Below are 54,431 nucleotides of genomic sequence, written 5' to 3'. Positions count from 1 at the left end.
AGGCGCAGGTTGTTCTGGCGCAGCGACACGAACTCCCGGTTGCGCTGCACGTCGTAAAAGGCCGCCACCGCCCGCAGCAACACCTGCTGCTCGATGCTGCGCAGCGATTGCCGCGTCGCCAGGACAGTCTCCTTCGCGGCGTCGATCTGGAATCGCGTCCGGCCGAAATCGAACAGCAGCAGTTCCAGCGTCACGCCGGTGCTGAAAGAGGTGTTGCGCGTGGTATTGATCAGGTTGGTCGTCCGGTTCTCGCCGAAGTTGCGCGTGATGTCTGCGGTCCAGTTGATGATCGGCCGCAGACCGGCCACCGCCTGGGCCACGTCCTCGTCCGCCGCCCGCAACAGCGCGCGGTTCTGCTCCAGAAGGCCGCTGTGTTCATAGGCCCAGGCCAGCGCCTGGCCCAGCGTTTCGGATTTGGCTCCCCCGGGCAGCGCCATCGTGCCCGCCAACGCCACAAAGCCGGCCGCCATCCAGTTCCTTAGCGGGAAAACCCGCGCGCTGCCTGCTGCCCGTGCCGGTTTCCGCCCGGCTTGCTTCCGCATCATCATAGGATAAAGGCCGCGTGCCGCTCGAAGCCCGACAGAACCGGTGCTCCTGCGTTGAAGGCGAACCGCCAGTTCATCGCGCCGTCGATCTTGTAGCCCACGCGCACCGCGCCCAGGCCTCCCTCGGCGAAAAGACAGGCTATGCGGCCACCTTCCTTGATCTGTTCGATGATGGTATCCGGCAGATGCTCGACCGCGCCCTGAAGCATCACGACATCGTAAGGACCGTGTTCCGCCGCACCCTCGGCCAGTGGCCCCTCGTGCACGATCACGTTGTCCGCGCCCTGTTCCGACAGGATGCCGCGGGCCTCCTCGGCCATGTCTTCCATCTCTTCCACGGCGACCACCGCCTCGGCCATCCGGGCGGCGACCGCAGAGGAGTATCCCAGCCCGCAGCCGAGGTCGAGCACCAGTTCGTCGGCCCGGATATCCAGCGCGTCGAGGATCTTGGCGAGCGTCCGTGGCTCCAGCACGACGCGTCCGCCGCCCAGGTCGACATTCTCGCCGACATAGGCGGCCTCTCTCAGGTGGCGTGGCACGAAAGCCTCGCGGGCAACCGACAACATGGCGTCGATGATTGGAAACTTGGTTACGTCGGCTGGACGTACCTGGGTGTCGACCATCATGGTCCGGCGCGCGGCGAAATCGGTCATACGGTCATCTCTGTAGCTGCTCTATCCTGACTAAGGTTTTGCCACAAACCCGCCCCCCTCACAATGGCCTTGGACCGAGCGGTACAGATCGCTTCCCAGGCGATGCCGATGGGAGACACCAAGCGCCATTCGAATTCATCCGCGGCAAACCTGTGTGCTTTTCTCGTACCCCGCCCACACGCGCGACGCGGCATCCCAACGCCGGCCGACCAAAGTGTATTCATCAGAATTGTCATTGTTGGGACCCGTCACGCGAGGTATGGACATCGCCCCGACGAAACACTAAGCAGGCATCTCAGGCCGAATGGCCCACCACGGCTGGCGAGTTGGCGGAGTGGTGACGCAGCGGATTGCAAATCCGTGTACACCGGTTCGATTCCGGTACTCGCCTCCATTTATTATCAATGGCTTAGACGAATTTTGTGAAATGCGGCAACGCGCGTCTAAACATTTGTCTAAACATTCTGTTTTTGTTCTGTTCCGAAATATCCGTAGCGAGCGCGCGGCGCACACGCTCCGAGCTTGTACGGTTCAGCGACGAGACACCAGAAACGAGCGCGCGCAATCTTTAGCCAGGTCGATAACCTAGCAACGACAGTGACCAATCCGAAAGAAGATCAGTTGAGTACTAAGATCGGTTTTTATCCGAGCGCTTTTGCTGCGCTTCAATGGCTCTGACCTTCTGGCGTACCTTCTTGGTATAGTGCAGAACCATCGCTGGGCTTTGTCCTGTCACTGACGCCACGAGGTCATCACTACAGCCAACCTCTACAAGCTCACAGGCGGCGTTGTAGCGCCAGCTGTGAATGTCATAGTCCAAAGCACCAATGCGTTGGCGAACCTTTCTGACCGCGGCAGAAGCGCCGCGATAGGACCAACGGTTTGTGCCTTGCTCATTGGTCAAGATGAAGACCGAATGTCGGCTAGCGGCATCGAGCGCTGATTGAAGCTCAGGCAGGATCGGAACCCAGAGTTGCTTTCCTGTTTTGCTCTGACGGACGACAAATCCGCCGTCCTGAATATCCGACCAACGCATCGCCAGAACATCGGCTATCCGTTGCCCCGTTCCGACGCAAAGCTCCATAACCAAGCGCTCACGCGTACCAAGGTCACAAGCTGTCCGATATGATTGAAGCAGATCGCGCGGCCATGGTTCGCGCTCTTTCTTCACCGTTTTCAACTCCGGCACACCGCGTACAGGGTTGGTTTCTCGCCAACCTAAATCGACGCAGTGTTCCATGAGGACGCGCAGAACACGCAAAGAATAATTGGCGAAATAGGCTTTGTCGGCATTTGCGTCGCGAAGGCGGATAACGTCCTTGCGTTGCATCTTTGCTGGGCTGGCCGCCCCCATAATTTCGCAGAAGAAGTCTAAATGCTTGTCATAATCCAAACCTGTTCGCGGCTTAAGATTACGATAGCGTGGCGACTTCCTGTAACTGTCAATCAAGGCCCCGAAGTTACGCGCTATCACGCGGTTGGGCCTGTCTTTTAAAGAAAGAATACCCGCATACTCTTGCCAAAATTCTGGCGTACCAAATTCACTCTGAAATTTCTGCGATGGCCAACCGCGACGCTGGAAGTAGATACCATTACGCTGTTTGTAGACGTGCTTTGGAAGTTCGCGTTTAGCCATGGCGCATATTGATCCCATCGAAATCGTCGGAACGTTCATCAGAGGCGAGCTCGAGTTCGATCTTGCGGCCTTCGATGGAAACCCGCGTAACCAGCTTTCCCGCCTTCTCAAAGGCGTTGAGCAAGTTCAGAGCTTCCTGTTGAATCTTAGACGACGCCGACATTATCTCACCAACGAACAACTTAGGTTGAGTTTGCGCGGCCCTTTGGTGCCGAATGCGCACCTTTTGCACATGCAAACTATTCTGATGTTTCGAATCTAGCGAGCGTCGGATTCACCAGCAAGACAACGAGTTCAACTTATCGGCCAGTCACGCGTTTGCTGTCACTAAACGTATAGACGAAAACTGTGTTTGCCAGTCACACTCAACGCTCAAACCACCTTCGGTTTTCAAACAGATATTGACACTGCAATCTCGGGGACCAGTCGCGAGCATGGCCCTTCAGTTTTCTAATTTAGTTCCGGAGTTGCCAAAAAAGCTAAACAATCGCACAGAAAGCCTTGCGTTGATTGAACAATTGCCACTTCGGCAACTCCTGTCACTAAATGCATACCCTGACAAGGGGGGGGGGAGGCTCTACGCCCCGCTCCTCCTCCGATATATAAATTCTACGGAGGAACGGGGCTGCGTTCCGCACAAACACAGGATAGCAAACTTCAAGCTGACGCTTTCCCGCGCGCCTCAGAGACACGCGCGCAGGTTTGCTATCAATGGCGGATAATACCAGTGACCGCCCTTCTGGAGCGCCTTCTAAACGCCTCTCCGTGTATTTTTACGCAACTGGCTCGGAAAAATGTTTATCGAAGAATAATGGGAACCGCACACAAGCCTCCGCGAGCATCAGCTTAGTAGGTAGCCAGGTCGAATACCTGACTGTGATCCTTTGACACCCACGTTGCTGAGGAGGAGCAACACAACCATTCTAAATTTCGGCCACCGGTGATTAACTCAAGAAAACGGAAATGCAAAGAAGGTACCTGGCGTAGGTAAGTGCGGGGGAGGAAATCCGAATGATGACGTTAGATAAGGCGTACGAGACAGTTCTCGTCATCCGCGACGAGGTAAACGCAAATCTTGACAACATCCTCACTGAAGAAGATGCCAAGATTCAAATTATCAATCGCGTAATCACGGAATGTCTGGGCTGGAATTTTGCCGAAATCGGTGCTGAGCGAGCACACGAAAGTGGTTACTCCGACTACTTGGTTACTCTTGCAGGCCGAAACGCATTGATCGTCGAAGCGAAAAGAGTTGGCCGTATGGAAATTCGTGTCGCAGATAAAGCTGTTCAGAAGAACCTAAAGCTAGATGGCCCGGCGCTCGCCGATACAACTAAAGGGATTTCTCAGGCCGCATCTTACGCTCAGCCTAATGGAGTGCCTGTGGGTGTACTTTCCGACGGCAATGCATGGATAATTTTCAAACCCACAATTCCCGGAGAAAATTATCTTACCAAGCAAGCTTTTGTCTTTCCTAGTTTTGATGCTGTAATCGCAAAATTTTCAATCTTTTATGACCTTTTGGCCCGCGAACCATTCTCGCGCAAAGTCTATAATCTGATGTTCGATGAATTGCACAATGCAAGGATATTGCTTGCCAACCCATTAACTGCAGCCATCGGCGAAACTGAGATTTCACGGCAGCAAAAGTCCAAGCTGGCCTTCGACTTGGAACCAGTCTTCGATAGTTTTTTTAGCAGGATCACCGGGAAGGATGATCAAGACCTAATTATTGACTGCTTTGTTGAAACGACGGAAAGTCGTATCGCCGATCATTCGCTTGAGAAAATGACAGCGCGTGTCCTTGGCAACCTTTCTTCACGCTCTGCGAGTGTTGAAGAAGAACTGTCGGACTTCCTTAGTAATGCGGTTGAACTTGATGCGGGAGAAAGCGTCTTCATTGTAGGTCCGACTGGCTCAGGAAAATCGACCTTCATTGAGCGTTTCTTTAAAAGAACTTTGTCTGCGGAGACGCGGTCAAAGTGCATACCTGTACGACTAAATTTCCTTGAAGCATCCGGAAGTATCGAACCAACTCTTAATTGGATCACTGAGACATTGATTCAAAATCTTGAGGCGGCGCTTTATACCGATGGGCACCCAACTTGGGACGAGCTGCGGGGGCTCTACTTTTCTGATTACCGGCGACAGAGCACAGGTGTCCATGCCAAGCTTTATTCAAGGGATAAAGACGCCTTCCAAGAAAAGTTTGGCGAATTTATGGCTGATAAAGTTGAGCGAGACCGGGAGGGATACCTGAAAAGGATCCTTTCCGATATCGTTCACAACAGAAAAAAATTACCCGTAATTGTCGCCGACAATACTGACGAGTTCCCGCCTGAGACCAAAGAAGCAGTTTTCCAGTTCATTCAATCACTGAGAGTGCATAGCAAACACTGCATCCTTATTTTTCCAATTACCGACAGGTCAGCCTGGTCATTCACAAAATCTGATATTTACTCGATATATCAATCAAAGTCGTTTTTTCTTCCAACACCTCCACCTCGCGAAGTGTTCAGACGTAGAATTGACTATTTGAAAGAAAAATTAATCACTGCAGATCACGCAGAGACGGGGAAAACCTACCTTACAGACCGAAATATCAGTATCTCAATTGCCAATCTCAGCAGCTTCGCCGATGTGGTTGAAGATGCATTCGTCAGCGACGTATTCGCCGCAAAAATATTGGGGGAGTTCTCGAACTACAATATTCGGCGAACCTTGCGCCTAGCCCGGCGTGTAATCACTTCGCCGATTTTTCAGATTGAAGACCTAATCGTAGCTTTCGCATCCGGTTCTGCGACGTTTAACCGTCACGCTAAGTTTATGAATGCCTTACTTAAAGGGGACTACAACTTCTATAATCAAAATGATGCAGATGCAGCCGAAATTGTGCCGGTTTTTTCAGTTGACCGTAAGTTTAAACAGTCTCCCCTTCTCAAAATTCGTATTTTGACATTGCTTGAGGCAACGTTCAGTGGAGCACGAAACGTGGAAGAAAGACACGTTTCAATCGGAAGTATCTCTGACTATTTTCAAGGCATTGGCTGCACTGAGGCGTCAATTGATACCGCTATAGACCACCTGTTGAATGCGAATTTGGTTGAGCCGTTTGATCCATCGAACAGAAGCTTGGATGCAGCTCAACGATTGGCAATCAATTACTCCGGTAAAGTTCATCTTCGCTTGGCAACAAACAATCAAGTTTTCTTCGAGCAAATGGCACTTACAACTGAGCTTTCGGACTCCGATGTCGCCAGGTTGATCGCTGCCGCATATCGATCGAAACAGCCGGTACACGAGAAATTTGCAAACATCAGAACGGTTTTTGCGCAATATCTTCTTGACCAAGACGAACGCGAAATGTCGGTACCCTCCGAAGGCGTGCCATATGAACTGCAGCGACAGTTATCTGAAGGAATACGCGGGTTCCTGACCGCTTCCGATAGCAGCACTTCGAGTGAGGACCAAAAGCCTACCGAAGGCAGTAGCAGTGCCGACCTCCCCGACACACATCGTGGCGTACTTGGTACTGTAGATTTTTTTGACAGTCAGAAAGGATTTGGGTTTGTCGATGTTAAGGAGATTGGCGAACGTTGCTATGTCGGCAAGGACGTAGTTTCATCCAGTAAGGCTGAGACATTGAGGGATGGAGACGACATACTTTGCGATGTTGGACCATCCCCGAAAGGACCGCAAATAACCTCCATTCACGATATCCAAATCAGCCCAGAAGAGGTTACTTTAGTCGATTGCGTTGTGGTTCGCTTAGTGCCCGAACGATATTATGGTTTTGTATCAGTGTTTGGGCGGAGTGACGATGCTCTATTCCACTTCTCGCTTTTGACCGATGAGCAAATTGAGCTTCTGGCGATAGGCAACCGTTTCAAAGCGGAGGTTCGAACAAACTCCAAAAACGGCCTACAACAGGTCAGACGGATCGAAGAATTTCTAGCCTCCGAGCCGTCTAAAGACTGAGGCCAGTTACGGAAATGCAATGAGGTTTTGGCTTTGAACGCAGCGCATTGCCGAAGGCTTTTAGATAGAGCGCCCAAGCTTAACAAACATGGCTTAAGCGGAACGCAGACTTACTACAATCTGGCTCAGCAACTGTAAGCGTCAGCCTGCACTACTGTGGTAGCGCTTGAGGTGCTGGACGCAGAAACTACAAATGCGTTTCCGCCCAATTCGCCTACTGAGTTGCGAACTTTATTGAATGCGCTTGTTACGTCCATTGCCTCATCTAAACCCATACTTTCGGAGCCTGTCACCGGTCCCAAGAATTGGCACGAGTTAGCAGTCTGCAATGAAACTTGCCTGACGGACTTGCCTGCTTGCGTCAACTCGGTGCTGCAAGCAGAAAGACCCAATAAAATTAACCAGATACCAACAACACGCATGGCCGTCCTCAGATTAACCTACATTAACCACTCAACCAGATACGCCCGAAAATAGAAACATCTTTCTAATTGCTGTTGCGCAAAGCGTCTTGCTTACGCTTCGATGCACTTTTTGCCTACTTTGGTTATCTGCACATAATAATATCACCGATCGCAACGTCTAAACATTCTTGTTACGTTCCGTCTATTTTCCGCGCCGATCTAACCATATTATTAAATAAAAACATCTAGATGCGCAGTCTTGCAAATCCGTGTACACCGGTTCGATTCCGGTACTCGCCTCCAATCACTCCGAAATATGCGCGACTGAAACACGTTTGCGGTCAAGCGGTTTGCCTTATAGGGGTCAAAGAGCCAATCAGGAGCGGTGTCACGCTCCTCCGCCGACGCCATAGGTCCTGTCACCAACACCGACCCGCGTCAGGTCGCCCTCGATCATCTCGAGAAACTTCGCCTCCGCCTCCGACTGGCGTCGCGCAGGGTTGCTCAGCAGATAGATGTCGACCATCGGCAGGTTGTCATAGGGCGGCAGCTGGCGGAGATGGCCCGCCGCCACGTCTTGAGCCGCCACGTGCAGAGGCAGTGCCCCGATCCCGACATTCGCCATGATCATCCGCCTGATCTCGTTCAGGCTCGAGGACACGCCGCGCCAGTTGCGCGACAGGTTCAGCCGCGCCCGCAGTTTCGAGATCACCTCAAGCGGTCCGCCTTCGGCTTCCGTCTGGAACGCCACGAAGGGCTCGCCCTCAAGATCCTCTGGCCGGATCACTTCGGCCGCGAACAGCGGATGGCGCGCGCCGCAGTAAAGGCCGAAATACTCGCGGTAGAGAACCATCGTCGTCAGGGTCTTGGGCAGGCTCGACAACAGGCAGATCCCGAAACTGGCCCGGTTGAGCTTGATCATCGTCTCGACCTCGTCGCTCTCGTAGACCGTGAAGGAATAGGTCACGCTGGGATGCGCCTGCGCAAATCGGTTCAGCACGTCGTCGAAATGCTCCGAAATGACCGAGCTGGTGATCGCAATGGAAAGATGCCCGCGCAATTCGGCATTGTCCTCGTCCAAGATCGCGGGAATCTGCGACACCGTCCCGAAGATCGTCGCGCACTCGGTATAAAGCACCTGCCCCGCCCGGGTTATGGCGAACTCGTTGGGCTTGCGGATCACCAGCGTCTTGCCGACGGTTTGTTCCAGCCGCTTCAGCGCCGCCGACACCGTGGGTTGTTTCAGCCCCAGATGGCCGGCCGCCTTCGAGATGCCGCGCTCCTCGACCACCACCATGAAGGTGCGCAGCAGGTTCCAGTCGAGGTTCCAGGGAAAACGACGGCGCTGGGGGAGGCTCATAGATTTTACCTATATTAAGAATGCTTATTATTTATTTGCGCAATATCACGCCCCATGCAAGGCTTTTGCCGGAGCGGCACAGGCCGCCAATGCCGCCCGGGCGTAGACCCGGCGCCGACAAACCAACATGGAGAGACATATGACATTCCGCCGAACCGTTCTGAAATCCGTTGTCGTGGCCATGGGCCTTGCCGTGGCGGGTTTCACCCCCGCCGCTGCCGAAGAGCTCGAAACCCTGAAGGAAAAGGGTGTCATCCGCATCGCGATGTCCGGCGCCTACCCGCCGTTCAACTTCGTCAACGACCAGAACGAGGTCGTGGGCTTCGACCCGGCCATCGGCAAGGAAATCGCCAAGCGCATGGGGCTCGAGGCCGAGATCGTCACCACCGCGTGGGACGGAATCATCGGCGGCCTGCTGTCCAACAAGTACGACGCCATCGTCGGCTCCATGACCATCACCGACGAACGCGACGAGGTCGTGGATTTCGTCGGCCCCTACTATTCCGACAAGCGCGCCATTTTCTCCCAGCCCGGGTCGGGCATCTCCAGCCTCGAGGATCTCGAAGGCAAGAAGGTCGGCCTCACCCTGGGTGAAACGCACGAGGACTGGGCGCGCGAGCGCGGCTACAACGTCAGCACCTACAAGGGCCTGCCCGAATTGCTGCTGGAGCTTGAGAACGGCCGCGTCGACGCCATCGTGAACGACTCCATCGCCGCCATCCTCGCCATGGGCGAGAAAGGCCAGGAATACGAGATGTTCGCCGATCCCACGACCGAACCCTTCGGCGCGGGCATCGCCATCCGCGAAGGCAGCCCCGAACTCGCCGCCGCCATGCAGGAGGCGCTGGATTCCATGATGGAAGACGGCACCTATCTCGAACTCGCCGAAAAGTGGGTCGGCGCAGATATCCGCTGAGCTTTTCGCCCCGCCGCCATTACAGGTCGGCGGGGCCTTCCGGGATCCTGACCCGGATCGGACCGGCTGACGGCCCTGGCGCGGTGCGCCTTGCCCCTGACCTGTTCAGCCACGCTCCCGACTTCGCCGGACTGTCTTCGCCACGCCCCGGCCCCGCGACCTGCCAGAAGGACACGCCATGGATATAGAGTTGATGCAAAGGGTCTATCCCTTCTTCCTTCAGGCCGCCTGGGTGACGATCCAGCTCTCGGTCCTGACGGCCATCCTTGGCCTGACCTGCGGCGCGCTCGGGGCCGCTATGCGCCTGTCGCGGCTGGCTGTCTTCCGCTTTCTCGGCGCGGCCTATGTCAGCGTCTTTCGCGGCACGCCCGCGCTCATCCAGCTGTTCATCCTCTATTTCGGCGGGCCCCAGGTCGGCATCCAGCTTGACGCGTTCGAGGCGGGCGTCATCGGCCTCGGCGTCAATGTCGGCGCCTACATGACCGAAACCATCCGCGGCGCGATCATCTCGATCCCCAAGGGCCAGCGCGAGGCCGCCCGCACCCTGGGCCTCAGCCGGTGGCAGACGTTCTACAACGCGATCCTGCCCCAGGCCGCCCGCCTGATGGTCCGCCCCCTCGGCGTAAACCTCAACATGCTGATCAAGTCGACCGCGCTGGTCGCCGCGATCTCGGTGGTCGAACTCACCTACACCGCGCAGCGCTACATCGGCTCCACCTACAAACCGTTCGAGATGTTCCTGCTCGCGGGCCTTCTCTACATGATCATCATCTACGCCACCGGTCGGGCCGTCGCCTGGCTGGACCGCCGCGTCCAGATCAACTGACCGGAAAGGAAAACCACAATGGGCCTCGACTTCACGGTTGTTCCGGAACATCTCGACGTGATCCTGCTGGGTTGCCTGTGGACGATCTTCATCGCCGTCGCCGCCGCGCTGGTCAGCTTCTTCGGCGGCATCATTTTCGCCGTCATCGCGCTTTATGCGCCGTGGATCATCCGCCAGCCCTTCCGGCTGATCGAATGGGTCTTCATGGGCACGCCGCTGCTCCTGCAACTCTTCCTGATCTATTTCGGCCTCGTGCAGATCGGCATCGACCTGCCCGCCTTCGTCGCCGGCATCATCGGGCTTGGCCTGCACTTTGCCGTCTACAATTCCGAACTGATCCAGACCGCCATCCTGTCCGTCGACAAGGGCCAGATGGAGGCCGCCCGCACCGTCGGCCTCAGCCGGGGACAGGCGCTGCGTAAGGTGGTGATCCCGCAGGCCGTGCGTGACGTGATCCCGCCCATCGGCAACAACATGATAGCACTTCTCAAGGACAGCGCGCTGGTGTCGGTGATCGGCGTCAGCGAACTGACCCTGTCGGCGCAGCGCGCGATCGGCGCGACCTATCGCCCGTTCGAGTTCTACCTCGTCGCCGCCGCCTTCTACTACGTCATCAACCTCTGCATGGAATGGGTGCAGCGCCGCATCGAGCGCCGCATCGCAATCTCGCGCTGATCGTCAGGAGACAGACCATGACCGACACCGAACACTTCGTCGAAATCAAGCACGCCCAGAAATCATTCGGCAAGCTTGAGGTGCTGAAAGACATCAGCCTCAACGTCGCCCGCGGCCAGATCGTGGCGATCATCGGCCCCTCGGGCTCGGGCAAGTCCACGCTATTGCGGGCAATCAACGACCTCGACGCGCTGACGGGCGGCGAAATCTGGCTCGACGGCGTGCAGGTGAACCGCGACCTGCCCTACCGCCAGTATGAGAAACACATCAACCAGATGCGCCAGGACATCGGAATGGTGTTCCAGCACTTCAATCTCTTCCCCCACATGACCGCCCGCGACAACGTCACCATGGCGCCGAAGCTGCTCAAGGGCCTTTCCAAGGCCGAAGCCGACGCACTGGCCGAGGAACAGCTCGACAAGGTCGGGATGCTGGAACGGATCGACTATTACCCCTCGCAACTTTCCGGCGGCCAGAAACAGCGCGTCGCCATCGCCCGCGCGCTCGCCATGAAGCCCAAGCTGATGCTGTTCGACGAGGCCACCTCCGCCCTCGACCCCGAACTGGTGGACGAGGTGAACCAGGTCATGAAGAAGCTGGCCGAGGAACACATGACCATGATCATCGTAACCCACGAGATGGATTTCGCCGCCTCTGTCTGTGACCGCGTGCTCTTCATGGACAAGGGCGTGGTGGTCGAGGAAGGCCCGCCCAGCGTCGTCTTCAAGAACCCCACCAAGGACCGCACCCGCGAATTTCTCCGCAAACACCTCGCAGGCGCCAAATGAGTGACACCACGTCCTACCTCTTTTACCAGTCGCGCAACCCGCGACCCTTCCTCGACCACGGCGAGGGGATCTACCTGATCGACGAGGCGGGCAAACGCTACATCGACGGATCGTCGGGCGCGATGGTGTCCAATATCGGCCATTCCAACCCGCGCGTGCTGGCCAAAATGAAGGCCCAGATGGACAAGGCCACTTTCGGCTATCGCCTGCATTTCCGCACCCACCCGTCCGAGGATCTGGCCGCCAAGACCGTCGCCATGACGCCCGACGGCCTCGACCGCGTCTTCTTCGTCTCCGGCGGGTCCGAGGCGGTGGAAAGCGCCGTGAAACTCGCCCGCCAGTATGCGCTGACCCAGGGCCATAACGGCCGCTACAAGGTCATATCGCGCTTTCCCTCCTACCACGGCTGCACCTTCGGTGCGCTCGACCTTACCGGCTACGCCCCCCTGCGCGACCCCTTCGCCCCGATGCTGAGCAAAATGCCCAAGGTCGCCGCCCCCACCACCTATCTCGACCGCGACAACCTGACGGAAGAGGCGCGCGGCCTGAGATACGCAGACCTCCTGCGCGACAAGATCCTCGCCGAGGGCCCCGACACCGTGCTGGCCTTCATCATGGAACCCGTCGGCGGCGCCTCCACCGGCGCGCTGGTCGCCCCGGACAGCTATTATGGCCGCATCCGCGAGATCTGCGACGAATTCGGCGTGCTCCTGATCTACGACGAGGTCATGACCGGCGCGGGCCGCACCGGCCGCTTCCTCGCCGCCGAACACTGGGGCATCACTCCCGATATCGTCGCCATGTCCAAGGGGTTCGGCGCGGGCTACGCGCCCCTCGGCGCCATGGTTGCCGGCCGCCGCCTTGTCGACCCGGTGCTGGATGCGGGCGGCTTCGCCCACGGCTTCACCTATGCCGGCAACCCGCTGGCCTGCGCCGCCGGCCTCGCCGTGCTGAAAGAGATGGAGGCGCACGACCTCATCGGCAACGCCGCTCGCATGGGCGACGTCCTGATGACCGAACTCCGCGCCCTGATGGACCGCTACCCGTTCATCGGCGACGTGCGCGGCAAGGGGCTGCTCACCGCGTTCGAATTCGTCTCCGACCGCACCACGATGGAACCGCTCGACCCCGCGCTCAACGCCCATGACCGCCTTGTCGAACTGGCCTACGAACGTGGCCTCATCCTCTATTCCCGCCGCACCCGTGGCGGCACCAAGGGCGATCATTTCCTCGTCGCCCCGCCCCTCATCATCACCGAGGACCAAATCAGCGAAATGATGGCGATCTTGCGCGATGCCCTCGACGCCTTCGCGCAAGAGATCGGCCTGCCGGTGGAGAGCGCGGCATGAGGCTCCCCGACAAGCGCTGTGCCATCGAGGCCGCCATCGCCCGCATCAAGGACGGCGCCACCGTCATGGTCGGCGGCTTCGGCGTCCCCGGCACGCCCATGACGCTGATCCGGGCGCTGGTGGCCCACGGCGCCTGCGACCTCACCCTTATCAAGAACGACGCCAACGAGCCCGGCATGGGCATCGACCACCTGCTGCAAAGCGGGCAGGTCAAGCGCCTCATCACCACGCATCTGGGTCTCAACAGCCACGCCATCGGCCTGATGAATTCCGGCGCACTCGAGGTCGAGTTCAACGCGCAAGGAATCCTCGCCGAACGCATCCGCGCGGGTGGCGCCGGCATCGGCGCGATCCTCAGCGATATCGGCATCGACACGGAACTGGCGCGCGGCAAGCAGGTGGTCGAGATGCACGGCACCCCCTACCTCGCCGAGCCTGCCCTGCGCGCCGACGTGGCCCTGATCCACGCCGACACCGCCGACCCCTTCGGCAACCTCGCCTATGTCGCCACCGCGCAGAACTTCAACCCACTCATGGCCATGGCAGCCCCGCTGGTCATCGCCGAGGCCGAGCGCGTCGTGCCGCTGGGCGCGCTCGACCCCAACGCCGTCCACACCCCCGGAGTCTTCGTCGATCACGTCGCGGAACTGACTGAAATAACCGAGGATTACGCCGTTGTCCGACGCTAGGGATCGCATGGTGGCCCGCGCCGCGCGCGAGATTGCCCCGGGCATGGTCGTCAACCTCGGCATCGGCCTGCCGACCAAGGTGGTCAACCATCTGCCCGCCGATTTTCCCGTCTGCCTGCATACCGAGAACGGCATGACCGGCATCGGCCCCGCCCTCACGCCCGAGCGCGCCGACCGCAACCTGATCGACGCCGGCGGCGCCTATGTCACGCCCGTCCCCGGCTCGGCCTATTTCGACAGCGCCACCAGCTTCGCCGTCGTCCGCTCCGGCCGGCTGGACCTCACCATGCTCGGCGCCTTCGAAGTCAGCCAGACGGGCGACCTCGCCAACTGGAAGATCCCCGGCAAGTTCAGCCCCGGTGCAGGCGGGGGCATCGAACTGGCGCAAAAGGCCCGCCGCATCGCCGTGCTGACCACCCACACCGACCGCGCCGGGAACCCAAAGCTGAAGCAAACCTGCACCCTGCCCCTCTCGGCCAGCGCCTGCGTCGCCCGCATCTTCACCGACCTCGCCGTGATCGACGTCACCCCCACCGGCTTTGCCCTTGTCGAACACGCCGCAGGCACCAGTATCGAGGACGTGACAAAGGCCACAGACGCCCCCCTCACGATCCCCGACGCACCAATTCCGACCTTCTGAGCTCCCATGACCGAAGATCTCAAAACCCGCCTCTGCGCCGCCGTCGACGCCGCCTTCGACCGGCAGGTCGCGTTCCTGACCGAACTGACCTCCCACCCCTCGACCCGCGGCAACGAACAGTCGGCGCAGAACTTCATGGCGACCGAACTTAAGACCCGCGGCTACGACATCGACCGCTGGCAGATCGACCTCGCCGACATCCGGCACCTGCCCGGCTTCTCCCCCGTCCTCGGCCCCTACGAGGACGCCGTGAACGTCGTCGCCACCCACCGCTCGAAAACAGCCAAGGGCCGCTCCCTCATCCTCAACGGCCATATCGACGTGGTCCCCGCCGGCCCGCTCGACATGTGGGACAGCCCGCCTTTCGAACCGCACGTAAAAGACGGCTGGCTCTACGGTCGCGGCGGCGGCGACATGAAGGCGGGCCTAGCCTCCAACCTCTTCGCCCTCGACGCCCTCCGCGCCTGCGGCCTCGCCCCCGCAGCGGACGTGCATGTCCAGTCCGTGGTCGAGGAGGAATGCACCGGCAACGGCGCCCTCGCCTGCCTCGCCCGCGGCTACAAAGCCGACGCCGCCCTCATCCCCGAACCCTTCGCCGAACAAATGGTCAGCGCACAGCTCGGCGTCCTGTGGTTCCAGGTCCACCTCAAGGGCCTGCCAACACACGTCGCCTATGCCGGCACCGGCGCCAACGCCATCGAGGCCGCCTTCCCCCTGATCCAGGCCCTGCACGACATGGAGCACCGCTGGAACGAGGCCGAGAACCGCCCGCCCGAATACACCCACATGGACCACGCGCTCAATCTCAATATCGGCAAGTTCCAGGGCGGCGACTGGACCAGTTCCGTCCCCGCCTGGGCCGTCTTCGACGTCCGCATGGGGCTTTTCCCGGGCCAGTCTCTCGACGCGGCCAAACAGGAAATCGAGCAGATCATCCGCGACGCCGCGCAGCAAAACGCCTTCCTGCGCAACTCCCTGCCCGAGATCGTCTATCACGGCTTCCACGCCGAGGGCTACGCGCTCTCCCGCGACAAATCCGAGACCGCCACCAACGCCGTCGCGTCACTGGAAACCGCCCACCAAAGCGTCACCGGCACCGCCCTCACCCGCGAGTCCATCACCGCCACCACCGACGCGCGCTTCTTCGGCCTCTACGCCGACACCCCCGCGCTGGTCTACGGCCCCCGGGCCGAGGCGATCCACGGTTTCAACGAACGGGTCGAGCTCGAAAGCCTCCGCCGCGTCACGCAAACCACCGCCCTTTTCATCGCCGACTGGTGCGGCACCGAGGAGGCCTGACCCATGCGCGACGCCGTTATCGTCTCCACCGCCCGCACGCCCATCGGCAAGGCCTATCGCGGCGCCTTCAACAACCTTACGGCCCCCAGCCTCGCCGCGCCCGCCGTCCGCGCCGCGCTCACCCGCGCCGGGCTTGAAGGAGCCGAAATCGAGGACGCCATCTTCGGCTCCGCCCTCACCCAGGGCACCTCCGGCGTCAACGTGGCCCGCCACATCGCGCAGGCCGCACATCTGCCCGACAGCGTCGCGGGCGCCACCATCGACCGCCAATGCGCCTCGGGCCTCAACGCGCTCGCCATCGCCTCGAACATGGTCCGGGCCGAGGGCGTGGACGTGGCCCTCGCCGGTGGCCTCGACAGCATCTCGCTCGTCCAGAACGACCACTGGAACGCCCACCGTTACCGCGACCCATCGGTGCCCGACAGCTACTACATGGCCATGCTGGATACGGCCGAGGTCGTCGCCGCCCGCTACGGCGTCACACGTGACGCACAAGACGCCTACGCCCTGCAAAGCCAGCAGCGCACAGCTCGCGCGCAAAAGGCCGGCCTCTTCGGCGACGAGATCATCCCCGTCGAGACCACCAAACTGGTCACCGACAAGACCACCAAGGAAACACACGAGGAGCCCATCCGTATCGAACAGGACGAATGCAACCGCCCCGGCACCACCGCCGAGGGGCTCGCAGGCCTCCAGCCCGTGCGGGGCGAGGGCAAAACCGTCACCGCCGGCAATGCCAGCCAGCTCTCCGACGGCGCCGCCGCCCTCGTCGTCATGTCCGAAGCCGAGGCCGTCCGCCGCAACCTCACCCCCCTCGGTTCCCTGCGCGGCTTCGCCGTGGCCGGTGTCGCACCGCAGGAGATGGGCATCGGCCCCGTCCACGCCATCCCCCGGCTGCTCGACCGCGCGGGCCTCTCCCAAGACGACATCGACCTCTGGGAAATCAACGAGGCCTTTGCCGCCCAACTCCTCCATTGCCGCGACACGCTGGGCATCCCGGACGACAAGCTCAACGTCAACGGCGGCGCCATCTCCATCGGCCACCCCTACGGCATGTCCGGCGCGCGCATGGCCGGCCATATCCTGCTCGAAGGCCGCCGACGCGGCGCCAAGTGGGGCGTCGTCTCGATGTGCGTCGGCGGCGGCCAGGGCGCCGCCGGGCTCCTCGAAATTTTCTGAGGATCCCATGACCACGCTGCCTTCGAACCACATTGCCTACCTCACGGCCCTGCGCCACGACCTGCACCGCCAGCCCGAGGTGTCGGGCGACGAGGTCGAGACGGCAAAACGCATCACGCGCGAACTCGTCGCCCTCGGGGCCGACCGCATCTGGCAGGGCCTCGGCGGACACGGCGTCGCCGCCGAATTCACCGGCCACGCCCCCGGCCCCACCGTGCTTTTGCGCTGCGAACTCGACGGGTTGCCCATCCGTGAGATCAACGACATCCCGCACGCCTCGCAGATCGACGGCAAGGGCCACCTCTGCGGCCATGACGGCCACATGGCCACCCTGCTGGGCGTCGCCATGCGCTTCGCCACCCGGCCTGCCAAGGGCCGCGTCGTCCTGCTCTTCCAGCCGGCCGAGGAAACCGGCGCAGGCGCTCAAGCCGTCATCGACGATCCGCAATGGCCGGAAATTCGCCCCGACTACGCCTTCGCCTACCACAACGTGCCGGGCCGCCCGCTGGGCGAGATCGGCCTGCGCTCCGGCCCCGCCAACTGCGCCTCGCGCGGGATGCAGATCCTGCTGACCGGCAAAAGCTCTCACGCCGCCGCGCCCGAGGACGGCCTCTCGCCCGGTCCGGCCATGGCGAGCCTGATGACCGCCCTGCCCGCGCTCAGCCGCGGCACCATCGCCGACACCGATTTCACCCTTGCCACCCTGACCCATGCCAACCTTGGAGAGCCCGCCTTCGGCATCGCCCCCGCCGATGGCGAGCTGCGCGTCACCCTGCGCACCATGACCAATGACGGCATGGACGCGCTTGTAGACACCGCCTTGCAAAGGGTCGCCGAAGCGCGTGGCGACCTTGTCACCGACATCCACTGGCACGACGTCTTTCGCGGCGTGGTCAACGATGCCGACGCCACCGACATCGCCCGCCGCGTGGCCCACGACCTCGGGCACGCCATCACCGAGATGCCCACCCCCATGCGCTGGTCCGAGGATTTCGGGCGCATCGGCGATGACGGCGCCAAGGCCACGATGCTCTATGTCGGCGCGGGCACGGACATGCCCCAACTGCACAACCCCGACTACGATTTTCCCGACGCACTCCTGCCTGTCGTGATCGACCAGTTCTCCGGCATCGTGGACCGCATCCTGGGCCTGCCCGACACATGACCGACCCCGCGATCCCCGACGCCTGGTGCGAGGTGCATCGCGACCGGATCGACGCCAACATCCGCATCGCGCTGTCCCGCGTGCCCAATGGGCGCCGGTTCTGCGCTGTCCTGAAGGCCGACGCCTATGGCCACGGTATCGCCACCGTCGTCCCGCTGGTGCGCGCCCACGGTATCGACTGCATCGCCATCACCTCGAACACCGAGGCCCGCGCCGTACGCGACGCAGGCTACACCGGCCAGCTCATCCGCCTGCGCGCCGCCACGCCTTCCGAGACCCGCGCCGCCCTTCCCGACCGGGTGGAGGAGCAGGTCGGCACGGTCGAGGCCGCCGAAAACCTCGCCGCACTCAGAGCGTCCGGCGCCGCCGTCCGCGCCCACCTGTCGCTCAACGCCATGGGAATGTCCCGCGACGGGCTGGAGATTGAAACCGAACAGGGCCGCGCCGCCTGCCGCACCATCCTCGACCGGCTCGGCGACAGCATCACCGCCATCTGCACCCATTTCCCCAGCAATGCGCCGGACGATCTGCGCGCCAGCACCGCGCTCTTCCAACAGCACGCCGACTGGGTCCTGCACCAAGGCAACCTCTCGCGCGACAGCACTCTCATCCATGCCGGCAGCTCGCTCACTCTCGTCTCCGATGAACCCGCCCGGACCGACATGTACCGCTGCGGGGCGGTGCTCTATGGCATCCTCAAACCCGAATGGGGCTTTCAGACCACGATGAACCTAAAGACCCGGGTCGTCAGCGTGGGCGATTATCCGGCGGGCGCCACCGTGGGCTACGACCGCACCTGCGTTCTGGACACGCCCCGCCGCCTGGCCTGCCTCTCCATCGGCTATGCCAACGGCATCCGCCGCGCCGGTCACAACACCGGCACGGTCCTGATCGGCGGGCACGAAGCGCCCATCCTGGGCCGTATTTCCATGAACACCACCGTCGCCGACGTCACCGGCCTGGGTGACATTTCCATCGGCGACCCGGCGGTGATCTTCGGCGGCTCCCGCGATACGCGCAGCGCGCTGGACAATGCCGAGGCGCAGTTCGGCACCATCATCGCCGATCTCTACACCGACTGGGGCCTGAGCAATCACCGGATCACGCGCTAGACGCGGCCTCAACTGCCCTTGATGTTGATCGAGAAACTGGTGCGCGCCCCTGCAGGCGGCGGCGGGAACGGGGCAGCCCGTTGGATCATCCGCACCGCCGCCTGGTCCAGCGCCGATGAACCGGAACTACGCGCAATCGAAACCCCCGCAAGCCCGCCATTCCCGGCAATGCGGAACGCAACGACCGCCGTCCCCCGGCTGCCCACGCGCGGGCGCGGCACGCGCGAGATCTTCCGCATCACCTTTCCGGGATAGTTGCTGGCCGCCGCGTTCCCACTGGCCTGCGAATTGCCGGTTCCCTGCGAAGCGGATTGCCGCGTCGACTGCGACCCCGTCGCGGTACCGGTGCGCGCATTCTGCTGCGCGTTGCCCTTGGGCTGCGGCTTGGGCTGCGACTGCGTCGTGCGCTGCGGCTTCGGTTCGGTCCGCTTCGGCTGCGCCTTCGGCGGCTCGGGCTTGTGCGCTTCCTCGAACTCCGCGCTGCGCGGCTTGGGCCGCAACGACCGGGTCACAGCCGAGGGCGCCTCGTCCACCGGCTCCAGCACCTCCGCCTGCTGCGGCTCTGTCGGTTGCACGCTTTCCTCCGGCACGGTCTCGGACGGGGTCACCGGGACCAGTGGCACGTTGGGCGTGATCTCTGCCTGCTCGACAGGCTGGGCCTCGACCGGCTCCGGCATATTTTCGACGGGCGTTTCGGTCGGCGTCATCGGCGCGGTCTCGGCCTGCTCCACCGGCTCGGCGGTCTCCTGCGGCGCGACTTCGGGCGTCGTGTCCTCGGGCCGATCCTGCACAGTCTCTTCCGGGGTGACCTGCGTCGTTTCCTGCGGTGTCTCTTCTTCCGTCACCTCGTCCGGCGTGTCCTGCGAGGTCACCTCCTCCGGCGGCGTCTCCTCGACAGCTTCCTCGGTGGCATCGGGTGTCATCACCCCCGCCGCCATGTCGGCAAAGCTGTTGCCGATGCTGGCCTCCAGGCCGCCCGCATCGCCCTCGATCTCGATCGCCTCGCCCTGGAACACCGCCGCAACCACCGTGCCGTGCAGCACCAGCGCCGCCGCGGCGGCAAACGTTTTAACAAGTCGGGACGACGCGATCATTCCAGCCCCCTTTCGGTGACGATCACCACCCGCTGCGCCCCGGCACCGCGCAGATCCCGCGCCAGGTTCACCAGCGTCTGCGCTGACAGCTCCTGGTCGGGAACCACCCGCACCACCTCGCGCTCTTCCTCGCTGCGCCGTTCCAGGAAATCCTCGGCCGAGGCGATATCCTCGCCGCGGAAACTCATCCGCCCGTCGGGATGCACCACCAGCGTATCGGGCGGCGACCGCCCTTCCAGGTCCGCCGTCCGCACCAGGCTCAGATCCTTGTCCAGCGGCTGCGACAGAGTGCCCGCCACCATGAAGAAGACCAGCATCAGGAAAACGATGTTGATCAGCGCAATGGTCGGCTCCCGGCGCGAGGATGTCTTGACCTTGCGCATCTCAGGACCCCAGCACGCTGATGCTGACGCGCTCGATGCCGCGCAGCACCACCAGCAGATCGGTCAGCCGCTGCGACGTCACACCATCGCGCAGGCTGACCACCACGGGCCGCGCCTCGTCGCCGGGCGGCATCTCGGCAAAGGCGGCACTCAGGCCCTCTATTTCCATCTCGCGACCGTTCAGGCTCAGCCCCTCGTCGCTCAGGCGCAGAAAGCTGATCTTGGCCTCGCTGCTGCCGCTGCCGCCCGCGCCTGCGGCGGCCAATTCGACCTCGGCAAAGCGCGAAAAGGTCGAGGACAGCATGAAGAACAAAAGCAGCAGGAAGATCACGTCGATCAGCGACGTCATCGACAGCCGCCTGCGACGGCTCGTCCTACGCACGGGCCGGCTCCGCCACCGGATCGGCCACCTGTTGTCCGGCCCGGCCCTGCGGATGCAGCACCGTCGAAATCGCCCGCTCCGCCGTGACCCGTTCGCCGTCCATCCGGCCCTCGAACCAGCTCAGCACCATCGACGTCGGCATCGCCACGGCCAGCCCCACGGCGGTTGTCAGCAGCGCAACCCAGATCCCGCCGGCCAGCAGCGACGGATCGACCTGCGCGCCCGCCTCCTGCAATGACTGAAACGCCTCGATCATGCCCAGCACGGTGCCGAAGAGGCCCAGAAGCGGTGCCAGTTGCGCCACGCTGTCCAGCAGGCGGAACCCGCCTTCCAGCCGCGCAAAGCGCGACTCCGCCTCCGCCTCCAGCCGCTTGGCATCCTCCGGCCGGGCCGAGAACGCCATCTCGATCACCGGCGCCAGGTAGCTCTTCGACTGTTTCAACGCCGCCAATGCCGCCGCAAGGTCGCCTTCGTCCCAGGCCGCCACCGCCTCCTTCAGCGCCTTGTGCCGCCCGACACCCGCCGCCGAGAACTGCCACAGCTTGTAAAGGACAGTGGCCAGCGTGATCACCGACACCGCCAGCAGGATCAGGACGACCGGACCACCCAGATCGGCGATCTGCCGCAGGCTTTCGAGAACCGCATTCATCCCGTCACCTCGATATCCGTGCGCGTTTCCAGCTTCAGCCCGGTCTCGCAGGCATTGTCGGGCAGCTCCGCCGCTTCGCAGGTATGCGCGCCGTTGATCAGCACCTGCCCCAACCCGTCACAGGCCATGCCGGGCACCGAGAACTGCCGCACCCGCGGCCGCCCCGGCGGCAGCGTGCCGAAATCGAACAGCGTCAGGCGATCCACCTGCCCCGAGCTATCGAACAGCACGGTCTCGTAGACGGCCTTGTCGATCTGGCTCGGGTAGCCGTTGATCACCAGAAAAGTCAGCGTGCAGCTGCTCTCGTTGGCCTTGGTCGCGTTCAGCTCGATCAGGACGGCCTCGCCCAGCTCTTCTTCCTGCGCCAGCGCGCCTTGCGCCCCGGCGAACCCGGTGGCTATCGCCACAAGGGTGGTCGTGATCCATTTCATCTCGCGTCTCCCTTTCACGTAATCCGCGCCGCGCCCGCGGCCCGGATCCCGTTTCAAACCATTCGTGTGCGCGGTCAAGCGCCGCGCGGTGGCGACTATCGCGGAAAATCGTGGGATTCGGAACGCGGTGCGCCCGCAAAACGCGATTTCGCGCTGCCCCCCGGCTCCTGCCGCCAGTATTTCGCTCGCGTCGGCCTGGCAGGAGGTGAAACTCGGCTCGGAGACGCTTTGCCCCCGATGTGTCACACTCCCGGCGAAATCTCAATACCCAAACAAATCAATCAGGAATAACCGCGGCACTCTGGGCCGCCGGTCACGTCGAACGAAACGGGGCGCACCCATTGCTGGATGCGCCCCGCAAGATCAGGCGTGTCGCCCGGTTAAACTTTTCTGGTCGCCGCGCCGCGCGGGCCTGCGATCAGCCAGATGATGAAGCCGATGATCGGCAGGATAATCACCAGCAGGCTCCACAGAACCTTCTTGCCGGTCGAAGCGTTCGAGCCGATGATCGACACAAGCGCCCAGATATCCAGAACCAGAACGATAAGGCCACCAAGGCCACCAATCTCCAACATTATATTCTCCTTTTCTTTTGCGTTCTACGGGTACAGTTCACGTTCATCTCAGGACTTGCGCACTTCGCTGGCGCTTTTCAGCACCTGGTCGCCGTCCTGTTGTTCGATCAGGTACGCAGGGCACTCCTTGTCGGCGTCCCGCGTGATCTCGGACCCCTTTATCTTGACCGTCGTCTTCTGGGTGTAGACCTTCTTGACCTCACCCTTGCCGGTGCCGTTGCCCCAGTCCCATTCGACGGTGTCACCTTGCGAAACAGCCATCTCAGTCGCGCCTCAGCGCGTCGATCAGCTCTTCCCTGGTCATGTCCGAGCGCCCTTCGACGCCGACATTCTGCGCCTGGTCATAAAGCTCGGCCTTGGACCACTCCTCATAGGGCGGCGACTTGCCCCCCTTCTTGGACGGGGACATGTTGTCGTTGGCCTGTGCGTTGGCGATCCGGGCAGCCTTCGATTTGGTGTAGCCCTTGTCGCGCAGCGCCTCATAGGTCTCTTCGTCCTTGATCGACGAGCCGTTGGACTTTGCCATGACGTTCACTCCGAAATTAGCTGGGGATAAAACGCCCTGCCGATCTATTTGTTCCCGGAAAGCCGATGAAATCACGACACTTGCAGGCGGAATGCCGCATACCGGAGACCTGAATGGCCGAGCAGAAGAACGACGATCTGATCAAGCAGGAAAAGGAAAAGGAGGCGATCGAGGAAGCCGCGGCCCTCTCTCCGCGCCTGATATTCGAATCGATCCGGCGCAACGGCGAGGAAGAGCTCGAGCGCCCCAAGACGGCACTTTGGTTCTCGGGCATGGCCGCGGGCATGCTGATCTCTTTCTCGGTGCTGGCCGAGGCGCTTTTGCGGGCGCACCTACCCGACACCCAATGGCGCTACATCATCGAGAACTTCGGCTATTCGCTGGGCTTCGTGCTGGTGATCCTCGGCCGCTTGCAGCTTTTCACCGAGAACACGATCACCACGGTCGTTCCCGTGATGCTGGATCCGTGCAAGCACACCATCAGCCGCACCGCCATTTTGTGGAGTACGGTGCTCGCGGCCAACGTCATCGGTGCTTTCGCAGTGGCCACCTTCTTTGCCTTCGGCGGTGTGCTGTCCGATCCCGTCGCCACCGCCTTCACCGATCTCAGCCGTCACGCCACGGGCATTCCCGCCTTCGAGGGTTTCATGCGTGGCATTCCCGCCGGCGTCCTGATTGCCGCTATCGTCTGGATGCTGCCGTCCGCCAAGCAAAACGAAATGGGGGTCATCGTCATTTTCACATGGCTCATCGCGCTGGGCGACTTCACCCACGTGATCGCCGGTTCGGTCGAAATGGCTTATCTGGTGGTGCAGGGGCAGTTGGGCATCTCTCCCGCCGCGTTCGGATTCTTCCTGCCGGTCCTGCTGGGCAATATCATGGGCGGTACCCTTATATTCACCGTGCTGACCTACGCCCAGGTCATGCCCGAGGTGGAATAGCCTTTGACGCGGCGCGAAAAAACGGGTGCATCCCGAAAAATGCACCCGTCGCACTGGTTACCTCACGATCTTTTGGGGGCGATCAGTTGTACGAAGCCAGACCCACCTGCGTTTCAGGGGCATCAAGTGGCCCGCCGTGGATATCGACTTCGCGCAACGCGCCGTGACGGTCGAGCACGCTGTGCACGCTCAGCACCTTGTTACCGTGGCTCCTGTCCGGGTCGTCGAGGATCGTGCGCAACTCGGTCCGCGCCTCGGTATCCAGCGCGGCCATGTCGAACGCGACGATATAATTCTTCAGATCCTCGGCCAGCGGCGTGGCAGTGGCTGCGATCGGCGAAAGGCTCAGCAGCGTGGCAAGTGCAAGACGTTTCATAACAGGCTCCCGTTGAAAGCTTCACCTTCTTAACGCGGAGGATTCTTCAAGGTTCCCAAAAAGTTAAGCACCGCAGCCTGGGACGGGCTGCGGTGCTGGGCGCGTCTGGCGCGCCGCGCTGACAGGGGACGGGGATGCAGTCAGCGCTTTCTCTCGGCGTGCGTCTCACCCGTCGGGTGGTCACGCCTATGTTCTCGTCTCTTCACCATGACGGCGAAGCAAAGGATCGCCACGTTTGCAGCGAGGAACAGCCCGGGCACGAGGACATCTGCCGCGGTGCCGGTCTGCATCGCCTAGTTACTGGTGTCGGAACCGACAGACGTCTCTGTGCTCTGCGTGCTTTCCGTGGGCGCCTGCGCGCCATCGCCGACCTCATCGCCGCTGGTCGCCAGAATGTAGAACACGCCGAACAGGATCGACACGAAAGCCACGACAAGCAGCATTCCTCCAAGAGGGCCTATATGGCGCTTCTTCTGGCGTTCCAGGTTTGTTTCGGGCGCGGACATTGCCGTTTCCTCATTTACTGTTTCAGTCGTCCAACGCTTGGCCTGACAGCCGGTTCCCAAAAAATATCGCCGCTCACGAAATAAATTTGATCAGCGCTTCCTCGCCGCGACGGAACCCGTCCCCTGACGTGCGAATCTTCGGAATCTCGGCCCCATGTGTTCCCGCTTTCAGCCGTCCAAGTTCCAGAACGTCGGGGTGGATATAGCTTTTCTGCGCAATCGCCGGCGTGTTGTGCAGACGCTCTGCAGCGGCCTCGGCCAGCGCCCTGATGCTGATCTCGTCCGAACCGGCGGCAGCCAGGAACGCCGCCAGCGTCCCGTGCCACGTGCGCAGGGTTTTCGCGGTGGCCTCGGTCTCGCACAGTTCGTTCAGCTTGGCATTCAGCTGGTAGGAGGACACCGACCGCGCCGCGCCGTCCTCGTCCAGCCAGGACACCAGCGATGGGCCCGGCAGGTCCTGGCAGGCCTCCATCACCTTGGCCAGCTTCCTGCCGCGCAAGGTCTGCTCGACCTGCTTGCCGCCCTTGCCCTTGAACGCCAGCGCGATGGCGTCACCCTCCACGCTCAGGTGCCGCCGCTTCAGCGTGGTCGCGCCGTAGGTCCGGTTTTCCTCGGTATAAGCCTTCGATCCGGGGCGCAGCGCTGCGCGGTCGACCAAAGCCAGCACCGCCGCCACCGCGGTGTCCTCGCTGCCCGCCTCGCCCGAAAGATGGTGGTCGATCCACCGGCGCAGTCTCGGCAGGCTCCGCCCGAATTCTGCAAGACCCTCGAACTTGGTCTGCGCCCGCTGCGCCGCCCAATCGGGATGATACCTGTATTGCTTGCGCGTCCGCGCGTCGCGCCCGGTGGCCAGCAGATGCGCATTGTCCATCGGCGCTATCCAGACATCGGTATAGGCCGGCGGCACCGCCAGCGCCTGCAACGCCCGCCGCTTCTTGGGGCAGTCGATCAGCGTGCCGTCGACATTGATGTACGAAAACCCGCGACCCCGCTTTTCGCGGCGTATGCCGGGGTTGCTGTCCGGGTAATAGACCAGCCGCTCTGCCACGGGCGATATCCTCCATCGTTCAGATAAGAGGACGCTTTGCGATCCCTCCCGGTTCCACGTTGGCCAGCTGTGCCAGTTCAACTTCCTTGTGAACGACCAGCGCATCGTCCTGCCAGGTCGCCACACCGGCCTCGCGCAGGCGCGTCAGGGTCTTGTTGGTATGCACCAGCGACAGGCCCACCGCATCGGCCAGGTCCTGCTGGCGATAAGGCAGCGGCACGCGGCCATTTTCCATCAGCTCCAGCGCCTTCAGGCGCTGATAGAAACGGTACAGCGCCCAGGCCACGCGGGCCACACCGTTCATCTGCCCGATCGTGACCAGCGCCTCGCCCAGAAGCTTCTCCTCCCGCGCGGCCAGATGCGTCAGGTCAAAGGCCCTTCTTGGCTGCGACTCGAACAGCCGCCAGAATTCCGAACGGTTGAAGACACACAGTGCCATCGTCGTGGTCGCCTCGACCGAATGATCCATCTCGCCCATCACGCCGCTTTGCAGGCCGACGAAATCGCCCGGCAACACGAAGCCGACCACTTGGCGCCGCCCGTCCGGATTTGTCTTGTACCGAATGCCCATGCCGCTCAGCGCGGTGTAAAGCTGGGTAGAGGACGCTCCCTCCGCCAGGATCTCGGTGCCCCGCTCGGCGCGCAGCTCACCTGTCTTGAAGCTCGCCATGAACTCAAGCTCTGCGGCCGTCATCGGGCTGAACAGGTCCAGTTCCCTCAGCGGACAGATGCTACAATCGATCGCCATTCTTCGAGGTATGTCTCAGTTTAATGTGGGCGTCATGATTCTGTGCAATGATTGACGCATACCGAGGGGGTAGTAAATGCAGAATGTTGCGCCGCGCGAGGACCTTGTCTTGGTTTCTTCGCGCAAAATGCTTGAGGCCGCAGACCTCGCGGATTTCGCCAAATCGCGTTCGCTCGGCGAGGTGATTGTCGAAAGCGACACCGAGCGTGCGTACCGTCTTTTATCGGAAAGACGATTTTCCTTCGCCTTCATCGGCCTGCCCGATACCGAACGGCGCGGCCGACTTCTGAACGCCTTGGCCGCAAAGCACACGCACATCGTGCTTGTCGACGACAGCGGCGCGACGCCGGGATCGGTCGGCATGCGCGTGCTGTCGCGCCCATTCACCGACTCCGATCTCGAAGGCGCGATCCGGGACGAAGACGACGCTTCGGACCGTGTCAGCGCCATGCGCCGCAGACAGCCCGCCGCCTGAAAAATCTTGGGAACCCGCCCGCCGCTTGGCTGTTTATGTCGCATGGACGACATGAACAAAGGATCAAGCAAATGCTTCATTGGGCTCTTATATTTCTGGTCGTTGCCCTGATCGCCGGTATCTTCGGATTTGGCGGTATCGCATCGGCCTCTGCCGGCATCGCGCAGGTGCTGTTCGTCATCTTTCTGGTGCTCTTCGTCGTGGCCATGGTGGCCCGCGCCCTCAGGGGCCGCACGCCGTGATCCGACACCCGGAACCAACCTACGCTTTCCGAAGGGGGCCGACCGACACCGTCTGCCCCCTTTTTCGTTGTACCGCAGCGATACGCGCCCGACACACACGCGAAAACGCCTCCCGCGCTGGCACACGGGAGGCGCTCATCAATTCCTGAACCGCGCGGCGCTTCAGGCTTTCAGCGTCTCGGTCGACGAAAAGAACATCGCCTGGCTTACCGCCGAACGCACCTGGTCCGACTGGTACGGCTTCGGAATGAGGAAGGCCGGCTCCGGCCCCTCGCCCGTCAGCAGGCGCTCGGGGAAAGCCGTGATGAAGATCACGGGGATCTCGGGCGAGTTCTCCATGATCCGGTTGACCGCGTCGATGCCGCTCGACCCGTCCGCCAGCTGGATATCCGACAGGATCAGGTCCGGTGTCTCATCGTTGAACAACTTCATCGCATCGCTTTCGGTCCGGGCGATACCGGTGACCCGGTGGCCCATCTCGCCGACGATGCCTTCCAGATCCATCGCGATGATCGCCTCGTCCTCGATGATCATCACACGACCCGACAGCACGCTCGACATCTCTTCGTAGGCGATATCGACCAGCGACCGCGCCTCGTCCTCCGACACGTCCATGATAATTCCGACTTCGGAAAAACTGAATTCCTCGATCGTGTGCAATAGCAGCGCCTCGCGCGTGTTGGTTGTCAGCTTTGCCAGATGCGCCTGCGCCTTGGCCTGCAACCCGGTGTCGTCGTCCGAAAACACTGCGCCCGACGTCGCCCAGATGGGCTGAAACACCTTGAAAAGCGCCGTCTTCGGGGAAATCGAGGTGTCGAATACGCCGCGATCGCTCAGCACCGCCTCAAGAGTCGCCATGGCGTACTGGTCGCCGCGCTCCTGCGACCCGGTCAGCGCACGCGCGTACCGGCGAAGATAAGGCAAATTTGCACCGATCTTCTCGCTAAGGTTCTCGGGATTGTTTTCGGTCATTTGATTGCTTCCAGTTTTTTTCTACTATCTTGGAACCTAACCCGTCTGATGACGTTTAGTTCCAGACACAGTGCACAGATGTCAAACCTAGAGACAATAATGACCCGAGCAAAACGGACTTCAAGTGTGGAAAATACCATTGACGAAAATCTGAAACGCGCGTTCAACGATGTGGCCAGCGAGCCGCTCCCTTCGCGCTTCACAGACCTTCTGGAGCAACTAAAAACCAACGGCACGCCCGAGGGCGCCGATCGGGAATCGGACGATAATTCATGAGCGACCCCCGCGACGAATTGGTGGAACACCTGGGCCCGATGCGGGCCTTTGCCATGAGTCTGACCCGCAATTCCGCACTTGCCGATGACATGGTGCAGGACGCTCTGGTCAAGGCCTGGACCAATATCGAAAAGTTCCAGCCCGGCACCAACATGCGGGCGTGGCTCTTTACCATCCTGCGCAACACCTACTATTCGCATCACCGCAAGGCCCGCCGAGAGGTGTCCGACACCGACGGCGAACTCGCCGCATCCCTCGCCAAAAAGCCCGATCACGACGGGCGTCTGCAAATGCGCGACTTCCACGTGGCCTTCGACAAGCTGCCCGACGAACAGCGCGAGGCGCTGGTGCTGGTGGGTGCCGGCGGTTTTTCCTACGAGGAAGCGGCCGAGACCTGCGGCGTCGCCGTCGGTACGATCAAGAGCCGCGTGAACCGGGCCCGGGCACGACTGGTGGAATTGATGCATCTGGACGAGGATCAGGTACTCGAAACGACGGACGCGGTCACCGCGGGCATCGTATCGGCGAACAAAAGCGTTGCCTAAGAAGTCCAAAGCCCTGCTCGATGCATACGGAACGATGGTCAATCGGCTGTCGTTTCGTCTTTTTGCGTTGATGGCACTGGCGCTGTTTCCCTTGGGCATCATCGCAGTCTACCAGACCGACCAGGTTCTGGACGAAACAGAGAACCTGCGCCGCAATGCCCTGTTTTTCGAAACCACTTCCGCCGCGCGGGACGAACGCGAACTGATCCAGATGACGCTGGGTTCGGCCGAAGGGCTCGCCTCGCTGTCCATCCTCGACGACGCTCCCGCCTGCCGCGAGGTCATGCGCGAGTTCACCGAAAGCAACTCGCATATCGCCTTTGCCGGCTACACCAAGGTGTCGGGGATCATGGAATGCGGTTCGCACGGTGACGAGATACGCGACTTCACCGGGCTCGAGCGTCTCCAGCGCGCGTTCGACGCGGATGGGCCCAGCGTCTATGTCGCGCCCCTCGGCTCGATCACGCAACAGCCCGTGCTGGTCGTCAACCATCCGGTCTACACCGACCGCAGCCTCTCGGGGATCGTGTCTCTGTCGGTGCCTCTGCGCCTGACCTACAAGCCGCTCAGCTCCCGCCGCTTCGATCACGAATTGCAATTCGTGACCTTCACCCGCGACGGCCAGGTCGTGTCGGCCAGCGGCGGGCGTGAAAATGCGGCCAACCTCCTGCCAGAGTTCGTCGAGCCCGAGGATCTCAACCGCCAGGTCGGCACCACCTTCACCGGCATCAACGGGCTGGGCGAGGAACGCATCTATGCGGTGGCCAGCATTTTCGAAGACCAGGTCAGCGTCATCGCAAGCTGGCCCGCCCGCGCCTCTGCCTGGGGCGGCGGGACCTTCTTCTATTACGCGCTCAACCTGCTCTTTCCCTTTGCGATCTGGGCCGCCGGCCTTGCCTTCGCCTGGTACGAACTGCGCCGCGTCGTGATCCGCCACGTCCGCGACCTGCGTTCGGCCATGCGCCGCTTCGCCCTGGGCCAGCGCGATGGCTTTCCCCTGCGTCTGAAAAACCCGCCCGAGGAATTCGCCGAGGCCGAGCGCGCCTTCAACCGCATGGCCATCATCATCGCCGAGTCCGAAGCACGGCAGGACAAGGACCTGAAAGACAAGGAGGTGCTGCTGAAAGAGGTGCACCACCGGGTCAAGAACAACCTGCAAATGATCGCCTCGATCATGAACATGCAGCTGCGCAGCGCCAAGACGCCCGAGGCCAAGTTCATGCTGGCCAGCCTGCAACGGCGCGTCAACGGCCTCGCCATGCTGCACCGCACGCTCTACACCACGCCCGATCTTCTGACGATCGAAGCCAACGAACTGCTCGAGGCCGTGGTCACCGACATCTCTGTCATGATGACCGTCCCCGGCATCGTGATCGACCGCGATATCGACACCCTGCCACTCTACCCCGACCAGGCCGTTCCTCTGTCGATGCTGCTGGCCGAGGCACTGACCAACGCGCTCAAATACGCCGGTGCCGACGAGGGCGAAACCCCGGCCGTCAGGGTCACACTCAAGGAACTGGACGATGGCCGCTACCGGCTCAGCGTCACCAACACAAAGGGCCCGGTCCGGCCACAGCCGATCCCCGATGTCGAGACCGTCAGCGGCCTCGGCACAAAGCTCATGCAAGCCTTCGTCAGCCAACTCGAAGCCGAGCAGCAGGTGACCGAGGACGATCACCACTACGGGCTGCACATTGTCTTCGAACGAAAGGACTTCGAAGCCCCAAGTTGACAAAAGCCCAGGACGATCCCGACTTCCAGGTCTTGATCACCGCGCAGGAGGCGTGGCCGGTCTTCGAGCGTGCCGTGCTGAACGCCAGGTCTCACATCCTCGCGTCCTTCCGCATTTTCGACCTGTCCACCAGGCTGCGCAGCGACGAGGCGCGCGAGATCGGCGAGACGTGGTTCGACCTTCTGGAACACGTGCTCTGCCGCGGCGTGCGCGTCGACCTCACGGTCAGCGATTTCGACCCGGTCTTCGCCACCGAGCTGCACCGGCAGACCTGGCGCACCGTGCGGCAGGCGGCGGCACTGGCCGAAATTTCCGACTGTCACATCCACAACCTGCGCATCCGCGCCGACCTGCATCCGGCGAGGGCCGGCCGGCTGCCCTGGCTGGCCTTCCTGCCCGCGGCACTGCGGCGACGCTCCAAGCGGCTGATGGCGCTCAACGACGACCAGAGGCAACGCGAGGCGATCCGCCTCGACGACGGCTCCCTGCCCCAACTGTGCACCACCTCCCATCACCAGAAGATCGCCGTGATCGACGACGAACTCCTCTACATCGGCGGTCTCGACCTCAACGAGCGGCGCTACGACACGCCCCAGCACGATCAGATCGCCGCGCATACCTGGTCCGACGTGCAACTGATGGTGCGCGGCCCCGAGGCGCTGGAGGCGTCGCACCACATCAGGACATTCCTGCTCAGCATCGACGCCTGCCGAAAACCCGGCGCGATGAAATATCTCCGCCGCACCCTTTCGGCCCCGCGCAAGACCCAGCTGCCCTATGTCTCGCCCCGCACCCTGCTGCACGAGATCGAAGAGGACCATATCAGCGCGTTCAAGAAGGCAAGGAACCTCATCTATATCGAAACGCAGTATCTGCGCGCCCGTGGGCTCGCCCGGCGTCTCGCAAAGGAGGGGCGCAGGCGGCCCGACCTTCATGCGATCATCATCCTGCCCGGCCTGCCCGAGGAGGTGGCCTATTGCAGCGAGGTCGGCATCGACGGTCGCTACGGGTTGTCGCTGCAGCACGACTCGATCGAGATGCTGCGCGACGGCTTCGGCGACCGTGTCGTGGTTGCCACCCCTGTCCAGCCGCGCTTTGCCGCCCGCGACACGATCCAGACGCTCTCTGGCTCGCCCCTGATCCACGTCCACAACAAGGTCCTGGTCCAGGACGAGGATTTCGCGCTGGTCGGGTCCGCCAATCTCAATGGCCGCTCGCTCTACTGGGATACCGAGGCCGCCCTGCGCATCACCGACCCCGGGCGCATCGCCACGCTGCGCGACCGTGTCATGTCCCACTGGTGGTTCGACGGGCTCCCTCCAGAGGCACGCGCTCACGACACCATGTTTTCCTGGTGGTCCAGGAAGATCGCCGAGAACAGCGTAATGAACCCCGAGAACCGGCACGGCTTTCTCGTGACCCATGACAGCGCGCAACTGCGCGATGTTTGGCTCACGTTGCCCGGCGTGACGGAAAATATCGTCTGACGCCGCCCGCGGCTGGAACTCAGGCCCGCGCCCCGCGTTTTCTAGATACAGGAAAGATCACAGGCCGCCCCACCGCCGGGACGGCTCAAACCCTCAGGATTATGGGAGAATACGAGATGGACCAAGATCGCATCGAAGGCAACTGGACCCAGATCAAAGGCAAGCTCCGCGAGATCTATGGTGACCTCAGCGACGACGACCTCGAAGAGGCACGTGGCGAGCGTGAGCAGATGATCGGCAAGCTTCAGTCGAAAGTCGGCAAAGACAAGGACGAGGTCCGCCGCGACGTCGACAACATTCTCGCAGGCTTTTGATCGGGCCTGAACCAAAGGTCAAAGGGCGCCCTGGCGGCGCCCTTTTTCATGCCCGCTCCAGCACTGCCGCGACCTGTGCCTGAGACGCGCGATAGGCCAGCGCGGCGGATACAAGCGCCCTGAACAGCAGCCGCTGCCGCTTGGCATAGAACAAATGCTCGGGGTGCCACTGAACCCCCAGCGCAAACGGATCTTCCCTGCGCTCCACCGCCTGGATCATCCCGTGCGTGTCCCGCGCCGCCACCCTCAATCCCCGGCCCAGATCCTGAACCGCCTGGGTGTGCAGCGCGTTCACCCGCATCGGGCCGGGTCCGCAGATCCGCGCAAGATGGGTTTCCGGCGCGACCTCCACGTCGCGCTTGGGCAGAACCGTCTTGATCTTCTCGGCCTTGCCGAAGGTCTGCCAGGCGTTCTGGTCCAGCGTCCCGCCCAGCGCCACGTTCATCATCTGCGCGCCGCGGCAGATTCCCAATACAGGAACCCCCTGCGCCAGCGCATCGGTGGCCAACTTGCGTTCCAGCGTATCCCGCGCCCGGTCCAGCGTGGCCGAAATGCCCAGCACCCCACCGTAAAGCTCCGGCCCCACATCGTCGCCGCCTCCGATGATCAGCCCGTCGACCTCCGCCAGGGCTGCGGGCCGTCCCACGCCCCAGCGCACGGCCTTCGCCCCGGCCAGCCACAGGTTGAACCACACCAGCGGAAAGATCCGCCACCCCGACCGCTCCGAGGTGGTCACGGCAATCACCGGACGGCTCACAGCTTGTCTCTGCCCAGCACGTCGGCCGCGATCCGCACCCACGCGCTTTCGCGCCGCAAGCCCCCCGATCGGGAATGGTCCCGCCAGGCTTCCTCCAGCGCCTCCAACTGCTCGGACGCGGCAACCTCCTCGACCAGCCGCCACATCTCCCATGGCTCCTGCAACGACCAGCCCGTCTCGTTGATCCGGCTGTCGGGAAGACGAAAATGTAACGCCGGCCGCGCCTTCGTGCTGCGTTCATCGGGATAGCTCGCCTCGAACAGCCTCGGCCGCGCGTGCTTCAGCAACGGCAGCAGGTCCAGCGCGTGATTGCGGGTGCGCACATGCGGGTCGATCAGGTCGATCAGCAATTCCAGGCTGTCCGGCTTTTCCGCGACCAGATCGTCGACCAGTGCCCGCGGCCAGGCGTTGACGAAAGGCAGCATGCGCCGCGTGACATCGATGCCCTTCTCCGCCCGCAGCACCGGGTCCAGCAGGCCAAAGGCCCGAACCGTGCGCAGCGTGTGCGGGTCCGCCGGCGCAACCACCTCGACGTTCAGATGCACACCGAACCCAAGGAACACGCCATTGCGCGATCCGCTCGCCCCGGCGTCGCGGAGGGCGGGAATGACCGCGTCGAACCGCGCCACCTCGTCGGGCACCAGGGGGGCCGTCACGATCTCCACCGGCACCAGCCCGCGCAGCAGTTCCTTGACCGGCACGCCGGCCACCCCGCCGCCCTTCTTCTTGCCCAGGCTGGTGTCCAGTTCGATCTCCAGATCGCCAAGCGTACTGCCCCGCACGATCAGAAGGTGGGAATCGGTGTCCTCCAGCGTGCCGCCAAGTAGATCCTGCAGGATCGACGCCGCCTTTCGCTCGCACAGGCCCGAGAACTCCACCTCGATCCCGACGCGTCGCAATTCACCCCGTGGGTTGGTCTCCACCGGCAGGGGCGCAAAATGATATGCTTCAGTGTCCTGCCATGTCATGCAACCTGTTCCATCTTGTATTCGGACGCCGTGCCGCGCTTGGATTGTGCAGAGACAAGGGCATAGACCCAAATCACCACGGGCAGCGCGACGATACCGCCAAGCGGCCCCCAAAGCCACAGTCCGAATACGATGGACAGGAAAACGATCAACGGGTTGACGCTCATCCGCTTGCCGACAAGCGCAGGGGTCACGAACTGGGCTTCGATCGCGTTCAGACACAGGAAAGCGACCGGCGGCACAAGCGCATAGGCCGAGCTGAACGTCACCAGTCCCGCCATGAGCAACGAGAAAGCGATGGCCAGCGGCCCCAGGTACAATACGAAATTGGCCAGGAACGCCGCCGCTCCCCAAAGCATCGGGTTGGGCAGGCCGATAAGCAGCAGCAACCCGCACAGCGCCACGCCCAGCCCGAAATTGATCAGCGTGATGGTGACGAAATAATAGGCCACCGCCTGGTCCGCGTGCTTGAGCGATACCTTGAAGTGCGGCACGGCCGAATACAGCTCGTCACGCGTCAGCAGGAAAAAGAACAGCGTCCCGGCAAAGATCAAAAGCTGGGCCAACAGGTTCGGCGCCAGCCACAGCGCCTCGACAACCGACGGAATCGCCTCTTCCACGGCGTCCTCGCCACCTTCCGAAATCGTACGCTCCAGATCGAAGCTGATGCCCCCTATGCTGCGCAGCATATAGGTCAGCTCGTTCAGCCATCCCCGGAACTGCTGCTGGATGCGCGGCACCTGGTCGGCCAGTGCTGACAGCACCGGGCCCAGCATCGCCAGCAGCACGAATATCATCGCGGCTGCCGTCAGCAAGGCCAGCGCCGCACTGACGGCGCGCGGCACGCCCATATTCTCCAGACGCGCAGCCAAGGGCGACAGAACCACGCCCAGCACGATCGCCAAGGTCGCCGGGGCCAAGAGGTTCTGTGCCATCTTGGCCGCGGCGACCACGGCGAGAAAGGTCAGTATCAGAAGACAGGCACGTACCAGCTTCGATGGGGCGTGATCCATTACCACCTTGGGTATTTACTCTCAGCCGGTCTTGGACTGGAACTGTTCGGTTCCGGCACGGACCGCTTCGTTGACCGCTGCCTTGCCCTTGGTCTCCAGCTCCGAGATCTCCGCCCTCAGGCGTTCCTCGGCCGCGCGCAGGAATGCATCCCGACGGGCGCCCATGATCTCTGCCTCGCGGCGCGTGCTGGGCAGAAGCGCGCCCAGCATCCCGCCGATGCCTGCCGCCACGAGCCCCGTGATCAGCGGCTGCGAGTTGTGGGTCTCGACTGCCGAGTTTGCCGCTCCGCGGGCATACCGCTCTGCGGCCTCCTGCGCGTCGACGGCCTTGAGCCGCAACGAAATCACACGATCCCGCGCTTCCGGTCCAAGGCGGTCCAGGCCATTGTGCAGCATCTTGCGCATCCGTGTTGCCGAGGCGGAAAGACGGCCTGCGGCGATATGGGTGCGCCGGGCGTTGCGCTCCGCCGCGCGGGCGATACGCTCGTCCTGGCTCAACCCGTCCGAGCTGCGGCCCATACCGGAGAATGCGCCCTTCTGATGCGCCGCACCGCCGGCCACGATGATCGCCGCGCCAATGCCCACCAGTGCAAGGCCCACAGGGTTGTCCTTGGCCGATTGCGTAATGCTGTGCGTGGCACTGCGTCCGAATTCCGCGGCATCGTCGATGGCTTGGCGGCCAAGACGTCCGGGGTTCACCGCGTGGGCGAAATCCCCGATGGCGTCCGCCAGCCCGGCACGATGTTGCTCTGCGTCTTTTTCAAGCTTTTCCATAGACTTCGCGGTCATTGTGACTCTCCTCGAATAATGCAATGTCGGATTTCAGGCTTTCGATCGTGCGCCGGGGCAGCATCGCGCGGGCCGAAAGGCACCGCATCCCGATTGCGCCCAGTATGATCGTCAGCACGACGAACACCCCGAACACGATGGCTGCGGCGGTTCCCAGCCCGAGGCCCATATCGGCCAGCGCCAGCACGGCCACGACGCCCAGCGCATGAACGCTGACAAGTGCAAACAGCAGCGCCGCGGCGATCAGGATCAATCCCGCCTTGGCCGACCGCAGGTTCTGGCGCAACTCTCGCTGCGCCAGGTCGGTATGGGCGGACAGCAGCCCCCGCGCTTCACGCAGGATGCGGGCCACCACCACGCCGAACGGTGGTTTGGGGGCGTCCTTCATCAGTCTTGCGTCCCCGCGCTCGAACTTTCGGGCAGGTAGCCCGACCAGACATCCTCGTCAGCTGCGATCAGTTCGGGGCCGTCATCCTTCGGCGCACTGGCGCTCAGGAACCGCGCTGCGGCAAACCCGGCCAGCGCGGCGCCGCCCAGAAAAAGCAGCGGGTTGCGCCGGGCAAATGTCGAAACGTCTTCGACAAGGTCCGGAATGGACCGCTCGCGCAGCCGGTTGGTCGCGTCCTCAACGGCCGCTCCGGCCTGTGTCAGGATCGATTGCACGGCCTCGTAATCGTCGAATTCCCCCGCGGCCTTCTTCGCCGCGCTCGAAACGGTGTCGCCGTGATCGGCCACGTCATCGCGGAATTGCGTCGCGCGAACTTCGGCTTCCTTGCTCACGGCTTCCTTGCCGTCTTCCACCAGCTCTTTGGCTTTGGTCTTGGCGCTCATCTTGATGTCCTCACGATGTCTCTTGTTGATTGATACGTCGATCTGTTCACCAACGCGCGATGGCCTGCGTTGTTCCGTCGCGCTGGCAATATCTTCGGTCCCGCCCCGCGCCGTAAGCGAACTGTCGCGAACGCACGAAAAAGCCGGGGCGCATACACGCCCCGGCCTCTATGTCATATCGATTCAGGCGTTAGCCGCGGGCGATCGCGTCGGCGATGCGGTCACGCAGGTAGTCCACGGTGAACGCATACTCCAGCGCCTTGCCTTGGTTGGTCGTCTGCAGCGACTTCACCTGGATACCGACAGTCGGCACCTGGTAGCCACCTTCGGGATCAAGGTCGACAAAGACCAGACCGCCCAGTTCACCATTGTTCTCGGTATAGGACACAGTGCCCACCGGGTCGCCGGTCACGGTAAAGATCTCCTTACCCGGCTCCGCGATCAGCAGGATGTTCTCACCCTCGGTGTTTTCCGCACCGGTTTCGTCCTGTGCAACCTCGTCATCGACACCTTCGTCGGCCGAGCCCGAGGTTTGCGTACCGATCACGACGATGTCGTCGCCATCTTCGGAATAGGTCGTCGCTTCGATTTCAGTGTTGCCATCTTCAACTTCAGCGGCGTTTTCCAGGACCTGACCCTTGTTGGTCACGTCTTCGCCAACGGTGGATTCGGCGTAAGCGGCAAGTGCGCCTGCGGTCGAAAATGCGGCTGCGAGTGCAATCGTACGGTTAAACATTGTAATCTCCTTCGCTATGCAGCACCGTGCTGCGATCTGGGGTAAGAACCACTTGCCCCCGCCCAGGTTCCCAAAAATTTCTTGCGTCACATTCGGTGGCCTTCCGGCACGTGCCAGAATTGCGTAGACCCCTTGACAGACACTGCATTTATGCCACTGATAAAAAACGGTATTTTCCACCTCCAAGCGAAGAATCGCGCCTCCCGCACTCGCCCGCGAAAACAATATCGTGAACCCTGTGTGATCTCCGCGCGACCCGTACTCGCTACCCGACGCGTGCCAATTCTTGCCGGACCTTGCTGTGTCATTCCCCGCCGCGCCGCGCTATCCTGCGCACGACATGCCCTGAAACGGACCCGATCATGCACGCCTATCTCGCCTCGGCCCAGTCCGACCACGCGCCGCAAACCTTTCTTCACCAGGGCGTTCTGAAACCTTCGCCCGAGGCCCCGGAACGCATCGCCATCCTCAGGGACGCGGCCAGCGCGGCGGGCTGTTCCTTCGCCGCGCCGCCCGATGCCGGCCTCGCCCCGATCGCGGCGGTGCACAGCGCCGAATACCTCACCTTCCTGCGCACCATCCATGACCGATGGTCGGCTCTCGACGGCGCCGCGCCCGAGGTCGTTCCCAATATCCACCCGCGCAGGCGCCAGGACAGCTACCCCAGCTCCCCTGTCGGTCAGGCCGGCTATCACCAGGCCGACACCGCCTGCCCCATCGGCCCGCACACCTGGAACGCGGCCTATGCCTCGGCACAATGCGCCATCGCCGCCGCCGATGCGGTGGCCTCCGGCGCGCCGCACGCCTACGCCCTCTGCCGTCCGCCCGGCCACCACGCCTATGCCGACCAGGCCGGCGGCTTTTGCTTCCTCAACAACTCCGCCGTCGCTGCCGCCCGGCTGCTGGCGGCGGGCCACCGCCCCGCCATCCTGGATATCGACGTGCATCACGGCAACGGCACGCAAGGCATCTTCTACGACCGCGCCGACGTGCTCACCGTCTCCATCCACGCCGACCCGTCCGATTTCTACCCGTTCTTCTGGGGTCATGCGCAGGAACGCGGCGCCGGCTCCGGCCTTGGCGCCAATCTCAACCTCCCCCTGCCCCGCCGGACCGGCGACGACGGCTATGCCCCCGCGCTCGACACCGCCCTTGCCCGCATCACCGATTTCGGCACCACCGCGTTGGTCGTCGCGCTCGGCCTCGACGCGCACGAAGCCGACCCCTTCAAGGGCCTCGCCCTCACCACCCCCGGCTTCACCCGCGTCGCCCGCACCCTTGCCGACACCGGCCTGCCCCTCGTGCTGGTGCAGGAGGGCGGCTATGTCTCCGATCATCTGGGCACGGCCCTCTCGGCCTTCCTCTCGGGGCTTTGAGATCTGTCACAAAACCATCAAACTCGCCCGCTAGACACGCCCGAACCGACAGCAGGAAACCCGCGCATGACCCGCTTCACCGCCGCCGTGTTCGACTGGGCCGGCACCACCGTCGATTTCGGCTCTTTCGCCCCCATGGGCGTCTTCGTAGAAGCCTTCGCGCAGTTCGGCATCACCGCCACGATCGAACAGGCCCGCGCTCCGATGGGCGCGCCCAAGTGGCACCATATCCGCACCATGCTCGACATGCCCGACCTCGCCCGCCAATGGCACGAACAGCATGGCCGCGCCCCCGCCGACGCGGATGTCGATGCCGTCTACAAGGTCTTCGTGCCCATGAACGAGAAGGTGGCCGCCGATCACGCCACCCTCGTCCCCGGCTGCGCCGAGGCCATCGCCGAACTGCGCGCCATGGGTCTCAAGATCGGCTCCACCACCGGCTACACCCGCTCCATCATGCAATACGTCCTGCCCGTCGCGGCCGCACAGGGCTACGCGCCCGACAATCTGGTGTGCTCCGATGACCTGCCCGAGGGCCGCCCCGGCCCCTTGGGCATGTACAAATGCATGATCGACCTCGTTGCCTACCCGCCCGAAACGATCCTCAAGGTAGATGATACCGCCCCCGGCATCCTGGAGGGCGTCGCGGCGGGCTGTGTCACCGTGGGCGTCGCCCTCTCCGGCAACGCGGTCGGCAAGACGCCCGAGGAACTGGCCGCCCTCACCGAGGCCGAGATCGCGCCGCTCCGCGCCCACGCCACCGCCCTGCTGAAAGACGCCGGCGCCGAGCACGTCATCGACACCGTCGCCGATCTACCCGCCCTCGTCCGCCGCCTGGGCCACACCTAGCCACCCGTGATAGCGCAGCACCGGCGCGCGCCCCCAGGGCAGCCCGATGGAAATCTCGAACCGGTAGCGCCCCGCCTCCGGATGCTCGCGCGCTACGACCTTCGGCGCCGCGCATCCCGGCACCGGCACCCCCAGGCACCGGAACCGCCAGTCGACAAGGTCCAGCCCACCCTGCGCCGGCACCAGCCTGCTGATGGCCACCACCGCGCCTATCCGCTCGGCCAGCCGCCCCTCAGACGTGGCCCATTGCACCGTTTCCATCACCTGTCCGTCCATGCGGCGCGTCCACCTGTCCCGATCACCGCGCCTGCGCTCTTCGAACCTCAACTTGGCACCCTGCACCGCCAGCGGAGCAAACCGTGTTGGTCCGCCGTGCGGACAGAACTGACTTCTGCCCCTACCAACTTGCAATGTAAAACGATCGTTTTACATTATGCCCATGGACACCGAAGGAAGCTCTCATGGACATGACCAACAAGCTCACGGCCGCCGCCGAGCGGCTCTTCGATCGGCACGGCTACATGGCCACCGGAATGGACCGTCTGACCGCCGCTGCGGGGATGTCGAGCCGGACACTTTACAAGCATGCCGGCAGCAAGGCGCAGCTCATGGCGCGGGTGCTGACGGAGCGGGACCGGCGCTTCATGGCTCGGCTCGAGGTGCAGAGCGTCGATGCGCTGTTCGCGGCGCTTGAGGACTGGGTGCGGGTCGAGGGCACGCGAGGGTGTCTGTTTCTGCGATCACGCGCCGAAACAGGCGGCGACACGCCCGAGATCGCCGAGGCGGTCGCGATGCACAAGGCGGCGTTCCATCTACGGATCGAGGAGGTTGTCGCAGTGGACCTCGGACGCCAAGACCCGGTCTTGGCCGAACAGGTGCTGGTTCTCCTCGAAGGAGCGACCCAGGCGGCGGTCTACCGGGGTGCAGACGCCGTCTCCGCCGCAAGGGCGGCTGCCGCCATCCTAATGGAAAGGGCGCGCACATGAGCCCCGCCCTTCGCATTGGTGCAATAGGTTTCGGCCTGATCGCGGTCTGCTACGGCTTCGCCCGCTTCGCCTTCGGTCTATTCCTGCCGCAGATCGACAGTGATCTGGGCCTCGGCCCCTCGGTTAGCGGTATCATCTCCGGCGGCTCGTTCGCCGGCTACTGCATCGCCATCGTCGCCTCGGCGGTGCTGACGGAACGGATCGGCGCGCGGGCTGTCGCTGTGGCGGCGGCAATCGTCGCCGCCGCCGGCATGGCCGGGATCGCACTCGCGCCGTCGCCGCTGATCCTCGCCATCGCCGTGGTGGTGGCGGGATCGAGCACGGGACTTGCCTCCCCGCCCATGGCCGCGGCCGTGGCGGCCGCGGTGCGCAAGAGCCGTCAGGATCTCACGAATACGGTGATCAATGCCGGGACGAGCGCAGGCGTCGCCCTTTCGGGACCGATCGCCTTGGCGATCGCCGGGCAGTGGCGGCTGGCCTTCGGCGCCTTCACAGCCGTGGCGGTGGTGCTCGCGCTCGCGGCGGCAGTCTCCCTTCCGGCCTCTCGGGGCGGGCAAGGCGCCGGCGGTCTGCCTCCGATGAATGGCCCGGTGGTGCGCCTGATCTCCGCGTCGTTCCTGATGGGAGCTGCGAGCACCGCCCTGTGGTCCTTTGGAGGCCAGCTCGTTTCGCAGCAGCTGGGATGGGGGCCGACCGGAACCGGCATCCTTTGGACCTGCATCGGCGCTGGAGGCATTGCCGGAGCCTGGGCCGGCACGCTCGTTGGCCGGTTCGGTCCTGACCCGGTTCACTGGACTTTCCTGGGTCTGATGGCGGCGAGCATAATCGCGGTCGGATCGGGCCTTGCTACTCCAGCCCTCGCCTTGATCGGGGGCGCACTCTTCGGGGCGGCGTATGTGATGCTGACGGGGGTCTACCTCGTCTGGGGCACGCACGCCCTGCCGGACCGCCCCGCGACCGGGCTCATGATCGGGTTCCTGACCATCGCCGTGGGCCAGACGGCCGGAGCCCCTCTCTTCGGGTTTCTGATGGCAGGTCCAGGCGCGGGTCCCGCCGTGATCTGCTTCGCCGTCATCGCGCTCCTTGCCGGAACCTTACGGGCAAGAAGCGCGACCAGGAGAGTGGCCGCGTAGGCTGCGGAAGGCACCGGCGAGGGCTTCCTTCGAATGTGGCGGAATGGGAAGCTGCCACTTCGAGAGGCCGCGCATCATCTTCAGCCCTTTTGTGGTGAAGTCTTCCCACCGGGGACGCGGCGGCCGCGACTCATTATGGGTGTCGGCGAAGTATGGAACCCACTCCCGTGATCCCTTGCGGGACTCCCGCTGATAGGTCTCATCAGCTTCGATAATTCCGGAGAATCCCGCGGCTGCGCTGCTGTTCCTGATGATCGAGAACACGAGCATCCGCCAGCGCGAGATCGTGTCTTTGTTGAGGTCGAGCTGCCTGGCGAGCTTCCGCACCGACTGCGGTGCGGAAGTGTCCAGCATATCCTTCAGCGCCTCCATGAACAGGTCGGGTCGATGGATGCGGCCGATGGCGCTCCCGGTTCGTCCTGAATAGGTCTTTTGGCAGCCGCAGCATCGGTAGCGCTGGACCTTGGTTCTGGTGCGGTCCCATTTCTGACGCCGCTCGTCGCCGCAGAACGGACACTTGTGGCCTTGGTTTGTCCGCGCTTCGATCTCCAAGATCGCCTCCGTTTCTTGCCGGAGATCCCGGATCTTCGTCTGGGCGTCCTAGATTTGGGTCGGGTTCAGCTTGTCGAGGGCATCGAGAAAACGGCGAAAGTCGTGGTGTAGCAAGGTCATCCTCCGCTGCAAAAGCGGGGGAACATAAGCCCTTTTAGGCTAAGGCGAAACCAACCAACACGGTTTGCGGACACCCCCAAAAGAAAAGGGCTGCCGCACGTCGGGCTGCATCACCGCACCCCGGGCTTTTTCTTGCCGGAAATACGCAAATCCACACCGCCCACGCCCCGCACCGCCGCCGGATCATGGCACCGGCAGGTCTTCACTGTTCCAAAAATACTAAAAGAAGACCTCAGTCCACGCCCAGCGTATCCAGCAGCGTCTTCAGCGCCGCATGATCCCCCGGGTCATGCGCCACCCTGCGCGACCGGAACAATGTCGCCTGACTGCGCAGGATCATCCCGTCCTCCAGCGTCTTCAGGTGATTGGCCCGCAGCGTGTCCCCGGACGAGGTGATATCGGCAATCGCCTCCGCCGTCTCGTTCTTGACCGTGCCCTCGGTCGCGCCCTGGCTGTCGACCAGCTGGTAATCCGCCACGCCGTTGTCGCGTAGAAACTCCCGCACCAGCCGGTGATACTTCGTCGCGATCCGCAACCGGAACCCGTGCCGCTCGCGAAACGCCGCCGCCGCCGCATCCAGATCATCCAGCGTGCCCACGTCCACCCACGCCTGCGGCACCGCCAGCACAAGGTCGGCGGCACCAAAGCCCAGCACCTCGACCTCTTCCACCACCTGCTCCCAGCCGCCCAGCTTCTCGCGTATCAGGTCCTGGCCCGTCACGCCGAGGTGGATCCGGCCCGCGGCCAGCTCGCGCGGGATCTCCCCCGCCGACAACAGCACCAGCTCTACATTCTCGACGCCCCGGACAAAGCCCGCGTATTCGCGCTCTTCCCCGCTCCGGCCCAGTTCCACACCGCGGTCCGCGAACCAGCCAAAGGTCTTCTCCATCAACCGGCCCTTCGAGGGCACACCGATCTTCACGCTCATGCCCCGCCCTCCAGCGCCACCACCTGGTCGGGACGGATGACGCCGCCCACCGCCGGAATCTCGTCGCCCCCGCCCAGCCGCCGGGTCAGCGCGTCATAGCGCCCGCCCGTGGCAACGGGGGGCAGGTCCGGGCGTTTGGGCACCAAGAAGCCGAACACGAAGCCATCGTAATATTCCATCTGCGTCCGGCCATAGCTGGCCTCGAACTCAAGCGTCTGCGGCGCCACGCCCGCGCGCTCCAGCGCCTCCAGCCGGCGGGCCAGCAACTCCACCGCACCCGAAATCGCCGGCATGTCCACCGCGATGTCGCGCAGATGCTCCAGCGCGTTGTCAGCGCTCTCGCGCACCGCCAGAACCGCGTCCAGCAACTCCACGTCCCGCGCCGCCAGCGGCGGAGCGTCCGCATCCTCGCGCAGCGCCTTGATCCGCGCCGCGATCTCGTCCGGTCCGCGCAGCCCGATCATCGGCGCGTCGCAGGCCATCGGGTCCCTCGCCTTCAAGAGCGCCGCCCGGCTCTCCGGCACCGGTGCCCGGCCCGAAAACCGCTCGATCAACGCGCGAAACCGCCGGGGTCGCCAGATATGCCGGCGCAGCGCCACCTTGCGCCTTTCCGTCGTCTCCAGCCCTTCGACCGCGGCCATCAAAATGCCGATATCGCCGATAACGGCCTGCAACGGCAGGTGCTTCACCGCCTCGTGGATCACCGCGAAGACCCGCGCATCGGCCTCGGCGGGCGCGCGCCGGTCGAACATCTCGAAGCCCACCTGCAGGTATTCGTTGGCCCGGTCCGGGTCGTCTTCCTGCCGCCGAAAGACCTCGCCGGCATAGGTGTAACAGGCCGGCTCCGCCCAATGCGCCATGTGCATCTGAACCACCGGCACGGTAAAGTCGGGCCGCAGCATCTGCTCGCCCCGCAGCGCGTCCGAGGTCACATAGGCCCGCGCCCGGATATCCTCGCCGTAAAGATCCAGCAGCGTGTCCGCCGGTTGCAGCACCGAGGTTTCCACCGGCACCGCGCCCGCCGCCTCGAACATGTCGCGCAGCCGCGCCGCCTCGGCCTTCACCGCCGCGCGGTTGTCGGGAGTGATACTCATCCGCCCTGACCGTCCAGGATCTCGCGCACCTTCGCCACCAGCTGGTCACGCGGCACCTCGAACTGGCTCGGGCGTTCCTTCCATTCCTCCAGCGTGGCGTTCTCGGCAATCTGCGCGCCAAGGACCAGGTCCTTGATCTGAACGATCCCGCGGTCCTTCTCCTCGCCACCCTCGATCACCGCCACCGGGCTGCCCCGCCGGTCCGCGTATTTCAGCTGATTGCCAAAGTTCTTGGGGTTGCCCAGATACACCTCCGCACGAATGCCCACGCTCCGCAACTCCGACACCATCGCCTGGTAATCCGCCATCCGGTCGCGGTCCATGACGGTCACCACCACGGGACCCTCGACCGTGCCCCCGATCCGCCCCTTCTCGCGCAGCGCCGCCAGCAGGCGATCCACGCCAATCGACACCCCCGTCGCCGGCACCGCCTGCCCGGTGAACCGCTTCACGAGGTCGTCATAGCGCCCCCCGCCCGCGACCGATCCGAACTGCCGCTTGCGGCCCTTGTCGTCGCGGATCTCGAAGGTCAACTCCGCCTCGTACACGGGGCCGGTATAATACCCCAGGCCCCGCACAACGCTCGGGTCGATCACGATCCGGTCCGGCCCATAGCCCTGCGCCGCCAGCAGATCGGCAATCGCCTCGAGCTCCTGCACACCCTCCGCGCCCATCGCGCTTTCGCCCACAGCGTCGCGCAGGTTGGCCAGCGTCTGCGCGGCATCGTCGGATTTCGAAGTCAGAAACGCCAGCACCGGCTTGGCCTGCGCATGGGTCAGCCCCACACCGTCGATATAGGCCCCCGACGCGTCCAGCCGCCCTTCGGTCAAGAGCGCCCGCACGCCCTCCTCACCCACCTTGTCGAACTTGTCGATGGTCCGCAGAACCGCATCGCGCTGCTCGCCTTCGTCAAGGCCCATGACCTCCAGCACCCCGTTCAGAACCTTCCTGTTGTTCACCCGAATGAGGTAATCCCCGCGCGGAATCCCCACCTCTTCCAGCGTGTCCGCCAGCATCGCGCAGATCTCCGCATCGGCCGCCATGCTGGCCGTGCCCACCGTGTCCGCGTCGCATTGATAAAACTGCCGGTACCGCCCCGGCCCCGGCTTCTCGTTGCGCCACACAGGCCCCATCGCATAGCGGCGATATGGCGTCGGCAGATCGTTGCGATACTGCGCATAGACCCGCGCCAGCGGCGCCGTCAGGTCATAGCGCAGCGCCATCCAGTCGCCCTTGTCGTCCTCGTCGAACTCCTGCCAGGCAAAGACGCCCTCGTTCGGCCGGTCGACATCCGGAAGGAACTTGCCCAGCGCCTCGACCGTCTCCACCGCGCTCGTCTCCAGCGCGTCGAAGCCATAACGATGATAGACCCCGGCGATCTTGCGCAGCATCTCGGCGCGCTCGGTCACCTCGACACCGAAATAATCGCGGAACCCCTTGGGCGTTTCCGCCTTGGGGCGCGGGGCCTTCTTGGTCTTCGCCATGTCCCTAATTCCTTGGCTGGGGGCTTTGCGGCGCGGTCTAGCCGAAGGCGCCTTGCGGGGCAAGCACGGCAAGATGCGGGCCGAAAGGCCATGGCGGCTTTTCCCCTTGAATGGGGCGGGAATAGGGCCAATTCTGCATCGAACCGCAGTCGATAGGCCAGATATGCAAGAGCTCGAAGAGAAAATCGCCCACCTGATCCGGGCCGTGGACGACCTGTCCGACACCGTCGCCCGGCAGGAGACGGTGATCGCCCTGCTCAACCGGCGCGTCCAATTGCTGTTGGAGCGCGAGGCCGAGCGCGAAACGGCATTGGACGGACAGGACGTCGTGGGCGACAGCCGCCCGCCTCACTGGTAAGCCCCCAACCCGGCGCGGCCCGCCTCAGCCGCCCTTGCGATCCTGCGCCAGAACATCCCCGTCATGCACCAGGACCGTGTTCCACTGCGCGTTGCTGCCGAACCGCTCGTAGATGCTGACGAACACCGTGTCGTTCTCCAGCCGGCCTATCCGGTTGCCACAGGGCTTGCCCCGGCCCACCCTGCACACGCGCGACTTGAGGTCCTCATACGCCTTGTCGGTCGTGCTGTAGGGGTGAACCTCGGTTGGCAGACCGTACCGCAGCTGCTCGTGCGACTCCGCCCCCGCCAGCACCGCAACCGCGGCCGAAAACTGTCGCGCACAGCCATCATCGAACCCGGTCAGGTAGAAGGTCCGCAGCGTCGTGCTGCCCGGCGAACTGTCGTAAAGCGCGTAGGTGCCGCGCCGCTCGGGGTAGGTCTCGACCCGCCGGCCCATCTGCCGGTCGCTCATCCCGCACACCCGTGCGACCCGGCCATAGGGCAGTACCGTTCCCGGCGCGACCTCACTCGTGGCGCCCTCGGCGGGCGTGTTGCCGCCGCCGCTCAGCAGCCCGAATAGGCCCCGCTTCCGCGGTGTCCGCTCGACCTCCCGCGACGCGCCATAGGTTTCCGGCGGTGTCAGGCTGGCCGTTTGCGTCGAGGCGTCGGCCTCCGCAGTCTCCTGCGGCGCATCCTCCGCGCTCGGGTTGCTCCCGCCCAGCAACCGCGCCAGGAACCCGCCTCCGGCGGCCTCGTCCTGCGCTTCGGGCCCGGGCACGGCGCCCATCCGTCCGGCGTCCTCGGGCACGTCCTGCTCCGACAGGCGGCCGATCTCGGCTTCCGGTGCGCCACAGCCCGCGAGGGCCAGCACGCAAATCAACGCAATTTTCCGCATGGTCCTCCCGGCGTCCCATCGCATCCCGGCAACGATTTAGCCCAGAACCGGGGCGCGGTCCACTGGCCCGCCCGCGGACCGGTGAAGTGTTGCCGATGCGAATCACCTGAGGCCGGTTCAGAGGTCCTCGACCATCACCACGCCGTCGAGGCTCTTGATCGCCCCCTTGATCTGTGGCGTGACCGGAAATTCGCGGCCCGCGTCGATCTCCACCTCGCCGGGCAGCGCCTCGTTCATCAGGCAGAACCTGATCGGCCCGCGCCCGCCTCGCGCCGCGGTTGTCGGCGCATTGGTCAGAACCTGCGCGACCGACCCGATCGCGGTCTCGCTGTCGACGAAGATCTTCAGCCCGCTGGCGCCCGCATCCGCGACCACCGCATCGGCCGGCTGCACCGACCGCGCCAGCAGCTTCAGCTGGTCGCTTTCCATCGTCGCCTCGACCACGATCACCACCTGGCTGCCGGTCTCCAGATGCCCGCGCGCCACCTCCAGCGTGTCCGAGAACATCGTCACCTCGTAGCCGCCGGTCACGTCGCTCAGCTGAACAAACGCAAATCGGTTGCCCCGCGCCGACTTCCGCTCCTGCCGCCCGGCCACGACACCCGCCATCTTGGCCACCACGGCGCCCGACCGCGCCGCCAGCTCGTTGACCTCGTCCAGCGTCTTGACGTCCTTGCGCTTCAACGCCGCCATGTAATCGTCCAGCGGATGGCCCGAGAGGTAGAACCCCACCGCGGCATATTCCTCGGTCAGCCGCTCGGCCGGCAGCCAGTCCTCGACCGGGCTCAGCCGCGGCTCCGGCAGGTCCTCGCCCGCCTCGCCGAACAGAGACACCTGGGCCGAGCCCTTCTGTTCATGGATCGCCGCCGAATAGCGCATCAGCGCCTCAAGGCTGTCGAACACCCGCCGCCGGTTCCGGTCCAGCTCGTCGAACGCCCCCGACCGCGCCAGCATCTCCAAGGGCCGCTTGCCCACCGCCTTCAGATCCACGCGCCGGGCAAAATCGTAGAGCGTCACGAACGGCTTCTCGCCGCCTCCGCCCCGGACCTGATCCGGGGCCTCCTCGCCCCCATCACGCCGCGCCGCCACGATCAGCCGCATCGCCTCCACGCCCACGTTCTTGAGCGCGCCCAAGCCATAATGCAACACGCCGTCCTTCACCTGGAAGGTCGCGTCCGAGCGGTTCACGCAAGGCGGCGCCCAGGGCAATTCCAGCCCCTTCTTCACTTCCTCGAAATAGACGGCCAGCTTGTCCGTCAGGTGGATATCGCAGTTCATGACGCCCGCCATGAACTCCACCGGGTGATTGGTCTTCAGCCAGGCTGTCTGGTAGCTGACCACCGCATAGGCCGCCGCGTGCGACTTGTTGAAGCCGTAGTTGGCGAACTTGTCTAGAAGGTTCCACACCTCCAGCGCCTTGGCGTCGTCCACCCCGTTTTCCTTGGCGCCCGCGATGAACTTGGGCCGCTCGGCATCCATCGCCTCCTGGATCTTCTTGCCCATGGCCCGGCGCAACAGGTCCGCACCGCCCAGCGAATACCCCGCCATCTCCTGCGCGATCTGCATCACCTGCTCCTGGTAGACGATGATGCCCTGCGTCTCGTCCAGGATATGGTCCACCGACTTGTGCAGGTAATCCCGCTCGCTCAGCCCGTTCTTCACCTCGCAATATTTCGGGATGTTCTCCATCGGCCCGGGCCGATAGAGCGCCACCAGCGCCACGATATCCTCGATGCAGGTGGGCTTCATCCTCTTCAGGGCATCCATCATGCCCGAGCTTTCCACCTGGAACACCGCCACCGTCTTGGCCTTGGCATAAAGCGCATAGGTCTTCTCGTCATCGAGCGGGATCTGCCCGATATCGTTCTCCGCCCCCTCGTTGGGTTCGTAGATCTGGGACCCATCGGCGGCGGTATGCAAATCCCGCCCACCCGCATGGATCTGCTCGATCGCGTTCTGAATGACCGTCAACGTCTTCAGCCCCAGAAAGTCGAACTTCACCAGCCCGGCCTGCTCGACCCACTTCATGTTGAACTGCGTTGCCGGCATGTCCGACCGCGGGTCCTGGTACAAAGGCACCAGCTCATCCAGCGACCGATCCCCGATCACAACCCCGGCCGCGTGGGTCGAGGCGTTGCGCAAGAGCCCCTCAACCTGCATCCCGTATTTCAACAGGCGGTCCACGACCTCCTCGTTGCGGGCCTCCTCACGCAGACGGTCCTCCTGCGCCAATGCCTTCTCGATGCTGACGGGCTTCACCCCCTCCACCGGAATCATCTTCGACAGGCGGTCCACCTGGCCGTAAGGCATCTGCAAGACCCGCCCGATATCGCGCACCGCCGCCTTGGACAAAAGCGCACCGAAGGTGATGATCTGCCCCACCTTGTCGCGCCCGTATTTCTGCTGCACGTACTGGATCACCTCTTCCCGGCGATCCATGCAAAAGTCGATGTCGAAGTCGGGCATCGACACACGTTCCGGGTTCAAAAACCGCTCGAACAGCAGGCTGTAGCGCAACGGATCAAGGTCGGTAATCGTCAGCGCATAGGCCACAAGACTGCCCGCGCCCGAGCCACGCCCCGGCCCCACCGGGATATCATGGTCCTTGGCCCACTTGATGAAATCGGCCACGATCAGGAAGTAACCGGGAAAGCCCATCCCCTCGATGATCCCCAGCTCGAACTCCAGCCGCGCCTCGTAGTCCTCGACCGGGGCCGCGTGCGGAATGACCGCCAGCCGCTCCTTCAGGCCTTCCTTGGCCTGCCGCCGCAACTCGTCCACCTCGTCATCGGCAAAGCGCGGCAGGATCGGGTCGCGCCGATACGCGCCAAAGGCGCAGCGCTGCGCGATCTCCACCGTGTTTTCCAGCGCCTCGGGCAGGTCGGCGAACAGCGTCGCCATCTCGGCGGGCGACTTGAAATAATGCTCCGCCGTCAGCCGCCGCCGCGGCTCGGACTGGTCCACGTAAGCCCCTTCCGCGACGCAGATCATCGCGTCATGCGCCTCGTACATCCTGGCTTCGGGGAAATAGACGTCATTCGTCGCCACCAGCGGCAACTCCATGGCATAGGCCATCTCGACAAAGCCGCGCTCGGTCTTGGCCTCGGCCTCCGGCACGCCCGCCTCGCCGCGATGCCGTTGCAACTCGACATAGAGGCGATTTCCGAAGATCCCCGCCAGCCGCTGCATCAACGCCTCCGCCGCCGGGCGCTGGCCCAGTTGCAAGAGCTTGCCCACCGCCCCCTCCGGCCCGCCTGTCAGGCAGATCACCGACGCGCCATGCGCCTCCAGATCCTCCACCGTCAGATGCGGCAACTGCCCGTCCCCGCGCAGGTACAGCGCGGAATTGAGCTTCATCAGGTTCTCGTAGCCTTCCTCGTTCTGTGCCAGCAGAACCACCGGCGCAGGCGGCACCGGCCGCTTGCCCGGCTCGGGCGTCATGTATTCCAGATCCATCTGGCAGCCCATGATCGGCTGCACCCCCGCCCCCTGCGCCGTGACGGAAAACTCCAAAGCGGCGAACATGTTGTTCGTGTCGGTCACCGCCACCGCGGGCATCTGGTGCCTGGTGCAGAGGTCCGTGAGCTTTTTCAGCCGCACCGCCCCTTCCAGCAGGGAATACTCGGTATGGACGCGAAGATGGATGAATCGGGGGGAACTGCTCATGCCACCACACTATCCAGCGCCGCCCCCGCCGCCAAGCCCGACATCTGCCCAAATCCGCATCAGGCGCATCGCTGCGACACCGCGTTTTGCCGCTCCCCCATTGCCGTGGCCGCCCGGCTTGGGCTAACAGGGACGGGTAGCCGCGAAACCGGGGGATAACGGCGCGTGACCAAACCGCTGCTCAGCATCGAAGGGCTGACCAAGGCCTATCCCGGCGTGGTCGCCAACGAGGACGTGTCCTTCGACATCCACCCCGGCGAGGTGCACGCGCTTCTGGGCGAAAACGGCGCAGGCAAGTCCACCCTCGTCAAGATGATCTACGGGCTGGTCAAACCCGACAGCGGCACCATGCACCTGCACGGCAAACCATATTCCCCCACCGAACCCAGCGACGCCCGCCGCCACGGCGTGGCGATGGTGTTCCAGCATTTCTCGCTCTTCGACGCGCTGACCGTGGCCGAGAACGTCGCCCTCGGCATGGAAACCCCGCCGACCATGCGCACCCTCGCCGCCCGTATCCGGGACGTCTCGGAGACCTACGGCCTGCCGCTCGACCCCGGGCGCACCGTGGGCGACCTGTCGGCGGGCGAACGCCAGCGGGTCGAGATCATCCGCTGCCTGCTGCAGGACCCGCGCCTGCTGATCATGGACGAACCCACCTCGGTGCTGACCCCGCAGGAGGTGGCGATCCTGTTCGAGACGCTGCGGAAACTCACCTCCGAGGGCGTGGCGATCCTCTATATTTCCCACAAGCTGGAAGAAATCCGTACGCTCTGCGACCGCGCCACAGTCCTGCGCCGGGGCCGCAACGTGGGCACTTGCGATCCCGCGCAGACCACCGCGCAGGCCATGGCCGAAATGATGGTGGGCAGTGCCTTCGCAAGCCCGGCCAAACGCGACACCGCGCCCGGGCGGCCGCGCCTGACGCTCGATGCGCTCGGCGTTCGCGCCCCCTCCGCCTTCGGCACCTCGCTCAAGGACGTGTCCCTCACGCTCCATGCCGGCGAAATTCTCGGCATCGGCGGCGTCGCGGGCAACGGGCAGGACGAACTCCTGGCCGCGCTCTCGGGCGAATTGCTGGTGCCGGCCGACGCCCTGCGTCTCGACGACAGTCCCATCGGCCGCCTGCCGCCGCAGGCCCGCCGTGATCTCGGCCTGTTCTCCGCCCCCGAGGAACGGCTGGGCCACGCCGCCGCCCCCGACATGAGCCTTACCGAGAACACCCTGCTCACCGGCACCGCGCGACAGGACCTGTCCCAGCGCGGCTTTCTCGACTGGCCCCGCGCCCGCGGTTTCGCCGAAAAGGTGATCGGTGCCTTCGACGTCCGCACGCCCGGCCCCGAAACCGCTGCCCGCGCGCTGTCGGGCGGCAACCTGCAGAAATTCGTCATCGGCCGCGAAATGGCGCATGACCCCGAGGTGCTGGTCGTCAACCAGCCCACCTGGGGCGTCGATGCCGCCGCCGCCGCCTTCATCCGTCAGGCTCTGATGGACCTCGCCGCCAGGGGCGCCGCCATCCTCGTCATCAGCCAGGACCTCGACGAGCTGATGCAGATCTCCGACCGCTTCGCCGCCCTCAACGCGGGCCGCCTGTCGGACATCCACCCCACCGCCGACCTCTCGACCGAACAGGTCGGGCTGATGATGGGCGGTGCCCATGACATGGAGGTGGCGCATGTCTGAGCCCGCGCGAAAAGAGTTTCTTGCCTCCGGCGGGGATATTTTCGGCCAGAGGAAGAAACGGCATTTCGCCCTCCGCTCGGGACGCCCCCCGTGCTGACACTCGAGCGCCGCCCCCAGCCCTCCCGCACATGGTCCGCTGTTGCGCCCGTACTTGCCGTGGTGATCACCATGATCGCCGGGGGGGCGATGTTCGCGGCACTGGGCCAGGACCCCGTCGAGGCCATCCGGACGATCTTCTGGGAGCCGCTTTTCGGCGAGTTCGCCTCCTATTACCGCCCGCAACTGCTGGTAAAGGCCGCGCCCCTGATCCTCATCGCCATCGGCCTCGCGCTGGGATTCCGCGCGAATATCTGGAATATCGGCGCCGAGGGGCAGTACATCATCGGCGCGCTCACCGGCGCCGGCGTGGGCCTTGCCTTCTATCCCGCCGAGTCGATGCTGATCTTCCCCCTGATGGTTCTCGCCGGCGCTTTGGGCGGCTGGGCCTGGGCGATGATCCCGGGCCTTCTGAAGGTGCGTTTCGGCACCAACGAGATCCTCGTGTCGCTGATGCTGGTCTACGTGGCCGAGCAATTGCTGGCCAAGATGGCGCTGGGCCTCTTGCGCAATCCCGAGGGCCGCGGCTTTCCCGGCTCGCGCAACCTGCGCGACTATCCTTCGGCCCACAATGCCGAGCTTTTCGCCAATACCGGCATTCACTGGGGGGTCGTCGCCGCGCTCATCGCCGTGATCTTCGCCTATATCCTGCTCACGCGGCACGTTCTGGGCTTTCACATCAGGCTGGCGGGACAGGCGCCGCGCGCCGCGCGATTCGCGGGCGTGGCCCCCGCGCGCCTGACCCTGATCTGCCTCGGCCTTTCCGGCGCGCTCGCGGGCCTTGCCGGCCTGTTCGAGGTCGCGGGCCCCGCCGGGCAGGTCAGCATCGACTTCAACGTGGGCTACGGCTTTACCGCGATCATCGTGGCCTTCCTGGGCCGGTTGCACCCTGTCGGCATCCTGCTCGCAGGGCTTTTGATGGCGCTCACCTATATCGGCGGCGAAACCGCTGAATCCAATCTCGGCCTGCCCGCCGCCGCCATCCAGATGTTCCAGGGCATGCTGCTCTTCTTCCTGCTGGCGGTCGACATGCTGACCCATTTCCGCCTGCGCTGGAAAACGGCGGAGGTGGCCTAGATGGACCTCTCCGCGATCAATCCCACGCTGCTTCTGGCGTCGCTCATCGTGGCCTCCACCCCGATCCTGCTGGCCGCGATCGGCGAACTTGTCGTGGAGCGTGCGGGCGTGCTCAATCTCGGGGTCGAGGGCATGATGAT

At 63.5% G+C, this 54,431-nt stretch carries 61 protein-coding genes and 1 tRNA gene (2 of these 62 only partly in view); 30 read left to right on the top strand and 32 right to left on the bottom strand.

Features of this window, described 5'->3' with window-relative positions:
- Positions 1 to 470, bottom strand: the start of a protein-coding gene (locus RBB31_RS03685; RefSeq protein ID WP_306127898.1) for a TolC family outer membrane protein. It extends 916 nt beyond the left edge of the window; the window shows 470 of its 1,386 coding nt (coding positions 1-470); it begins with the start codon at positions 468 to 470; the stop codon falls past the left edge of the window.
- A 74-nt stretch (positions 471 to 544) separates the two neighbouring features.
- Positions 545 to 1,198 (bottom strand): protein-L-isoaspartate O-methyltransferase, encoded by a 654-nt coding sequence (locus RBB31_RS03680; protein ID WP_306127897.1) that lies wholly within the window; start codon positions 1,196 to 1,198, stop codon positions 545 to 547.
- A 320-nt stretch (positions 1,199 to 1,518) separates the two neighbouring features.
- On the opposite strand from RBB31_RS03680, the gene RBB31_RS03675 reads away from it, so the two are divergent.
- A tRNA-Cys gene (locus RBB31_RS03675) sits at positions 1,519 to 1,592 on the top strand.
- Positions 1,593 to 1,826: 234 nt separating this feature from the next.
- Here the strand turns inward: RBB31_RS03675 and RBB31_RS03670 are convergent.
- Positions 1,827 to 2,834, bottom strand: a complete 1,008-nt coding sequence (locus RBB31_RS03670) for a tyrosine-type recombinase/integrase (RefSeq protein ID WP_306127896.1) — start codon at positions 2,832 to 2,834, stop codon at positions 1,827 to 1,829.
- Between RBB31_RS03670 and RBB31_RS03665 the strand changes: the two genes are divergently transcribed.
- Together RBB31_RS03665 and RBB31_RS03660 are read left to right on the top strand one after the other, a co-directional pair.
- Positions 2,833 to 3,096, top strand: a complete 264-nt coding sequence (locus RBB31_RS03665; RefSeq protein WP_306127895.1) for a hypothetical protein — start codon at positions 2,833 to 2,835, stop codon at positions 3,094 to 3,096. The genes RBB31_RS03670 and RBB31_RS03665 overlap by 2 nt on opposite strands.
- Before the next feature lie 749 nt (positions 3,097 to 3,845).
- On the top strand, positions 3,846 to 6,812 hold the full coding sequence (locus RBB31_RS03660) for an AAA family ATPase (protein WP_306127894.1): 2,967 nt from the start codon (positions 3,846 to 3,848) through the stop codon (positions 6,810 to 6,812).
- Between the two features lie 125 nt (positions 6,813 to 6,937).
- On the opposite strand, the gene RBB31_RS20545 is transcribed toward RBB31_RS03660, so the two are convergent.
- Entirely contained in the window at positions 6,938 to 7,234 is a 297-nt protein-coding gene (locus RBB31_RS20545) for a DUF4156 domain-containing protein (RefSeq protein WP_371931285.1), read from the bottom strand.
- A gap of 370 nt (positions 7,235 to 7,604) precedes the next feature.
- Complete coding sequence (locus tag RBB31_RS03655) at positions 7,605 to 8,576, bottom strand: LysR family transcriptional regulator (protein WP_306127893.1); 972 nt, start codon at positions 8,574 to 8,576, stop codon at positions 7,605 to 7,607.
- Positions 8,577 to 8,715: 139 nt separating this feature from the next.
- Here RBB31_RS03655 and RBB31_RS03650 point away from each other — a divergent pair, with 139 nt between their 5' ends.
- The 11 genes from RBB31_RS03650 to RBB31_RS03600 all read left to right on the top strand — a co-directional run bounded on the left by RBB31_RS03650 (position 8,716) and on the right by RBB31_RS03600 (position 19,214).
- Positions 8,716 to 9,492, top strand: coding sequence for a transporter substrate-binding domain-containing protein (locus RBB31_RS03650; RefSeq protein WP_306127892.1), 777 nt, complete (start codon positions 8,716 to 8,718; stop codon positions 9,490 to 9,492).
- Positions 9,493 to 9,670: 178 nt separating this feature from the next.
- Positions 9,671 to 10,318, top strand: a complete 648-nt coding sequence (locus RBB31_RS03645) for an amino acid ABC transporter permease (RefSeq protein ID WP_306127891.1) — start codon at positions 9,671 to 9,673, stop codon at positions 10,316 to 10,318.
- 18 nt (positions 10,319 to 10,336) lie between these two features.
- Entirely contained in the window at positions 10,337 to 10,993 is a 657-nt protein-coding gene (locus RBB31_RS03640; protein ID WP_222449490.1) for an amino acid ABC transporter permease, read from the top strand.
- A 17-nt stretch (positions 10,994 to 11,010) separates the two neighbouring features.
- Positions 11,011 to 11,781, top strand: a complete 771-nt coding sequence (locus tag RBB31_RS03635; RefSeq protein WP_306127890.1) for an amino acid ABC transporter ATP-binding protein — start codon at positions 11,011 to 11,013, stop codon at positions 11,779 to 11,781.
- On the top strand, positions 11,778 to 13,130 hold the full coding sequence (locus tag RBB31_RS03630; RefSeq protein ID WP_306127889.1) for an aspartate aminotransferase family protein: 1,353 nt from the start codon (positions 11,778 to 11,780) through the stop codon (positions 13,128 to 13,130). The genes RBB31_RS03635 and RBB31_RS03630 overlap by 4 nt, the downstream gene beginning before the upstream one ends.
- Positions 13,127 to 13,819 (top strand): CoA transferase subunit A, encoded by a 693-nt coding sequence (locus RBB31_RS03625; protein ID WP_306127888.1) that lies wholly within the window; start codon positions 13,127 to 13,129, stop codon positions 13,817 to 13,819. Before RBB31_RS03630 ends, RBB31_RS03625 begins: the two co-directional genes overlap by 4 nt.
- Complete coding sequence (locus RBB31_RS03620) at positions 13,806 to 14,459, top strand: 3-oxoacid CoA-transferase subunit B (protein ID WP_306127887.1); 654 nt, start codon at positions 13,806 to 13,808, stop codon at positions 14,457 to 14,459. Before RBB31_RS03625 ends, RBB31_RS03620 begins: the two co-directional genes overlap by 14 nt.
- Positions 14,460 to 14,465: 6 nt before the next feature.
- Complete coding sequence (locus RBB31_RS03615; RefSeq protein WP_306127886.1) at positions 14,466 to 15,758, top strand: ArgE/DapE family deacylase; 1,293 nt, start codon at positions 14,466 to 14,468, stop codon at positions 15,756 to 15,758.
- A gap of 3 nt (positions 15,759 to 15,761) precedes the next feature.
- Positions 15,762 to 16,937, top strand: a complete 1,176-nt coding sequence (locus tag RBB31_RS03610; protein ID WP_306127885.1) for a thiolase family protein — start codon at positions 15,762 to 15,764, stop codon at positions 16,935 to 16,937.
- 7 nt (positions 16,938 to 16,944) lie between these two features.
- The gene (locus tag RBB31_RS03605; protein ID WP_306127884.1) at positions 16,945 to 18,102 is read left to right on the top strand and encodes an amidohydrolase; all 1,158 of its coding nucleotides are present in this window, start codon (positions 16,945 to 16,947) and stop codon (positions 18,100 to 18,102) included.
- Positions 18,099 to 19,214: an alanine racemase gene (locus RBB31_RS03600; RefSeq protein WP_306127883.1), complete on the top strand. Its 1,116-nt coding sequence runs from the start codon at positions 18,099 to 18,101 to the stop codon at positions 19,212 to 19,214. The genes RBB31_RS03605 and RBB31_RS03600 overlap by 4 nt, the downstream gene beginning before the upstream one ends.
- Before the next feature lie 8 nt (positions 19,215 to 19,222).
- Here RBB31_RS03600 and RBB31_RS03595 read toward each other — a convergent pair whose 3' ends face one another.
- From RBB31_RS03595 to RBB31_RS03560, 8 genes are all read right to left on the bottom strand, one after another.
- Positions 19,223 to 20,308 (bottom strand): energy transducer TonB, encoded by a 1,086-nt coding sequence (locus tag RBB31_RS03595; RefSeq protein ID WP_306127882.1) that lies wholly within the window; start codon positions 20,306 to 20,308, stop codon positions 19,223 to 19,225.
- Positions 20,305 to 20,691 carry a biopolymer transporter ExbD gene (locus RBB31_RS03590; protein ID WP_306127881.1) on the bottom strand — a complete coding sequence of 129 codons (387 nt, stop codon included), beginning with the start codon at positions 20,689 to 20,691 and terminating at the stop codon, positions 20,305 to 20,307. The genes RBB31_RS03595 and RBB31_RS03590 overlap by 4 nt, the downstream gene beginning before the upstream one ends.
- A 1-nt stretch (position 20,692) precedes the next feature.
- Positions 20,693 to 21,073, bottom strand: coding sequence for a biopolymer transporter ExbD (locus tag RBB31_RS03585; RefSeq protein WP_306127880.1), 381 nt, complete (start codon positions 21,071 to 21,073; stop codon positions 20,693 to 20,695).
- Positions 21,066 to 21,722, bottom strand: coding sequence for a MotA/TolQ/ExbB proton channel family protein (locus RBB31_RS03580; RefSeq protein ID WP_306127879.1), 657 nt, complete (start codon positions 21,720 to 21,722; stop codon positions 21,066 to 21,068). The genes RBB31_RS03585 and RBB31_RS03580 overlap by 8 nt, the downstream gene beginning before the upstream one ends.
- The gene (locus tag RBB31_RS03575; RefSeq protein ID WP_306127878.1) at positions 21,719 to 22,153 is read right to left on the bottom strand and encodes a hypothetical protein; all 435 of its coding nucleotides are present in this window, start codon (positions 22,151 to 22,153) and stop codon (positions 21,719 to 21,721) included. Before RBB31_RS03575 ends, RBB31_RS03580 begins: the two co-directional genes overlap by 4 nt.
- A 380-nt stretch (positions 22,154 to 22,533) precedes the next feature.
- Positions 22,534 to 22,728: a PLDc N-terminal domain-containing protein gene (locus RBB31_RS03570; protein WP_306127877.1), complete on the bottom strand. Its 195-nt coding sequence runs from the start codon at positions 22,726 to 22,728 to the stop codon at positions 22,534 to 22,536.
- A 48-nt stretch (positions 22,729 to 22,776) separates the two neighbouring features.
- Positions 22,777 to 22,989, bottom strand: coding sequence for a DUF2945 domain-containing protein (locus tag RBB31_RS03565; RefSeq protein WP_306127876.1), 213 nt, complete (start codon positions 22,987 to 22,989; stop codon positions 22,777 to 22,779).
- 1 nt (position 22,990) lies between these two features.
- Positions 22,991 to 23,254, bottom strand: coding sequence for a Rho termination factor (locus RBB31_RS03560; RefSeq protein ID WP_306127875.1), 264 nt, complete (start codon positions 23,252 to 23,254; stop codon positions 22,991 to 22,993).
- A 113-nt stretch (positions 23,255 to 23,367) separates the two neighbouring features.
- On the opposite strand from RBB31_RS03560, the gene RBB31_RS03555 reads away from it, so the two are divergent.
- Entirely contained in the window at positions 23,368 to 24,195 is an 828-nt protein-coding gene (locus tag RBB31_RS03555) for a formate/nitrite transporter family protein (RefSeq protein ID WP_306127874.1), read from the top strand.
- A gap of 82 nt (positions 24,196 to 24,277) precedes the next feature.
- Here RBB31_RS03555 and RBB31_RS03550 read toward each other — a convergent pair whose 3' ends face one another.
- The 4 genes from RBB31_RS03550 to RBB31_RS03535 all read right to left on the bottom strand — a co-directional run bounded on the left by RBB31_RS03550 (position 24,278) and on the right by RBB31_RS03535 (position 26,873).
- The gene (locus RBB31_RS03550) at positions 24,278 to 24,571 is read right to left on the bottom strand and encodes a hypothetical protein (RefSeq protein ID WP_306127873.1); all 294 of its coding nucleotides are present in this window, start codon (positions 24,569 to 24,571) and stop codon (positions 24,278 to 24,280) included.
- 293 nt (positions 24,572 to 24,864) lie between these two features.
- Positions 24,865 to 25,077 (bottom strand): hypothetical protein, encoded by a 213-nt coding sequence (locus RBB31_RS03545; protein WP_306127872.1) that lies wholly within the window; start codon positions 25,075 to 25,077, stop codon positions 24,865 to 24,867.
- Between the two features lie 73 nt (positions 25,078 to 25,150).
- Positions 25,151 to 26,125: a DNA topoisomerase IB gene (locus RBB31_RS03540; RefSeq protein WP_306127871.1), complete on the bottom strand. Its 975-nt coding sequence runs from the start codon at positions 26,123 to 26,125 to the stop codon at positions 25,151 to 25,153.
- Positions 26,126 to 26,144: 19 nt separating this feature from the next.
- Positions 26,145 to 26,873, bottom strand: a complete 729-nt coding sequence (locus RBB31_RS03535) for a Crp/Fnr family transcriptional regulator (protein ID WP_306127870.1) — start codon at positions 26,871 to 26,873, stop codon at positions 26,145 to 26,147.
- A gap of 127 nt (positions 26,874 to 27,000) precedes the next feature.
- Between RBB31_RS03535 and RBB31_RS03530 the strand changes: the two genes are divergently transcribed.
- Positions 27,001 to 27,348: a hypothetical protein gene (locus RBB31_RS03530; RefSeq protein ID WP_306127869.1), complete on the top strand. Its 348-nt coding sequence runs from the start codon at positions 27,001 to 27,003 to the stop codon at positions 27,346 to 27,348.
- A 71-nt stretch (positions 27,349 to 27,419) separates the two neighbouring features.
- Positions 27,420 to 27,590, top strand: coding sequence for a DUF1328 domain-containing protein (locus RBB31_RS03525; protein WP_306127868.1), 171 nt, complete (start codon positions 27,420 to 27,422; stop codon positions 27,588 to 27,590).
- A gap of 162 nt (positions 27,591 to 27,752) precedes the next feature.
- On the opposite strand, the gene RBB31_RS03520 is transcribed toward RBB31_RS03525, so the two are convergent.
- Entirely contained in the window at positions 27,753 to 28,562 is an 810-nt protein-coding gene (locus RBB31_RS03520) for a response regulator (RefSeq protein WP_306127867.1), read from the bottom strand.
- 126 nt (positions 28,563 to 28,688) lie between these two features.
- Here RBB31_RS03520 and RBB31_RS03515 point away from each other — a divergent pair, with 126 nt between their 5' ends.
- The 5 genes from RBB31_RS03515 to RBB31_RS03495 all read left to right on the top strand — a co-directional run bounded on the left by RBB31_RS03515 (position 28,689) and on the right by RBB31_RS03495 (position 32,919).
- Positions 28,689 to 28,838, top strand: coding sequence for a NepR family anti-sigma factor (locus RBB31_RS03515; RefSeq protein ID WP_371931284.1), 150 nt, complete (start codon positions 28,689 to 28,691; stop codon positions 28,836 to 28,838).
- On the top strand, positions 28,835 to 29,383 hold the full coding sequence (locus RBB31_RS03510; RefSeq protein WP_306127865.1) for an RNA polymerase sigma factor: 549 nt from the start codon (positions 28,835 to 28,837) through the stop codon (positions 29,381 to 29,383). The genes RBB31_RS03515 and RBB31_RS03510 overlap by 4 nt, the downstream gene beginning before the upstream one ends.
- 70 nt (positions 29,384 to 29,453) lie before the next feature.
- Entirely contained in the window at positions 29,454 to 31,118 is a 1,665-nt protein-coding gene (locus tag RBB31_RS03505; RefSeq protein ID WP_306127864.1) for a sensor histidine kinase, read from the top strand.
- On the top strand, positions 31,115 to 32,605 hold the full coding sequence (locus tag RBB31_RS03500; protein WP_306127863.1) for a phospholipase D-like domain-containing protein: 1,491 nt from the start codon (positions 31,115 to 31,117) through the stop codon (positions 32,603 to 32,605). The genes RBB31_RS03505 and RBB31_RS03500 overlap by 4 nt, the downstream gene beginning before the upstream one ends.
- Positions 32,606 to 32,721: 116 nt before the next feature.
- Positions 32,722 to 32,919: a CsbD family protein gene (locus RBB31_RS03495; RefSeq protein WP_306127862.1), complete on the top strand. Its 198-nt coding sequence runs from the start codon at positions 32,722 to 32,724 to the stop codon at positions 32,917 to 32,919.
- A gap of 46 nt (positions 32,920 to 32,965) precedes the next feature.
- On the opposite strand, the gene RBB31_RS03490 is transcribed toward RBB31_RS03495, so the two are convergent.
- The 7 genes from RBB31_RS03490 to RBB31_RS03460 form a co-directional block, all read right to left on the bottom strand.
- Positions 32,966 to 33,676: a gamma-glutamyl-gamma-aminobutyrate hydrolase family protein gene (locus RBB31_RS03490; protein ID WP_306127861.1), complete on the bottom strand. Its 711-nt coding sequence runs from the start codon at positions 33,674 to 33,676 to the stop codon at positions 32,966 to 32,968.
- A complete protein-coding gene (locus tag RBB31_RS03485; RefSeq protein ID WP_306127860.1) occupies positions 33,673 to 34,644 on the bottom strand; it encodes an amidoligase family protein in 972 nt (323 codons plus the stop codon). The genes RBB31_RS03490 and RBB31_RS03485 overlap by 4 nt, the downstream gene beginning before the upstream one ends.
- Positions 34,641 to 35,657: an AI-2E family transporter gene (locus RBB31_RS03480; RefSeq protein WP_306127859.1), complete on the bottom strand. Its 1,017-nt coding sequence runs from the start codon at positions 35,655 to 35,657 to the stop codon at positions 34,641 to 34,643. The genes RBB31_RS03485 and RBB31_RS03480 overlap by 4 nt, the downstream gene beginning before the upstream one ends.
- A 21-nt stretch (positions 35,658 to 35,678) precedes the next feature.
- Positions 35,679 to 36,446, bottom strand: a complete 768-nt coding sequence (locus tag RBB31_RS03475) for a hypothetical protein (protein WP_306127858.1) — start codon at positions 36,444 to 36,446, stop codon at positions 35,679 to 35,681.
- The gene (locus tag RBB31_RS03470) at positions 36,418 to 36,834 is read right to left on the bottom strand and encodes a phage holin family protein (protein ID WP_306127857.1); all 417 of its coding nucleotides are present in this window, start codon (positions 36,832 to 36,834) and stop codon (positions 36,418 to 36,420) included. The genes RBB31_RS03475 and RBB31_RS03470 overlap by 29 nt, the downstream gene beginning before the upstream one ends.
- The gene (locus RBB31_RS03465) at positions 36,834 to 37,277 is read right to left on the bottom strand and encodes a hypothetical protein (RefSeq protein ID WP_306127856.1); all 444 of its coding nucleotides are present in this window, start codon (positions 37,275 to 37,277) and stop codon (positions 36,834 to 36,836) included. Before RBB31_RS03465 ends, RBB31_RS03470 begins: the two co-directional genes overlap by 1 nt.
- A 190-nt stretch (positions 37,278 to 37,467) precedes the next feature.
- Positions 37,468 to 38,013 carry a hypothetical protein gene (locus RBB31_RS03460; protein WP_306127855.1) on the bottom strand — a complete coding sequence of 182 codons (546 nt, stop codon included), beginning with the start codon at positions 38,011 to 38,013 and terminating at the stop codon, positions 37,468 to 37,470.
- 362 nt (positions 38,014 to 38,375) lie between these two features.
- On the opposite strand from RBB31_RS03460, the gene RBB31_RS03455 reads away from it, so the two are divergent.
- Both RBB31_RS03455 and phnX read left to right on the top strand, forming a co-directional pair.
- A complete protein-coding gene (locus RBB31_RS03455) occupies positions 38,376 to 39,389 on the top strand; it encodes a histone deacetylase family protein (RefSeq protein WP_306127854.1) in 1,014 nt (337 codons plus the stop codon).
- Positions 39,390 to 39,455: 66 nt separating this feature from the next.
- Positions 39,456 to 40,238, top strand: coding sequence for a phosphonoacetaldehyde hydrolase (gene phnX, locus RBB31_RS03450; protein WP_306127853.1), 783 nt, complete (start codon positions 39,456 to 39,458; stop codon positions 40,236 to 40,238).
- Here the strand turns inward: phnX and RBB31_RS03445 are convergent.
- Complete coding sequence (locus RBB31_RS03445) at positions 40,203 to 40,580, bottom strand: DUF4166 domain-containing protein (RefSeq protein WP_306127852.1); 378 nt, start codon at positions 40,578 to 40,580, stop codon at positions 40,203 to 40,205. The genes phnX and RBB31_RS03445 overlap by 36 nt on opposite strands.
- 119 nt (positions 40,581 to 40,699) lie before the next feature.
- Here RBB31_RS03445 and RBB31_RS03440 point away from each other — a divergent pair, with 119 nt between their 5' ends.
- Positions 40,700 to 41,224: a TetR/AcrR family transcriptional regulator gene (locus RBB31_RS03440; RefSeq protein ID WP_306127851.1), complete on the top strand. Its 525-nt coding sequence runs from the start codon at positions 40,700 to 40,702 to the stop codon at positions 41,222 to 41,224.
- Positions 41,221 to 42,357, top strand: a complete 1,137-nt coding sequence (locus RBB31_RS03435; protein ID WP_306127850.1) for an MFS transporter — start codon at positions 41,221 to 41,223, stop codon at positions 42,355 to 42,357. The genes RBB31_RS03440 and RBB31_RS03435 overlap by 4 nt, the downstream gene beginning before the upstream one ends.
- Here RBB31_RS03435 and RBB31_RS03430 read toward each other — a convergent pair.
- The 4 genes from RBB31_RS03430 to hisS all read right to left on the bottom strand — a co-directional run bounded on the left by RBB31_RS03430 (position 42,319) and on the right by hisS (position 46,535).
- Positions 42,319 to 42,909 (bottom strand): hypothetical protein, encoded by a 591-nt coding sequence (locus RBB31_RS03430; protein WP_306127849.1) that lies wholly within the window; start codon positions 42,907 to 42,909, stop codon positions 42,319 to 42,321. The genes RBB31_RS03435 and RBB31_RS03430 overlap by 39 nt on opposite strands.
- Positions 42,910 to 43,261: 352 nt before the next feature.
- Positions 43,262 to 43,957, bottom strand: a complete 696-nt coding sequence (hisG, locus tag RBB31_RS03425) for an ATP phosphoribosyltransferase (RefSeq protein ID WP_306127848.1) — start codon at positions 43,955 to 43,957, stop codon at positions 43,262 to 43,264.
- Positions 43,954 to 45,051, bottom strand: coding sequence for an ATP phosphoribosyltransferase regulatory subunit (locus RBB31_RS03420; protein ID WP_306127847.1), 1,098 nt, complete (start codon positions 45,049 to 45,051; stop codon positions 43,954 to 43,956). Before RBB31_RS03420 ends, hisG begins: the two co-directional genes overlap by 4 nt.
- Positions 45,048 to 46,535 (bottom strand): histidine--tRNA ligase, encoded by a 1,488-nt coding sequence (gene hisS, locus RBB31_RS03415; RefSeq protein WP_306127846.1) that lies wholly within the window; start codon positions 46,533 to 46,535, stop codon positions 45,048 to 45,050. Before hisS ends, RBB31_RS03420 begins: the two co-directional genes overlap by 4 nt.
- Before the next feature lie 163 nt (positions 46,536 to 46,698).
- Between hisS and RBB31_RS03410 the strand changes: the two genes are divergently transcribed.
- The gene (locus tag RBB31_RS03410; protein WP_306127845.1) at positions 46,699 to 46,893 is read left to right on the top strand and encodes a SlyX family protein; all 195 of its coding nucleotides are present in this window, start codon (positions 46,699 to 46,701) and stop codon (positions 46,891 to 46,893) included.
- Between the two features lie 24 nt (positions 46,894 to 46,917).
- Here the strand turns inward: RBB31_RS03410 and RBB31_RS03405 are convergent, their stop codons facing one another.
- The gene (locus RBB31_RS03405) at positions 46,918 to 47,769 is read right to left on the bottom strand and encodes a hypothetical protein (RefSeq protein WP_306127844.1); all 852 of its coding nucleotides are present in this window, start codon (positions 47,767 to 47,769) and stop codon (positions 46,918 to 46,920) included.
- A 117-nt stretch (positions 47,770 to 47,886) separates the two neighbouring features.
- On the bottom strand, positions 47,887 to 51,435 hold the full coding sequence (gene dnaE / locus RBB31_RS03400; protein WP_306127843.1) for a DNA polymerase III subunit alpha: 3,549 nt from the start codon (positions 51,433 to 51,435) through the stop codon (positions 47,887 to 47,889).
- 165 nt (positions 51,436 to 51,600) lie between these two features.
- Between dnaE and RBB31_RS03395 the strand changes: the two genes are divergently transcribed.
- The 3 genes from RBB31_RS03395 to RBB31_RS03385 all read left to right on the top strand — a co-directional run.
- Positions 51,601 to 53,118: an ABC transporter ATP-binding protein gene (locus tag RBB31_RS03395; RefSeq protein ID WP_306127842.1), complete on the top strand. Its 1,518-nt coding sequence runs from the start codon at positions 51,601 to 51,603 to the stop codon at positions 53,116 to 53,118.
- A 90-nt stretch (positions 53,119 to 53,208) separates the two neighbouring features.
- Positions 53,209 to 54,291 (top strand): ABC transporter permease, encoded by a 1,083-nt coding sequence (locus RBB31_RS03390; protein ID WP_306127841.1) that lies wholly within the window; start codon positions 53,209 to 53,211, stop codon positions 54,289 to 54,291.
- On the top strand, positions 54,292 to 54,431 hold the beginning of the coding sequence (locus RBB31_RS03385) for an ABC transporter permease (protein ID WP_306127840.1). 781 nt of this gene lie beyond the right edge of the window; only the first 140 of its 921 coding nucleotides appear in the window; the start codon lies at positions 54,292 to 54,294; its stop codon lies beyond the right edge, outside the window.

It is taken from the genome of Roseovarius sp. MMSF_3350, from assembly GCF_030733425.1.
Lineage (GTDB): Bacteria > Pseudomonadota > Alphaproteobacteria > Rhodobacterales > Rhodobacteraceae > Roseovarius.
The sequence above is the reverse complement of the archived record's forward strand: the minus strand, read 5'-3'. Positions and strand labels throughout refer to the sequence as shown.

What these genes read in the sequence shown, in the direction of transcription:
- RBB31_RS03435 (WP_306127850.1), top strand. Translation starts at nt 41,221, where the DNA reads ATGAGCCCCGCCCTTCGCATTGGTGCAATAGGTTTCGGCCTGATCGCG.
- RBB31_RS03475 (WP_306127858.1), bottom strand. Translation starts at nt 36,446, where the DNA reads ATGACCGCGAAGTCTATGGAAAAGCTTGAAAAAGACGCAGAGCAACAT.
- RBB31_RS03410 (WP_306127845.1), top strand. Translation starts at nt 46,699, where the DNA reads ATGCAAGAGCTCGAAGAGAAAATCGCCCACCTGATCCGGGCCGTGGAC.
- hisG (WP_306127848.1), bottom strand. Translation starts at nt 43,957, where the DNA reads ATGAGCGTGAAGATCGGTGTGCCCTCGAAGGGCCGGTTGATGGAGAAG.
- RBB31_RS03625 (WP_306127888.1), top strand. Translation starts at nt 13,127, where the DNA reads ATGAGGCTCCCCGACAAGCGCTGTGCCATCGAGGCCGCCATCGCCCGC.
- RBB31_RS03510 (WP_306127865.1), top strand. Translation starts at nt 28,835, where the DNA reads ATGAGCGACCCCCGCGACGAATTGGTGGAACACCTGGGCCCGATGCGG.
- hisS (WP_306127846.1), bottom strand. Translation starts at nt 46,535, where the DNA reads ATGGCGAAGACCAAGAAGGCCCCGCGCCCCAAGGCGGAAACGCCCAAG.
- RBB31_RS03670 (WP_306127896.1), bottom strand. Translation starts at nt 2,834, where the DNA reads ATGGCTAAACGCGAACTTCCAAAGCACGTCTACAAACAGCGTAATGGT.
- RBB31_RS03440 (WP_306127851.1), top strand. Translation starts at nt 40,700, where the DNA reads ATGGACATGACCAACAAGCTCACGGCCGCCGCCGAGCGGCTCTTCGAT.
- RBB31_RS03460 (WP_306127855.1), bottom strand. Translation starts at nt 38,013, where the DNA reads ATGTTTAACCGTACGATTGCACTCGCAGCCGCATTTTCGACCGCAGGC.
- RBB31_RS03565 (WP_306127876.1), bottom strand. Translation starts at nt 22,989, where the DNA reads ATGGCTGTTTCGCAAGGTGACACCGTCGAATGGGACTGGGGCAACGGC.
- RBB31_RS03655 (WP_306127893.1), bottom strand. Translation starts at nt 8,576, where the DNA reads ATGAGCCTCCCCCAGCGCCGTCGTTTTCCCTGGAACCTCGACTGGAAC.
- RBB31_RS03560 (WP_306127875.1), bottom strand. Translation starts at nt 23,254, where the DNA reads ATGGCAAAGTCCAACGGCTCGTCGATCAAGGACGAAGAGACCTATGAG.
- RBB31_RS03595 (WP_306127882.1), bottom strand. Translation starts at nt 20,308, where the DNA reads ATGATCGCGTCGTCCCGACTTGTTAAAACGTTTGCCGCCGCGGCGGCG.
- RBB31_RS03605 (WP_306127884.1), top strand. Translation starts at nt 16,945, where the DNA reads ATGACCACGCTGCCTTCGAACCACATTGCCTACCTCACGGCCCTGCGC.
- RBB31_RS03680 (WP_306127897.1), bottom strand. Translation starts at nt 1,198, where the DNA reads ATGACCGATTTCGCCGCGCGCCGGACCATGATGGTCGACACCCAGGTA.
- RBB31_RS03555 (WP_306127874.1), top strand. Translation starts at nt 23,368, where the DNA reads ATGGCCGAGCAGAAGAACGACGATCTGATCAAGCAGGAAAAGGAAAAG.
- RBB31_RS03575 (WP_306127878.1), bottom strand. Translation starts at nt 22,153, where the DNA reads ATGAAATGGATCACGACCACCCTTGTGGCGATAGCCACCGGGTTCGCC.
- RBB31_RS03420 (WP_306127847.1), bottom strand. Translation starts at nt 45,051, where the DNA reads ATGAGTATCACTCCCGACAACCGCGCGGCGGTGAAGGCCGAGGCGGCG.
- RBB31_RS03610 (WP_306127885.1), top strand. Translation starts at nt 15,762, where the DNA reads ATGCGCGACGCCGTTATCGTCTCCACCGCCCGCACGCCCATCGGCAAG.
- RBB31_RS03580 (WP_306127879.1), bottom strand. Translation starts at nt 21,722, where the DNA reads ATGAATGCGGTTCTCGAAAGCCTGCGGCAGATCGCCGATCTGGGTGGT.
- RBB31_RS03465 (WP_306127856.1), bottom strand. Translation starts at nt 37,277, where the DNA reads ATGAGCGCCAAGACCAAAGCCAAAGAGCTGGTGGAAGACGGCAAGGAA.
- RBB31_RS03545 (WP_306127872.1), bottom strand. Translation starts at nt 25,077, where the DNA reads ATGTCCGCGCCCGAAACAAACCTGGAACGCCAGAAGAAGCGCCATATA.
- RBB31_RS03520 (WP_306127867.1), bottom strand. Translation starts at nt 28,562, where the DNA reads ATGACCGAAAACAATCCCGAGAACCTTAGCGAGAAGATCGGTGCAAAT.
- RBB31_RS03405 (WP_306127844.1), bottom strand. Translation starts at nt 47,769, where the DNA reads ATGCGGAAAATTGCGTTGATTTGCGTGCTGGCCCTCGCGGGCTGTGGC.
- RBB31_RS03495 (WP_306127862.1), top strand. Translation starts at nt 32,722, where the DNA reads ATGGACCAAGATCGCATCGAAGGCAACTGGACCCAGATCAAAGGCAAG.
- RBB31_RS03645 (WP_306127891.1), top strand. Translation starts at nt 9,671, where the DNA reads ATGGATATAGAGTTGATGCAAAGGGTCTATCCCTTCTTCCTTCAGGCC.
- RBB31_RS03470 (WP_306127857.1), bottom strand. Translation starts at nt 36,834, where the DNA reads ATGAAGGACGCCCCCAAACCACCGTTCGGCGTGGTGGTGGCCCGCATC.
- RBB31_RS03600 (WP_306127883.1), top strand. Translation starts at nt 18,099, where the DNA reads ATGACCGACCCCGCGATCCCCGACGCCTGGTGCGAGGTGCATCGCGAC.
- phnX (WP_306127853.1), top strand. Translation starts at nt 39,456, where the DNA reads ATGACCCGCTTCACCGCCGCCGTGTTCGACTGGGCCGGCACCACCGTC.
- RBB31_RS03455 (WP_306127854.1), top strand. Translation starts at nt 38,376, where the DNA reads ATGCACGCCTATCTCGCCTCGGCCCAGTCCGACCACGCGCCGCAAACC.
- RBB31_RS03615 (WP_306127886.1), top strand. Translation starts at nt 14,466, where the DNA reads ATGACCGAAGATCTCAAAACCCGCCTCTGCGCCGCCGTCGACGCCGCC.
- RBB31_RS20545 (WP_371931285.1), bottom strand. Translation starts at nt 7,234, where the DNA reads ATGCGTGTTGTTGGTATCTGGTTAATTTTATTGGGTCTTTCTGCTTGC.
- RBB31_RS03570 (WP_306127877.1), bottom strand. Translation starts at nt 22,728, where the DNA reads ATGTTGGAGATTGGTGGCCTTGGTGGCCTTATCGTTCTGGTTCTGGAT.
- RBB31_RS03665 (WP_306127895.1), top strand. Translation starts at nt 2,833, where the DNA reads ATGGCGCATATTGATCCCATCGAAATCGTCGGAACGTTCATCAGAGGC.
- RBB31_RS03525 (WP_306127868.1), top strand. Translation starts at nt 27,420, where the DNA reads ATGCTTCATTGGGCTCTTATATTTCTGGTCGTTGCCCTGATCGCCGGT.
- RBB31_RS03650 (WP_306127892.1), top strand. Translation starts at nt 8,716, where the DNA reads ATGACATTCCGCCGAACCGTTCTGAAATCCGTTGTCGTGGCCATGGGC.
- dnaE (WP_306127843.1), bottom strand. Translation starts at nt 51,435, where the DNA reads ATGAGCAGTTCCCCCCGATTCATCCATCTTCGCGTCCATACCGAGTAT.
- RBB31_RS03630 (WP_306127889.1), top strand. Translation starts at nt 11,778, where the DNA reads ATGAGTGACACCACGTCCTACCTCTTTTACCAGTCGCGCAACCCGCGA.
- RBB31_RS03635 (WP_306127890.1), top strand. Translation starts at nt 11,011, where the DNA reads ATGACCGACACCGAACACTTCGTCGAAATCAAGCACGCCCAGAAATCA.
- RBB31_RS03480 (WP_306127859.1), bottom strand. Translation starts at nt 35,657, where the DNA reads ATGGATCACGCCCCATCGAAGCTGGTACGTGCCTGTCTTCTGATACTG.
- RBB31_RS03505 (WP_306127864.1), top strand. Translation starts at nt 29,454, where the DNA reads ATGGCACTGGCGCTGTTTCCCTTGGGCATCATCGCAGTCTACCAGACC.
- RBB31_RS03640 (WP_222449490.1), top strand. Translation starts at nt 10,337, where the DNA reads ATGGGCCTCGACTTCACGGTTGTTCCGGAACATCTCGACGTGATCCTG.
- RBB31_RS03530 (WP_306127869.1), top strand. Translation starts at nt 27,001, where the DNA reads ATGCTTGAGGCCGCAGACCTCGCGGATTTCGCCAAATCGCGTTCGCTC.
- RBB31_RS03590 (WP_306127881.1), bottom strand. Translation starts at nt 20,691, where the DNA reads ATGCGCAAGGTCAAGACATCCTCGCGCCGGGAGCCGACCATTGCGCTG.
- RBB31_RS03550 (WP_306127873.1), bottom strand. Translation starts at nt 24,571, where the DNA reads ATGAAACGTCTTGCACTTGCCACGCTGCTGAGCCTTTCGCCGATCGCA.
- RBB31_RS03485 (WP_306127860.1), bottom strand. Translation starts at nt 34,644, where the DNA reads ATGACATGGCAGGACACTGAAGCATATCATTTTGCGCCCCTGCCGGTG.
- RBB31_RS03535 (WP_306127870.1), bottom strand. Translation starts at nt 26,873, where the DNA reads ATGGCGATCGATTGTAGCATCTGTCCGCTGAGGGAACTGGACCTGTTC.
- RBB31_RS03660 (WP_306127894.1), top strand. Translation starts at nt 3,846, where the DNA reads ATGATGACGTTAGATAAGGCGTACGAGACAGTTCTCGTCATCCGCGAC.